Below are 55618 nucleotides of genomic sequence, written 5' to 3'. Positions count from 1 at the left end.
TCCTCCCGCCGGCCCTGGTCGCGGTACACGCCCGCGGCCCACGCCCGCACCGCCGGACCCGAGTGCGCCGCCGTCAGCGACTCCAGGGCGCGCCCCGCCGCCTTGTAGTCACCGAGCCCGGTGCAGGCGTCGATCAGCGGCGGATACGCCGTCCACCGCTTCGGCTGCGTCTTCAGCGCCTGCTCCGCGAAGCCGCGCGCCACCCGGAAGTCCCGCCGCGCGTTCGCCAGCACCGCGAGCCCCTCCAGCGCCCCGGCGTTACCCCGCGCCCGCACCGTCAGCGAGGTCCGCAGCGCCCGCTCCGCCTTCACAAACGCCCCGGCCGCATCAGCCGTCCTGCGTCCCTGCTCCACATAGGCCGCGCCCAGCACCGCCCACGCCGCCGCGTCCTTGGGATGCGTGCGCACATACGCCTCCCGGTCGCCGATCAGCGCGTCCAGACCGGGCAGCGCCGCCGGCACCCCGGCGCGCACCGCGGCCTGCGCCTGCGCCCCCGGGGCCGGCGCCGGCGGCTGTCCCGCGGGCCCGCCGGCAGGCCACAGCGCCAGCGCCCCGCCGAGCACGAGGGACCCGGCGAGCGAGGCGAGAAGGACCCGGACGGGCCACCGGCGACGCACGGGCGCGGCGGCTTCCACGGCACACTCCTGGTTCTCCATGACGCTCACTGTGCGTCGCCGCCCCGGCCGTCCCCGGGCATACTGCGGCCGCCGTACACGGGGTTCACACCGATGGCCCCGGGTGCGAACCTGTGATCATGAGCCGTATCGAAGCGCCTCGCGACGAGCAGACCGGCAACCTCGTCGACCGGCTGCGCGCCGTCCTGCCGGCCGAGGCGGTCCTCACCGACTCCGACGTCACGGCCTCCTACGCCCACGACATGGCGAGTTTCTGCCCGGCCGGTGTTCCGGCCGTGGTGGTCCTGCCGCGCACGGTCGAGCAGGTGCAGCACGTGATGCGCACCGCCACCGAGCTGCGCGTCCCGGTCGTCCCGCAGGGCGCCCGCACGGGCCTGTCCGGCGGTGCCAACGCCACCGACGGCTGCATCGCGCTGTCCCTCACCAAGATGGACCGCATCCTGGAGATCAACCCGGTCGACCGCGTCGCCGTCGTCGAACCGGGCGTGATCAACGCGACGCTCTCCCGCGCGGTGAACGAACACGGCCTGTACTACCCGCCCGACCCCTCCAGCTGGGAGATGTGCACCGTCGGCGGGAACATCGGCACCGCCGCCGGCGGCCTGTGCTGCGTGAAGTACGGGGTGACCGCGGAGTACGTCCTCGGTCTCGACGTCGTCCTCGCCGACGGCCGCCTGATGTCCACCGGCCGGCGCACCGCCAAGGGCGTCGCCGGATACGACCTGACCCGGCTGTTCGTGGGCGCCGAGGGATCCCTCGGCGTCGTCGTCAGGGCCGTCCTCGCGCTCAAGCCGAAGCCGCCCGAGCAGCTGGTGCTGGCGGCGGAGTTCGCCTCGGTGACCGCCGCCTGCGACGCCGTCTGCACGATCATGGAGGCCGGGCACGTCCCGTCACTCCTCGAACTGATGGACTCGACGACGGTCCGGGCGGTCAACGATCTGGCCCACATGGGCCTGCCCGAGACCACCGAGGCACTCCTGCTCGCCGCCTTCGACACCCCCGACCCGGCCGCCGACCTCGCCGCCGTCGGCGCGCTGTGCGAGGCGGCCGGCGCCACCCAGGTCGTCCCCGCCGACGACGCGGCCGAGTCGGAACTGCTGCTCCAGGCCCGCCGGCTGTCCCTGACGGCCCTGGAAGCGGTGAAGGGCACGACGATGATCGACGACGTGTGCGTGCCCCGTACCCGGCTCGGCGACATGCTCGCCGGCGTCGAGCGCATCGCCGAGAAGTACGAACTGACGATCGGCGTGTGCGCGCACGCCGGTGACGGCAACACCCACCCGACCGTCTGCTTCGACGCCGCCGACCCCGACGAGTCGCGGCGCGCCCGCGAGTCCTTCGACGAGATCATGGCCCTCGGCCTGGAACTGGGCGGCACGATCACCGGCGAGCACGGCGTGGGCGTGCTGAAGAAGGAGTGGCTGGCCCGCGAGATCGGCCCCGTGGGCGTGGAGATGCAGCGGGCCGTCAAACAGGTCTTCGACCCGCTGGGCATCCTCAACCCCGGAAAGCTCTTCTGAGTTGTCGCCGGTCACCGGGCGAGCAGCTGGTCGAGCGCGTCGTCGATCCCCAGCTGCTCGCTCTCGCTGCCCGGCGGCACCACCCGCAGTGTGCGCTCCAGCCACGCCGAGACCTGGGCGGCCGGCGCCTCCAGCAGGGCGTCCCCGTCCGGGGAGCTGAGCGCCATCAGGACGACACTGTGCCCGTCGGTCTTCGTCGGCCACACCCGCACGTCCCCGTGCCCGCACGGCCGGAACACGCCCTCCACCAGCAGCTCCCTGGCGAACGTCCAGTGCACCGGATGGTCGGAGTTGATGTGGAAGGTGATGTGGACGGCGTAGGGGTCGTCGGTGCGGTAGGCCAGGCGGGCCGGGACGGGGATGGCGCGCTCCGGCGACAGGATCAGCCGCAGCTCCAGTTCGCGCTCCACGACGGTGTGCATGGTCGACCTTCCTCTCGTGTCGGGGGGCCCTGCGATGGGCCCGCACGAGGGAGAGGGCGTGGCACCGCGAGCATTACGCGGGTTGCGGGGATTTTTTTCCGGGGTGGTGAAGGAAGGGGTGCGGCGTTGCCCGGAAAGGGGTGGGTACGGCGGGAGAGGCAGTGGCGCTTGCGCTCGTCTGATAGATGTGGAGGCCGTCATACGACCCCCTCGACAGATACGGGACGACGGACATGAGCGCCCCAACCCCGGCCCCCGGCGACGACCGGCCCCGCGAAGGCTATTACCCGGACCCGTCCATCCCCGGATACGTCCGGTACTGGAACGGTGCCGCCTGGGTACCGGGCACCAGCCGTCCGGCGCCGACGGACGGCGAACTGCTCGCCCCTCCGCCGGGCGTCCGCCCGGCGGCCCCCGCGGTCGAGGAGACCGGCCCGCACTTCTTCGACGAGGACCCGCAGCCGGCTCCGCTCGCCGAGGACCGGGGCGCGGCGGCACCGGGCGGCCCCACGTCGGGACCGGCGCCGGGCGGCGGTGGCGCGGCACAGGGCGGCCCGGCGCAGGGGCCCGTGGCGGGACGTGCCGGGCACGGCGGCCCGCAGGGGCCTGCGGCAGGCGGCTTTGCGCAAGCCGGCGGTCCGGGCCCGGCCCAGGGCGGCGGTGGGCACGGCGGTGGTGCGGTGCAGGCCGGTGCCGGGCAGGGCGCCGGGCAGTCCTGGCCGGAGCCGGCGTCCTCGTGGGGCGCCGACCGGTCCCAGCAGTCCGGCTTCGGCGGCGAGCCCGACCGGCGCGTGTCGTGGGGAGCCGCACCGGGCGCCGACCCCCGCCTCCCGGCCGACGGCCGACCGACCACGGCCTCCGCCGGTACTCCGGGCTCCGCCGGTACTCCGGGCTCCGCCGGTGCCCCGGTCGCGGCCGGCACCCCGGGTGCGGCAGGCACCCCGGGCTCGGCCGGCTCCCCGGGCTCCGGCCCGGCCTCGGGTGACGTGCCCGCCGACGGCACGTTCGTCTTCCGGCGTCCGACCGGTGGAGCGGGCGCGGGCCAGGGTGCCCCGGCCCCCTCCGCGGGCGGCGGTGCCCGGCCCGGCACGGGCCGCGGCTCCGACGAGGGCACGATGACGTTCCGGGCGGTCTCCCCACGCGCGGGGACACCGTCCGCCCCGTCCGCCCAGGGCCCGCAGGCAGGCCCCGGCGCGACGGCGCAGGGCCCCCGGGGTGCCGCCGGCGCGGCGGGCTTCGGTGCGCCGGGGACCGGTGGCGTGGGCGACCGTGCCACCGGGACGCAGACGCCGGGCGCGGGCCGTGCCACCGGGACGCAGACGCCGGGCGCGGGCGCGGGAGTTGCCGCCACCCCGCTGTCCGGCCCCCAGCGCTCCACCCCCGCTTCGGCCGCACCCACGTCCACCACCGCCCCCGGCGTCCCGCACCAGGGAGCCGCACCTCAGCCCGTCCCCGGCCACCAGCCCATCCCGGCCCCCCAGCCCGCAGCCGCAGCCCCGCTCGCCACGCCGGTCACCACCGGCCCCGGGGGCGGGCAGGCCTCCTGGGCGCAGCAGGTCCACCACCTGGCCGGCGCCGCGGACGGCGAGCAGCCCGTGGCGCCCTGGAAGCCGCCCGTCGAGGACGTGTTCCAGGCCGCCGCCCGGCGCCAGGCGGCGGCGCGCCCCGCGGGGCTGGGCAAGCGGCTGGCCGCCCGGCTGATCGACACGCTGGTCCTCGGCGCCATCACCTCCGCGGCCGCCGTACCCCTCGGGACGAAGGCCGCCGACCACATCAACGAGAAGATCGACACGGCCAGGCTGTCCGGCCGCGAGGTCACCGTCTGGCTGGTGGACGGCACCACGGGCGTCTACCTCGGCATCGTGCTCGCGGTCCTGCTCGTGGCCGGCGTCCTCTACGAGGCGCTGCCGACCGCGCGCTGGGGCCGCACGCTCGGTAAGAAGCTGCTCGGCCTGGAGGTGCGGGACATCGAGGCGCACGAGGCCCCGGCGTTCGGCGCCGCGCTGCGCCGCTGGCTGGTCTACAGCATCCCCGGCCTGCTCGCCGTAGGGGTGATCGGTGTCCTGTGGTGCCTGTTCGACCGTCCGTGGCACCAGTGCTGGCACGACAAGGCGGCGCACACCTTCGTCGCGGGCTGAGGGGCCGTCGGCTGAGGGAGCGTCACCCGGTGTTCCCTCTCCGCTACTCCGTCCGGCCGCCCGCCGGGTGCACAGCACCGGGCTTCGCGGTCCACTCGGGCCATGAGCAGCGAACCGCCCCACGGCTCCGGCCCGCCGCCCGACGACGACCCGTTCCGCAAGCAGCCCCCGCCCGGCCCGGGGCAGGGCTCGCCGTACGACAACCCGCCCCCGCCCGGACCCGGGCAGGGCTCGCCGTACGACACCCCCTACGGCGGCGGCAAGACCCCGCCTCCGCCCTACGGCTCTCCCTACGGCGGGGGCGGCTACCCCGGCGACCCGCTGGCCGGTATGCCGCCGCTCGCCGAGAGCGGCAAGCGCACGCTGGCGAGGATCATCGACATGATCCTCGTCGGCATCGTCGTCTGGCTGCTCTCCTGGGGCTTCGGCGTCAACGAGTACACGATGGACGACACCAAGATCGAGGTCAGCAAGTCGATCGGTGAGTCCTTCGTCGCCGCCGTCCTCTATATCGCCTACGACACCTTCATGATCACCAGGTCGGGTCAGACGCTCGGCAAGAAGTGGCTGAACATGCGGGTCGCGGTCCTCGACAATGGCCAGAACCCCTCCGTGCAGACGTCGCTGATCCGGGCGGCCGTGCTGTGGATCCCGTTCGCCTTCTGCTGCGCCTGTATCTGGACGGTGATCTGCGGTGGCTGGAGCTTCTTCGACAAACCCTACAAACAGGGCCTGCACGACAAAGCGGCCAAGACAGTAGTTGTGTCCACCCGGTGACGCCCCGTCGGTCCGCGCTCAGCGCACGGACGCCGTCGGCTGCCGCACCGCCTTCTCGGCGGCACCGGACGCCGGTGCCGCCCGGGAGGGCGTGGGGGTCGGCACGGTCACCGCGACGAGCAACCCGAGCGCGAGTGCCGCGACGGCTATGACCGCGATCGCCGGTCCCGAACTCGTCTGCGACAGCAGCAGCATGGCGAGCGTCGAGAAGATCACGGTGGTCGACCCGTAGACGAGCTGTGCGACGGTCGGACGAGGCATGGCAATCGTGTCCTCGGAAGCGGGGGTGTGCTCGACTCTATTCGCGTGCATGCCCGAGGGGAACGAACGGTAAGCGTGACCTGACCAACAGTGCCGGTGCACAGGGGGCGCACCGAGTCACCGGCGAAGCGTGTCCGAGCGACGACAGGATGAGCGCCCGGTGTCCGCAAAGCGAACCCCTTCTCCGCATAGTGCACTTGACTTGTGCAAGTCAAGATCTGTCTTTTCTCTCAAACCTCTAGTCAAATGTCGTCACTTGATTACACGCGTTGATCACGCGCGCGCGGTCCCCCGCCATGACCAGGGCCCCCTTCCGCGTGCGCTCACGCGGGGGAGGAACTCAAGTGACCAGTAGATCCTGGACGTACAGAGCGGCGGCCATCGGTGTCGCGCTCGCGGCGGCCTCCGCCGGTTTCACCACCTTCGCGGTGGCCGAGGCGGCCACGACCGCCGGCGCCACGAACGTGGACCGGCACGACCCGGCGCCGGTGAAGCAGCAGAAGCACGACCTGGACGGCCCGCTGAGCAAGACCCAGGAAGCGCAGCGCCAGGAGGCGCTCGACCAGGTCATATCCGGCAAGGCCCAGGTGAAGGACAAGAACGGCTCCAAGGTCGTTCAGCTCAAGAGCAAGAAGGGCGACAGCAAGTACGTCGAGCTGGGCCGCGAGAAGACCGACAAGATCTTCACCATCCTGGTGGAGTTCGGCGACCGGACGGACCCCAAGTTCGGCGGCACGCCCGGTCCGCTGCACAACACGATCGCGGCCCCCGACCGCACCAAGGACAACTCCACGGCCTGGCAGGCGGACTACAACCGCCAGCACTTCCAGGACCTCTACTTCGGCACCGGCAAGAACGTCGAGTCGGTGAAGAAGTACTACGAGAAGCAGTCCTCGGGCCGCTACTCGGTCGACGGCGAGGTCGCCGACTGGGTCAAGGTGCCCTACAACGAGGCTCGCTACGGCAACAACGCCTGCGGCTCCACCAACTGCCCGAGCGTGTGGAACGTCGTCAGCGACGGCCTGAACGCCTGGGTCGCGCAGCAGAAGGCGGCCGGCCGCACCGACGCCCAGATCAAGTCGGACGTCGCCCAGTTCGACCAGTGGGACCGGTACGACTACGACGGCGACGGCAACTTCAACGAGCCCGACGGCTACATCGACCACTTCCAGATCGTGCACGCCGGCGAGGACGAGTCCGCGGGCGGCGGCGCTCAGGGCAAGGACGCGATCTGGGCCCACCGCTGGTACGCCTTCGGCACCGACGCCGGCGCCACCGGCCCCGCGAGCAACAAGCTGGGCGGAGCGCAGATCGGCAACACCGGCGTCTGGGTCGGCGACTACACCATCCAGCCGGAGAACGGCGGCCTCGGGGTCTACGCCCACGAGTACGGCCACGACCTCGGCCTGCCCGACGAGTACGACACCGCGGGCGGCGAGAACTCCACCGGCTTCTGGACGCTGATGTCCTCCGGTTCCTGGCTCGGCCGCGGCAAGGACGCCATCGGCGACCTGCCCGGCGACATGAACGCCTGGGACAAGCTCCAGCTCGGCTGGCTCAACTACGACACCGCCAAGGCCGGCAAGCAGTCCAGCCACAAGCTGGGCGTCGCCGAGTACAACACCTGGAACAAGCAGGCGCTCGTGGTGAACCTGCCCGACAAGGCGGTCACCACCACGGTCGTCCAGCCCGCCCAGGGCAGCGCCCAGTGGTGGAGCGGCAGCGGTGACGACCTGAAGAACACGCTGACCCGCAGCGTGGACCTCACGGGCAAGAAGTCGGCCGCCCTCACGCTCGACGGCTGGTACGACATCGAGGCGGGCTACGACTACCTCTACACCGAGGTGTCCACCGACGGCGGCGCCAACTGGACCGCCCTCGACGGCACGGTGAACGGTCAGCCGATCCCGCGCGACGGCAGCGACAAGCCGGCCCTGACCGGTTCGGTCGACGGCTACAAGAAGCTCGCGTACTCGCTCGACGCCTACGCGGGCAAGAAGATCGACCTGCGCTTCCGCTACCAGACGGACGGCGGCGTCGCCCTCAAGGGCTTCGCGGCCGACGAGATCGCGGTGACCGCCGACGGCGCCACCCTGTTCTCCGACAACGCCGAGAGCGCGGACGCCGCGTGGACGGCGGCCGGCTTCTCCCGCATCGGCGCGTCCTTCACCAAGGACTACGCGCAGTACTACATCGCCGAGAACCGGCAGTACGTGTCGTACGACAAGACGCTGAAGACCGGTCCGTACAACTTCGGCTTCTCCACGACCCGTCCGGACTGGGTGGAGCACTACCCGTACCAGAACGGTCTGCTGATCTGGAAGTGGGACACCTCGCAGGCGGACAACAACACCGGCACCCACCCCGGCGCCGGTCTGATCCTGCCGATCGACTCCCACCCGGAGGCGCTGCGCTGGAAGGACGGCACGCTGATGCGCGGCCGCATCCAGTCCTACGACGCGCCCTTCAGCCTGTACCCGACGGACGGCATCACGCTGCACAAGGCGGACGTCGCGACGAAGATCTGGCCGTCCTCGGGCGTCTCGGTCTTCAACGACCACGCGAACACCTACTGGGACGCCTCGAACCCGGCGTCCGGTGTCAAGGTCACTGACACGAACACCCGGATCCAGATCGTCAAGGAGGCCAAGGACGGCTCCACGATCAACCTCCTGGTCGGCCCCGCGGTGAAGTAGTCACCATTTCCGCAGGTCAGACGCGTATCGGCGGCAACCCCCTGGCGGGTTGCCGCCGATCGTGTTTAGGTGCGTGCTGTGACTGTCTTATTGACACCGGCGTCGATACCGGCGCCCGGGCCGACCGAAACGGGGATGTGACCAGATGGCCGCAGGAGGTTTCTGCAAGCTGCCGAACGGCACGGTGGTGGTTGCGCTGAACCTGCCCAGCCCCGCCGGCGACGGCCCCGCAGGCGTGCGGGTCCTCGTTCACGCCCAGAACCGGGCGCGCGCCCTGACCCGGCTGCGCAACCTGGGACTGCGGGCGGTCTACCTGCGCGGCAACGCGGCGCCGCCGACCCCGGACGAGATCACGGCCGTGCTGCACCACCCCGACGGCCTGGTGTGGCGTACCGCACCGGACAACGGTGTCGGCTCGCCCGACCTGGTGACCGAGCTGTGGCACCCGATCCGCTCCCTGCTGCGCCGCCCGACGCCCCAGACCTGAGGACCCGGCCCCCGGGCCCGGGTCAGCCGCGGGCCACGACCGGTTTGCCGGTCAGCTCCACGCCCGCCTCGCGCAGCTCCTCCAGCGCCCGGTCGGTGGTCTCCTGGGCCACCCCGGCGGTCAGGTCGAGCAGGACCTGGGTACGGAAGCCCTCCCGTGCCGCGTCCAGCGCGGTGGCCCGCACACAGTGGTCGGTGGCGATCCCGACGACGTCCACCTCGTCGATCTCCCGGGCACGCAGCCAGTCGGCGAGCGGCACGCCGTTCTCGTCGGCGCCCTCGAAACCGCTGTAGGCGGCCGTGTAGGCGCCCTTGTCGAAGACGGCGTCGATCGCGCCGGAGGCGACGGCGGGCGCGAAGTTCGGGTGGAAGCCGACGCCCTCGGTGCCGGCGACACAGTGCGCCGGCCAGGAGCGGATGTAGTCGGGCTCGTCCGCGAAGTGGCCGCCGGGCGCGATGTGGTGGTCCCGGGTGGCCACCACGTGCCGGTAGCCGGCGGGCGCCTGCCCGATCAGCTCGGTGATGGCGGCGGCGACGTCGGCACCCCCGGCCACCGCGAGGCTGCCCCCCTCGCAGAAGTCGTTCTGCACATCGACGACGATCAAGGCGCGACGCATGGTGTGGGTGTCCTTCGGCTATGGGGTCTACGGGTTCCTGCGACAGGGGCTGTCTACCCCTGCCTGACTGCGGGCAGTCACGGGCTGCCTGCGGCGCCTGTGGGGGTGGGCGCGGATCGTTGGCGGGTGCGGGTGGCCGGTCGCGCAGTTCCCCCCGCCCCTGGGTCGGCTCAGCTGCGGGCAGTCGTGCCGCTGGGGCGGCGCGGGTGGGCGCTGGGGATCCCCTGCTCGAAGAGCTTGGGTGGCGCACCCCGTCGCGCCGGGCTGCGCCCCCCACCCCCGGACGGCCGCAGCCGGCCTACAGGTACTCCGTCGGCAGCACGGGCTCCCCGCGGGAAAGCTGTGTCGCAGACAAGGGCAGACCGGCGCGCACCGCCGCGTGGCGGTCCCGGGCGACGTCGAGCGGTTCGCGCCCCACGACCTCGCCCCCCTTCACCAGCTCCACCAGCAGCTGCCGGTCCGCCAGCTCGGTCGGCACCGCCCCGGTGCCCACGACCTCGGCCTCGGCCACGCCGTACGCGTCCAGCCGCCGCGCGGCCCACTTGCGGCCCCCGACGGACGTCTTCCCGCCGGAGGACTTCTTCGCCACCGCCTTCAGCGGCGAGCGCGGGTCCGCGGTCTCGGCCCGGGCGACCAGCTTGTACACCATGGAGGACGTCGGGTGCCCGGAGCCGGTCACCAGCTGCGTGCCCACTCCGTACGCGTCCACCGGCGCCGCCGCCAGCGAGGCGATGGCGTACTCGTCGAGGTCCGAGGTCACGATGATCTTCGTGTTCCGTGCGCCCAGCTCGTCCAGCTGCTGGCGCACCCGGTGCGCCACCAGCAGCAGGTCACCGGAGTCGATGCGCACCGCGCCCAGCTCGGGCCCGGCGATCTCCACGGCGGTCCGTACGGCCTCGGCGACGTCGTAGGTGTCCACCAGCAGCGTGGTGCCCCGGCCCATGGAGTCCACCTGGGCCTGGAAGGCGTCCCGCTCGCGGTCGTGCAGCAGCGTGAAGGCGTGCGCGGAGGTGCCGACGGTGGGGATGTTGTAGCGGAAGCCGGCCGCTAGGTCGGAGGTGGAGGTGAACCCGCCGACGTACGCCGCGCGGGCCGCGGCCACCGCGGACAGCTCGTGGGTGCGCCGGGCGCCCATCTCGATCAGCGGCCGCTCGCCGGCCGCCGACGACATCCGGGACGCGGCCGCGGCGATCGCGGAGTCGTGGTTGAGGATGGAGAGGATCACCGTCTCGAGCAGCACGCACTCGGCGAAGGAGCCCTCCACCCGCAGGATCGGCGAGCCCGGGAAGTACACCTCGCCCTCGGGGTAGCCCCAGATGTCCCCGGTGAAGCGGTAGCCGGCGAGCCAGTCCAGTGTCTCGTCGTCGACGATCGCGCGTTCGCGCAGGAAGCCGAGCACGTCGGCGTCGAAGCGGAAGTTCTCCACCGCGTCCAGGACGCGTCCGGTGCCGGCGACGACGCCGTAGCGCCGTCCGTCCGGCAGCCGCCGGGTGAAGACCTCGAACACGCTCCGCCGCCCGGCCGTACCGGCCTTCAGTGCGGCCTGCAGCATCGTCAGCTCGTAGTGGTCCGTGAAGAGCGCCGTCGAGGGAACGTCCACCGGCAGCCCAAGGTCCGCTGTGTTCATGGGGAGGATGCTACCCCCATTTCGTCACTCTGACGATTTTGGCTGTGTGTGATCTGCACCCGCCCCGAATTCCGCACCGCCGGGGGGCGGTTTGTGCGAGTACCCCCCTCAGGTGGCAGCATGGGCAGTGTGACGGCAGCCGCACCCATCGAGATCGAGAAGACCGAGTCGGCGGAAGAGGTGTCCGCCGTACCCGAGCCCGACGTTCCCTGGGTGACGATCGTCCACAACGACCCCGTCAACCTCATGAGCTATGTGACCTACGTCTTCCAGACGTACTTCGGGTACTCCAAGGACAAGGCCACCAAGCTCATGCTCGACGTCCACCACAAGGGCAGGGCGGTCGTCTCCAGCGGGAGCCGCGAGGAGATGGAACGCGACGTGCAGGCCATGCACGGCTACGGTCTGTGGGCCACCCTCCAGCAGGACCGGAAGTAGCGAACCTCCTCCATGCCAGGAACCTTCGAACCGCTCCCCGGCGGCGGCGCGGCCGTCGCGCTCGACGACGTCGAGATCTCCATCATCCGCTCCCTCGCGGTGCAGCTCCTGGAGCTGATCGGCCCGGGCCCCGCCGAGGACGCCCAGGCCGATCCGCTCGCCGAGCTGTTCGCCGAGGGCCCGAGCGAGCCGCCGTCCGACCCGGTCCTCAGGCGTCTGTTCCCCGACGCCTACACCGATCCCGAGGGGCAGCCGGCCAGTACGCGGGAGGCGGAGGAGCGTGCGGCGCACTCCGCGGAGTTCCGCCGCTACACCGAGAACGATCTGCGGGCCGGCAAGCGCGAGAACGCACTCGCCGTCATCCGCTCGCTGGACGCCCTGAACTCCGCGGGCGACGGCGGCGCGGTCCTCAAGCTCTCCCCCGAGGAGTCCCAGCAGTGGCTGGGCGCGCTGAACGATCTGCGCCTGGCGATCGGCTCCCGCCTGGAGATCACCGACGAGGACGACACCGATCTGCTCTACCGGCTGCCCGACGAGGACCCGCGCAAGCCGATGGTGATGGCGTACCTGTGGCTGGGTGGTCTACAGGAGACGCTCGTCACGACCCTTATGCCCTGATCCGCCCCCGGACGGTGTTCGCTCAGAGGACGCTCAAATCCGGATAACGATCCTGTGAAATCGATGCCCCCGTTCGCCCCTTTCGGGTGGCCTTTGTCCGGTTCTCCCTGTGTGATGCGCCACAGGGCGCATCTGTGATCTCTGTTGCGGCCGTGATAAATCTTCACGACCGCCCGGCGAACACCACCCATGTTCAGCCGGGTGCGCCACCGAGCCGGCAACCGCCGGCCAGGCAACAGCTCCATTTCATCCGGGGGGATCGAGACCCGATCCGCGGCCGACTCAAGGCCCGGATCGGCATGGAGAAAGGCGCACCACACATGACCTCTGCGCAGGTCGACAAGGGGACCACCCCTGAGGAGGGGTACGAGCGCGGGCTCGGCAGCCGGCAGGTCCAGATGATCGCGATCGGCGGAGCCGTCGGCGTGGGTCTGTTCCTGGGGGCCGGGGCGAACATCGCCAAGGCGGGTCCCAGCCTCATCCTGATGTACGCCCTCGCGGGCGTGATCATCTTCTTCATCATGCGGGCGCTCGGCGAGCTCCTGCTCTACCGTCCCGTCTCGGGCTCGTTCGCCGAGTACTCGCGCGAATTCCTCGGCCCGTTCTTCGGCTACTTCACCGGCTGGACGTACTGGCTGATGTGGGTCGTCACCGGCATGGCCGAGCTGACGGCCGCGGCGATCTACGTGAACTACTGGTTCCCGGCCGTCCCGCAGTGGGTCACGGCACTGGTCTTCCTGGTGATCCTGTTCGGCGTGAACCTGATCTCCGTGAAGCTCTTCGGTGAGCTGGAGTTCTGGTTCTCGATGGTCAAGGTCACCGCCCTGATCGGCATGATCGTGATCGGTCTCGGCGTGCTCACCTTCGGCTTCTCCTCCGCCGGTGACACCGCCGCCGTCTCCAACCTGTGGGCCTTCGAGGGCTTCTTCCCCAAGGGCATCGGCTCGTCCCTGATGACCCTGCAGGGCGTGATGTTCGCCTACCTCGCCGTCGAGCTGGTCGGCGTCACCGCCGGCGAGTCGGAGGACCCGGAGAAGACCCTCCCGAAGGCGATCAACACCCTGCCCTGGCGTATCGCCCTGTTCTACGTCGGCGCCCTCACCGTCATCCTGTGCGTGGTGAAGTGGACCGAGTTCGCCGCCGGCGTCAGCCCCTTCGTGAAGGCGTTCGCGGAGATCGGCATCCCGGCCGGCGCTGGCATCGTCAACTTCGTCGTGCTCACCGCCGCCCTGTCGTCCTGCAACTCCGGCATGTACTCCACGGGCCGCATGCTGCGCACCCTGGCCGACAACGGCGAGGCGCCCCGGGCCTTCCGGAAGCTGTCCTCCACCAAGACGCCGGCGTTCGGCATCACCGTCTCCGTCGGCTTCATGGCCATCGGCGTGGTGCTGAACTACGTCGTCCCGGAGAAGGCCTTCGGCTACGTCACCTCCGTCGCCACCGCGGCCGGCATCTGGACCTGGCTGATGATCCTGGTCAGCCACGTGCTGTACCGCCGCGCGGTGGTCGCCGGCCGGCTGCCCGCCTCCGCCTTCCCCGCGCCGGGCGGCGCGAAGTGCTCCTACGTCGCCATCGCGTTCCTCCTCTTCGTCACCGGCCTGATCGCCTACGACAGCGAGTCGCGCATCTGCCTGTACGTCATGGCCGGCTGGGCCATCGCCCTCGGCATCGGCTGGGCCGTGCTCAAGGCACGCAACCCGGAGGTCACCCAGCGCCGCGAGCCGGAGCTGGACCGGGTCGGCTGAGCCACCCCGGGACGTCCCGCCGCAGGGAGCTCTCGTGGCGCCCCGCTGCGGCCGCCGCTCAGGACGTCCGGCATACGGGCCGTTCCGTACCAACCCTCGGTACGGAACGGCCCTTCTGCTTATCCTGAGCCCCATGCTGACCATCACCCAGGCCCTCTACGACCAGATCGTCGCCCACGCCCGCAAGGACCACCCCGACGAGGCGTGCGGCGTCGTCGCGGGCCCGGCCGGCTCGGACCGCCCCGAGCGCTTCATCCCCATGCTGAACGCGGCCATGTCGCCCACGTTCTACGAGTTCGACTCGGGCGACCTGCTCAAGCTCTACCGCGAGATGGACGACCGCGACGAGGAACCGGTGGTCATCTACCACTCCCACACCGCCACCGAGGCCCACCCCTCGCGCACCGACATCTCCTACGCCAACGAACCCGGCGCCCACTACGTCCTCGTCTCCACCGCCGACACCGACAGCCTCGGCGAGTTCCAGTTCCGCTCCTTCCGGATCGTGGACGGCGAGGTCACGGAGGAGGAGGTCAGGGTCGTGGAGTCCTACTGAATCCGTCCCGCGTCTCACTTACCGGACGAATTACGTCCGGCATACGGAATCACACTCCGGGACCGGGCAAGGGAATCGATACGATGAGCCCATGGTTCTTCTCGACGTGAGCGACAAGGCGCCGGGCACGCTGCTCGTGGCGCGGCTGCACGTCGACCTGTGCAGGCTGAACAGCGCCATCTGTTGATCTTCTGCTGCCGCCGTCCGACCGTGGCCGCGGCGCTCCCGCAGTGCCGAGATCCCGGGTCCACCCCCGGGTGCGCGCGCCTGACCGAACCGACGACACCTTCCGACAGGAGCCCTGAGCCATGGCCATCGAGGTCCGCATCCCGACCATCCTCCGCACCTACACCGACGGCCAGAAGGCGGTGCAGGGCAACGGCGACACCCTCGCCGAACTGTTCGCCGACCTCGAGACCCGGCACGCGGGCATCCAGGCCCGCATCGTGGACGGCGAGCAGCTGCGCCGCTTCGTCAACGTCTACCTCAACGACGAGGACGTCCGCTTCCTCGACGGCATCGACACCAAGCTGACCGACGGCGACAACGTCACGATCCTGCCGGCCGTGGCCGGCGGTATGGCCTGACCCGCGATGCGCTACGACTCCCCGCTCGCCGCGGTCGGCAACACCCCCCTGGTGCGCCTGCCGCGGCTGTCGCCGTCCGAGGACGTGCGCATCTGGGCGAAGCTGGAGGACCGCAACCCCACCGGCTCCGTCAAGGACCGCCCGGCCCTGCACATGATCGAGCAGGCGGAGAAGGACGGCCGCCTCACACCGGGCTGCACGATCCTCGAACCCACCAGCGGCAACACCGGCATCTCGCTCGCCATGGCCGCCAAGCTCAAGGGCTACCGCATGGTCTGCGTGATGCCCGAGAACACCTCGCAGGAACGCCGTGACCTGCTCGGCATGTGGGGCGCGCAGATCATCTCCTCCCCGGCCGCGGGCGGCTCCAACACCGCCGTACGCGTCGCCAAGGAGCTGGCCGCCGAGCACCCCGACTGGGTGATGCTCTACCAGTACGGCAACCCCGACAACGCCGGCGCGCACTACGCGACGACCGGCCCGGAGATCCTCGCCGACCTGCCCTCGGTCACCCACTTCGTGGCCGGCCTCGGGACGACCGGGACGCTCATGGGCGTGGGCCGCTACCTGCGCGAACACAAGCCCGACGTGAAGATCGTCGCCGCCGAGCCGCGCTACGACGACCTCGTCTACGGCCTGCGCAACCTCGACGAGGGCTTCGTCCCCGAGCTGTACGACGCCTCCGTCCTCACCACCCGCTTCTCCGTCGGCTCCGCCGACGCGGTCACCCGCACCCGGGAACTCCTCCAGCAGGAGGGCATCTTCGCGGGCGTCTCCACCGGCGCAGCCCTGCACGCGGCGATCGGCGTGGGCAAGAAGGCGCTCAAGGCGGGTGAGTCCGCCGACATCGTCTTCGTCGTGGCCGACGGCGGCTGGAAGTACCTGTCCACCGGGGTGTACACAGCGGCGACGACCGAGGAAGCGATCGAGACACTGCAGGGCCAGCTCTGGGCGTGAGCCCCCGGCCCTAACCCGCCAGGTGACGGACCTGGTCCCACAGGACCGGGTCCACCACGCCCACCCGGCGGCGGAAGTCACCCACCGGCACCTCCCGCAGCTCGTCCGTCTGCAGGAAGCTCGCCCGGCCCTGCGCGTCCCCCACCGAACCCGGCGGCAGCGGGATCACCCCGGACCGCTCGTCGTGGAACTTCGTGCTGATCTTCGCCACCCGCACCCGGCGGCGGCGCACCGACAGCACCAGACACGGCCGGTCCGTGCTCTCCGGCCCGTCCTCGTACGGCACCTGCGCCCACCAGATCTCCTGCGGCCGCGGCCGCAGCGACTCAGCCGCCGCGCGCCCCGCCGACCGCGCACGTCGGGCCCCGCGCCGCCCCCGGCCCCAGCCGTCCACGAGCACGGCGACAAGAGCCAGCAGCACCACCGCCGCGAGCGCCAGCCACCAGGACGTGTCCATACCGACGACGTTACCGGCGTACCTCACACAGCGCGCCCTTACGGTCACACCGATCGGCCGCCCGGACGCGCCCGGAACCCGCAAGTTCCATCCGAACCGGTGACAGCGCAGGTGAGTTCGCCCACAACAGCCCTTGGCGGAGGAGCGACCGGGACTTTTGCGCCTTACGCTCGACGGACCGCACGACCCCCGTCGCCCCCCTTTTTTCCGGTTCCCCGCCAGCGGAGGTTTCTGCTTCATGAAGCTCACCGTCGTCGGCTGCTCGGGGTCGTTCCCGTCCGCGGATTCGGCCTGCTCGAGCTACCTCGTCGAGGCCGACGGCTTCCGGTTGCTCCTCGACATGGGCAACGGCGCCCTGGGCGAGCTGCAGCGCCACTGCGGTCTCTACGACCTCGACGCGATCTTCCTCAGCCATCTGCACGCCGATCACTGCATCGACATGCTCGGGTACTTCGTCGCGCGCTACTACCGCCACGACGGCGGCCGCTGCGAGCCCCTGCCGGTCTACGGCCCCGAAGGCACCGAGCACCGCCTGACCACGGCGTACGCCGACACCCCGTCGGCCTCGTCCATGAGCGAGGTCTTCGACTTCCACACGGTCAAGCCGTCCACCTTCGAGCTCGGCCCCTTCACCGTGCACACCGAACGCGTGGCCCACCCGGTCGAGGCGTACGGCATCCGCATCGAGCACGGCGGGAAGGTCCTGACGTACTCCGGGGACACCGGCGTCACCCCCGCCCTGGACGAACTGGCCCGGGACGCCGACCTGTTCCTGTGCGAGGCCGCGTTCACCCACGGCAAGGAGTCCATCCCCGACCTGCACCTCAACGGCCGCGAGGCCGGCGAGACCGCGGCCCGCGCCGGCGCCCGCCGCCTGGTCCTCACCCACATCCCCCCGTGGACGGACCCCCGGACCAACCTCACCGACGCCCGTGCGGTGTACCCCGGCCCCGTGGACCTGGCGGCCCCGAGGAAGTCGTACGACATCTGACCCCGCACCCGGCGCCCCAGCAGAAACGATGCCGGGCCCGACCCGGGCATGCGAGAAAGGCCCCCCGGAGCGCCCAGTGCGCCGGGGGGCCTTCGTGTGCGGGGAAGCTACTTGGCCTCGGCCTTCTGCAGCTCCGCCAGTTCCTCGTCCGACTCCCGGCCCGGGGTCGGCAGGTTCCACTTGGTGATCGCGAAGCGGAAGACGACGTAGTAGACCACCGCGAAGCACAGGCCCACCACGGCCAGGCCCCACGGGTTGCTCGCGATGCCCAGGTTCAGCCCGAAGTCGACCGCGCCCGCCGAGAAGCCGAAGCCGTCCTTCATGCCCAGCGCCCAGGTCAGCGCCATGGACACACCGGTGAGGACCGCGTGGATGGCGTACAGCACCGGCGCGATGAACATGAACGTGAACTCGATCGGCTCCGTGACACCCGTGACGAACGAGGTCAGCGCGAGGGAGAACATCATGCCGCCGACGACCTTGCGGCGCTCCGGACGGGCGCAGTGCACGATCGCCAGGCAGGCGGCCGGGAGGGCGAACATCATGATCGGGAAGAAGCCGGTCATGAACTGGCCCGCGTGCGGGTCGCCGGCCAGGAAGCGCGCGATGTCGCCGCTCTTGCCGTGGTACTCGCCGGCCTGGAACCAGGGGAAGGAGTTCAGCAGGTGGTGCATGCCGATCGGGATCAGCGCCCGGTTGGCGACACCGAAGATGCCGGCGCCGACGGCACCCGACCCCACCAGCCACTCACCGAAGTTGTGCAGACCCGTGCCGAGGACCGGCCAGATGTAGCCGAAGACGATGCCGAGGATCAGGCCCGCGAACGCCGACAGGATCGGCACCAGACGGCGGCCGCCGAAGAAGCCCGCCCAGTCGGGCAGCTTGGTGCGGTAGAAGCGCTGGTAGATCAGCGCCACGACGATGCCCATGACCACGCCGCCCAGGACCTTGGCGTCCACCGGCGCGGCCACCATGACGACCTTGCCGTCGACCGCCGTCGCCACCTTGGGCAGGTTCTTGTCGGTGAACGTGCCCAGCACGTTCTTGAAGACCAGGTATCCGACGACCGCCGCGAGGGCCGTCGAGCCGTCCGACTTCTTGGCGAAGCCGATCGCGATGCCCACGGCGAACAGTAGCGCCATGTTGTCCAGGATCGCGTTGCCACCGGCCGCCATGAAGCCGGCGATCTTGGTGACGAACGTGGGGAAGGAGTCCCGTCCCAGCATGTCCGTGTTGCCGAGGCGGACCAGGAGGGCCGCCGCGGGGAGCACAGCGACCGGCAGCATCAGGCTGCGGCCGATGCGCTGCAGGACCGCCATCGGCCCGGCGCCCTTCTTCTGTGCGGCGGGTGCCGCGCTCGCCGTGGTCATCAACTTCCTCCATTGGGCAAGGCGCCGCCAGGGGACAGGATGAGGACGGCGGCGTCTTCGGGAAATGCGCGGCGAACCGACGCATGGTCTACACCACTCAGTGGTGTAGACCTGTTGTAGCACGATGAAGGCGGCGTAAGGAACCCGCGATTCCGCGACCGTGGCATCACGGCGCGTACCGGACGCAGGTCATGACGAAAAGGCCCCCGAACCGGCACGGTTCAGGGGCCTCGATGAAGGGCGGCGGCGCCCTCACGCCTTGGTCGCGTCCTCCACCTCCTCCTCCGGCTCCCGCCCCGGCGTCTTCAGATCGAACTTCGTGATCGCGAACCAGAACACCCCGTAATACACGACCGCAAAACACAGACCGATCGGAATGATCGCCCACGGTTTCGTCGCCAGATTCCAGTTGATGACGTAGTCGATCAACCCCGCCGAGAAACTGAACCCGTCGTGCACCCCGAGCGCCCACGTCACCGCCATCGACACACCCGTCAGCACCGCGTGCACCGCGTACAACAGCGGCGCGATGAACAGGAACGAGTACTCGATCGGCTCCGTGATCCCCGTCACGAACGACGTCAACGCCACCGACAGCATCAGCCCGCTCACCTCCTTACGGCGATGAGGCTTCGCCGTGTGCGCGATCGCCAGCGCCGCCGCCGGCAGCGCGAACATCATGATCGGGAAGAACCCCGAGGTGAACTGACCCGCGTGCGGGTCCCCGGCCAGGAACATGTTGATGTCACCGTGCACCGGCTTCCCGCCCGGCGGCGTGTACGTGCCGAACTGGAACCAGATGGGCACGTTCAGGAACTGGTGCAACCCGATCACCAGCAGCGCCCGGTTCGCCACACCGAACACACCCGCACCCCACGACCCCGCGTCCCGCAGCCACTTGCTGAAGCTCTCCAGACCGTCACCGATCGGCGGCCACACCCACAGACACAGCGCCGCGAACGCGATCGCCACGAACGCCATGATGATCGGCACCAGCCGCCGCCCGTTGAAGAAGCCCAGCCAGTCCACCAGCTTCGTGCGATGGAAACGCACCCAGAAGAACGCCGCCAGCAGACCCATCACGATCCCGCCGAACACCCCCGGATTCTGGAACGTGAACGGCGTCACCGAGCCGACCCCCGCGCCCACGCTCACCTGGCAGCCGACGTCCGGGACAGACTTCGACCCGCCCGGGCAGGTCTCCGGGAACTGATGCAGCACCTGGTAGTAGACAAGGAAGCCCACCACCGCAGCCAAAGCCGTCGAACCGTCCGACTTCTTCGCCATGCCGATCGCCACGCCGATGCAGAACAGCAACGGCAGACCGAGCGAACCGTCGAGCAGCGCGCCACCCGCGCCCTTCATCACCCTCGACACGTTCGTCCAGCCCAGCCCCTGGTCACCGAACACGTCCGGCTGCCCCAGCCGGTTCAGGATGCCCGCCGCCGGCAGCACGGCGATGGGCAGCTGAAGGCTGCGCCCCATCTTCTGCAGACCCTGGAAGAAACGGTTCCAGCGCTCGCGCACGGGACTCACCGGGCGCGGTGCGGCGGCGGCGCTCTCGGCACTCATGGCGGTGTCCTTCCGGCCCCTCACCCCGGGGGCGGTTTGGCGACCGTCCATCAGCTGGTGTAGACCAGTCGCGTACGGTTCGGTTCCGCTGTCGTGATCGCCATCATTCGATACAAACGGCATGACCGCTCGCGAAGCTGAGCCAACTGTGGGTTACTGCGACATAGCGGTTCGGAACAGGTAGTTCAGGGAGACGGAACATGGCCAGCAAGGCAGAGAAGATCGTCGCCGGGCTCGGCGGCATCGACAACATCGACGAGATCGAGGGCTGCATCACCCGCCTGCGCACCGAGGTGCACGATGCCGCGCTGGTCGACGAAGCCGCCCTGAAGGCCGCCGGCGCCCACGGCGTCGTCAAGATGGGCACCGCCATCCAGGTCGTCATCGGCACCGACGCCGACCCCATCGCGGCGGAGATCGAAGACATGATGTGACCCGAGCCGGTCACGCACCGAGGGGCTCCTCCCGCAGCGGGGGGAGCCCCTCGCCGCACTCCCGATAGGCTCAGCGCCATGTCTCGCATCGACGGCCGCACCCCCGAACAGCTCCGCCCCGTCACCATCGAACGCGCCTGGAGCAAGCACGCCGAAGGCTCCGTCCTCGTCTCCTTCGGCGACACCAAGGTCCTGTGCACCGCCTCCGTCACCGAAGGCGTCCCCCGCTGGCGCAAAGGCAGCGGCGAAGGCTGGGTCACCGCCGAATACGCCATGCTCCCCCGCGCCACCAACACCCGCGGCGACCGCGAGTCCGTCAAGGGCCGCATCGGCGGCCGCACCCACGAGATCAGCCGCCTCATCGGCCGCTCCCTGCGCTCCGTCGTCGACTACAAGGCCCTCGGCGAGAACACCATCGTCCTCGACTGCGACGTCCTCCAAGCCGACGGCGGCACCCGCACCGCCGCCATCACCGGCGCCTTCGTCGCCCTCGCCGACGCCATCACCTGGGCCCAGGGCAAGAAACTGATCAAGCCCGGCCGCCAGCCCCTCACCGGCACCGTCAGCGCCGTCTCCGTCGGCATCATCGCCGGCGTCCCCATGCTCGACCTCGCCTACGAGGAAGACGTCCGCGCCGACACCGACATGAACGTCGTCTGCACCGGCGACGGCCGCTTCGTCGAAGTCCAGGGCACCGCCGAAGCCGAACCCTTCGCCCGCGACGAACTCAACGCCCTCCTCGACCTCGCCGTCACCGGCTGCACCGAACTCACCGCACTCCAGAAGGCGGCACTCGCCGACACCGCGGAAAAGTAAAAGACGCACCAACAAAGGCGGGCGGCCCGGGCAACCGAGCCGCCCGCCACCGCGTCAGAACGGATACCGACACGCACACACGGGGGCCGGGGAGGCCACCAGGGGAGGGACACCGCACATGGCCGCGAGCCGAGGCCACCGCACCGCCACGACCATCGCCGGAACCATCGCCGCCGTCGCCCTCACCGCGGGCCTGACCACCGGATGCGACGCCATCGGCAAAGCCCTGGACTGCGTCCAGACCGCCGACTCCATCGCCGACAGCGTCACCGACCTCCAGCAAGCCGTCGAAAACGCCGCGAACGACCCCACACAGACCGACCAGGCCCTCGCCGCCATCGACAAAAACCTCGACCAGATCGGCGACCGCACCGACAACACCGACGTCAACAAAGCCGTCGACGACCTCCGCAAAGCCGTCGACAACGTCCGCGCCGCCGTGAAGAACGGCGACAACACCCCCGACCTGACCCCCGTCACCGACGCGGCCGGCGAACTGACGAAGGTCTGCACACCGTGAGAGCGGACCGGCGCGGGCCGGGATACTGAACGCCATGACCCGCCTGATCCTCGCCACCCGCAACGCCGGAAAGATCACCGAGCTCAAGGCCATCCTCGCCGAAGCCGGACTGCCCCACGAACTCGTCGGCGCCGACGCCTACCCCGACATCCCCGACGTCAAGGAAACCGGCGTCACCTTCGCCGAGAACGCCCTGCTCAAAGCCCACGCCCTCGCCCAGGCCACCGGCCTGCCCGCCATCGCCGACGACTCCGGCCTCTGCGTCGACGTCATGAACGGCGCCCCCGGCATCTTCTCCGCCCGCTGGGCCGGCCGCCACGGCGACGACCAGGCCAACCTCGACCTCCTCCTCGCCCAGCTCTCCGACATCGACGACGCACACCGCGGCGCCCACTTCGCCTGCGCCGCCGCCCTCGCCCTGCCCGACGGCACGGAACGAGTCGTCGAGGGCCAACTGCGGGGCGCCCTGCGCCACACCCCCGCCGGCACGGGCGGCTTCGGCTACGACCCGATCCTCCAGCCGGACGGCGAGACCCGCACCTGCGCGGAACTGACGGCAGACGAGAAGAACGCGATCAGCCACCGGGGGAAGGCGTTCAGGGCGCTGGTACCGGTGGTGCGGGAACTGCTGGGCTGACGGCTAGAGGCGTCGTACCTTTGAAATGAAGGTACGACGCCTCTTTCACCTGTGCGCCCGGTCGGATTCGAACCGACAAACACGACCACCTAAAGATCGCCGCTCGGCCGTTGGCGTACGGGCGCGGAGCACGGACCTAGATTACCGGGGCCGAGCATGCCGCGGCTGCCCTCCCCTGCACCAGGTGCTGGTGATCGCGTGACAGTTCGGGCAGAGCAGCCGCAGGTTCTCCCGCCGGTTGTCGCGCCAGTCCCCGTTGATGTGGTCGATCTCCAGCGTCATGGGCTTGCCGAGCCATTCGGGGCCGACTCCGCACTCAGCGCACTGCTCGGGCACGCCGCTCTCCCGGAGGGCGCGACGGAGACGCGCGGTCCGCGTCCGGGCCTTGCCGTTATGGCGGAGGAGGATGTCCTCGGGCCCCTTGGCGTTGTAGCTTGGCTTCCCGCGCATATGTCCTTGCCCAAGGAAGTGAGCCGTTGCGAAGCCCTCTTCGCTGATCCACTGCCGCAGTAATGTGCGTTGCCAGTGATTGTCAGGCCGGTCCAGGCGCCGCAGCACCTCTTTGAGACTCAGCGATTCGCCAACCGCCTCGCGCAGCGCGTCACGTGTGGGGCGCGCCTGCCTCACCGGCCACTCCCCCCGCGCCCTGCGCTCCGTCCTCGGTACGTGTCCGTTGTGGAGTGGCAGTTGGGACAGAGCAGGCGAAGGTTCTCGATGCGGTTGTTGCGCCAGTTGCCGTCGATGTGATCCACCTCCAGCGGCAGGGGGTGGCCAAGCCATACTGCGGCCATGCCGCACATTGCGCAGAGCTCCTCAACGCCGTGTGCAAGCATCGCTCGCTTGAGTCGATGACTCTGTGTTCGTCGGGCGTGATCACCCGCCTGCATGACAAGCAAGCCCTCGGGGGTCCTGCTGCGCGGACGCGTGTCGCGTCCACTCGGCATGCGGAAGTGCGACGTGTCGATCCCGTACGCCTTCACCCGCCGGCTGATGTGCGTGTGGTGGCCGCCCACCACCTCCAGCCCCAGGTGCCGCAGGACCTCGCACATGTTCGTGGAGGCCGCCACTGCCCGTTCGAGCACCTCCCTCGTCCACTTCACTTCCCGCTCGAAGTGCGACGTGTCCACCCCGAGCTTCCTCATCCGCTCCCGGACGTACCGTCGTGTCGCGCTCTGCGGATCCACCCCCAAGCTCACGCACGCCTCCGACAGCGTCCGTGCCCCCCGAGCCGCCTCCTCCAGCCGCTCCTTGGTGTACGCACTGGCCCCCATGAATGGTCTCCTCCGTTTCCGGTCACGCGTTCGTGACTCACACGGAGTAACGACCTGTTTGTCCGACAGTCACGCCGGACATGGCAAGCGGCCCGAGCCGGGGTGTCCCGGCGCGGGCCGCTGAGCTGCTGAAACGTTCCTCAGATGCCGAGGTCCTTGATGATCTTGGCTACGTGGCCCGTCGCCTTGACGTTGTACAGGGCGCGTTCGACCTTGCCCTCCTCGTCGACGACGACCGTGGAGCGGATCACGCCGACGACTGTCTTGCCGTAGAGCTTCTTCTCGCCGAACGCGCCGTACGCCTCCAGGACCTTCTTGTCGGGGTCGGCGAGGAGGGTGACCTTCAGGGACTCCTGCTCGCGGAACTTCGCCAGCTTCTCCGGCTTGTCGGGGGAGATCCCGATCACGTCGTAGCCCGCGCCGGCCAGCAGCGAGAGGTTGTCCGTGAAGTCGCAGGCCTGCTTCGTACAGCCCGGGGTAAGGGCTGCGGGGTAGAAGTAGACGATGGTCTTGCGGCCCTTGTGGTCGGCCAGGGACACCTCGTTGCCGTCGGCGTCGGGCAGGGTGAAGGCGGGGGCCACGTCCCCCGGCTGGAGTCGCTCGCTCATCGGACCAGCGTAACCGGGGGTCCTGACAGTGCGGCGCGAGCAGGAACTGACAGACTGTCCAGAACAGCATCCTCTTACTTCGGAGGCCGTACGGTGGCGGACACGTCGGACACGAGAACCCCGGCGCAGATCGAGGCGGACATCAGGCACCGTCGTCAGGTGCTGGCCGCGACGCTGGACGAGATCGGGGTGCGGGTGCACCCGAAGACGATCGTCGGGGACGCGAAGGCCAAGGTCGTCGCCAACCTCGACCACACGGTGGGCCGGGCCTACGTCCAGGTCAACCGGGTGGTCACTGAGGTGAAGGCGCAGTTCACGGACGAGGAGGGCGCGCCGCGGCTGGAGCGTGTGGTGCCCGTCGCCCTGGTCGTGGTCGGCGTCGTCGGTCTGCTCACTCTGAGCACCCGGCGTCGTAAGGACTGACCCCACCCACCCGCGCAAGGCTCAGGTTCAGGCAGGTAGGTTCAGTGGCGTGAGCGCCAACAGAAACGACAGCACCCAGCACGACAAGCTCCCCATCCGCATGCTGCACGACCGCGTCCTCGTGCGGCAGGACACCAGCGAGGGCGAGCGGCGTTCCGGCGGCGGCATCCTGATTCCGGCCACGGCGGCGGTGGGCCGTCGGCTGGCCTGGGCGGAGGTCGTCGCGGTGGGGCAGAACGTGCGGACCGTGGAGCCGGGTGACCGGGTCCTGTACGACCCCGAGGACCGGGCGGAGGTGGAGGTGCGGGGCATCGCGTACGTGTTGATGCGCGAGCGTGACCTGCACGCCGTGGCCGCCGACCGGTTCGAGGGGTCGGAGGACTCCACGGGTCTGTATCTGTGACCGAAGGGTCGGAAAAGGGGCTGGTGACCATGGTCACCAGCCCCTTTTGCCGTTGTTTGCTACGGTCGTAGGACACGCCCGACGAGACGCGCCGTACCGGGCCAAGGAAAAGACGACGCACCCCCGTTCAGAAGTGATCTTCCGGAGGTGCCGTCATGGCCTGGGTTCTGCTTGTCGTCGCCGGTCTGCTCGAGGTGGGCTGGTCGATCGGGATGAAGTACAGCGAGGGTTTCACCCGGCTGTGGCCGAGTGTGTTCACCGGTGCCGGCATCGTCGCGAGCATGGTGCTGCTGTCGTACGCCGCCCGTTCCCTGCCCATCGGTACCGCCTACGGCGTGTGGGTGGGCATCGGTGCGGCCGGGGCGGCGGTGCTCGGCATGGTGGTGCTCGGTGAGCCGGCCACCGCCGCCCGGATCTTCTTCATCTGTCTGCTGCTGGTCGCCGTCGTGGGGCTGAAGGCGACGTCCGGCCACTGACGCGGACCGGCCGCGGCCGGAGCCCGGGTCTACGGGACCGTGCCGCCGTCGGTCGTGCCGGTGTCCGTGCCGCCACCGCCGGTGGTGTTGCCACCGCCGGTGGTGGTCGGCCCGCCGGTCGTGTCGCCCGTGGTGCCCCCGCCGCCGGTCGTGCCGCCTGCGCCGTTGGTGCCGCCCCCGCCGGTGGTCGGTGTACCGCCCGTGGTGGATCCGGTGGTGTTGCCGCCGGTGGTCGGGGTGCCGCCCGTGGTGGATCCGGTGGTGTTGCCGCCGGTGGTCGGGGTGCCGCCTGTCTGGCCCTGTGTCTGTCCCTGGTTCTGGCCCTGGGTGCTCTGGCCGCCGGTCGTGGTCGTGTCGCCGGTCGCGCCGCCGTCGGTGCCGCCGACGGTGCCGGTCTGGTCCTGGCCGGGGTCGCTCGGCGGCGCCTGCGGCGTGTCCGCGCCGTTCTGGAGCTCCAGGTCGAAGTCGGCGGCGGGCGTGTCCTTCAGCGCCTCCTTGGTGTACTGCGCCCAGATCTCGGTGGGCGCGCCGCCGCCGTTGATGCGGTCGAGGCCCAGTGCGCCGTACAGCGGCTTGTGCGCGGCGGTGTCCGGGTCCTGGCCCATCACGGACACGACCGTGGCGAGGTCGGGCGTGTATCCGGCGAACCAGGCGGCGGTGTCCTGCTCGGCGGTGCCCGTCTTGCCCGCGGCGGGGCGGTCGGCGGCCTGTGCGGCGGTCGCGGTGCCGTTGTCGACGACGCTCTGCAGGATCGCCGTGGTGGTGTCGGCGGCCTCGCGGCTGAGGGCCTGGCGGGTCTGCTGGGCGGGCAGCGGGAGGGCGTCGCCGTTCTTGGTGATCTTGTCGATCAGGGTGTACGTGCCGTGCTTGCCGTGGTTGGCGAGCGTGGCGTAGGCCTCGGCCATGTCCAGCACGCTGGCGTTGGCCACGCCGAGCGCGATCGACGGGGACGCGTACAGCTCCTTGGTGTCCTTGGGCAGGCCCAGGTCGATCGCGGTCTGCTTGACCTTGGAGGGGCCGACGTCGACGGCCATCTGCGCGTACACGGCGTTGACGGACTTGTCGGTGGCCTCGCGGACGGTGATGGGGCCGTAGGAGCGCTGGTCCTCGTTCTCGGGGGCGTAGCTGTCGCCGTCCCAGCCCTGGACGGGCCGCTTGTTGGTGCCGTCGTAGATGGTGTTCGGGGTGATGGGGCGGCCGTCCTGGGTGGTGGCGCCGTTCTCGACGGCCGAGGTGAAGACGAACGGCTTGAAGGTGGAGCCGACCTGGAAGTCTCCGCGGGTGGCGCCGTTGGTGTACTGCTTGACGTAGTCGATGCCGCCGTACATGGCGACGACCTTGCCGGTCTTGGGGTCGACGGAGGCGCCGCCGGCCCGGACGTACCGGTCGGCCTTGTTGTTCTTCTTGTCGAGCTTGCTGATCAGTTTGTCGTTGACGGCTTCGACGAAGGCGTCCTGCTTGTCCTTCTGCAGGGTGGTGGTGATGCGGTAGCCGCCGCGTTCGAGGTCGTCGGGGTCGACGATCTTGTTGTCGCGCAGGTAGTCCTTGATGGCGTCGACGATGTAGCCGCGCTGGCCGGACATGCTGGTGGAGGCGGTGGCCTGCTTGGGCGCGGGGAACTTCATCCCGGCGCGTTCGGCCTGGGGCAGCCAGCCCTTCTTGACCATGCCGTCGAGGACGTAGTTCCAGCGGGCTTCGGCGGCGCGGCGGTTCTCCGGGTGGGCGACGACGTCGTACTCGCTGGGGGCGTTGAGCAGGGAGGCGAGGTAGGCGCCCTGGGCGGCGTTCAGGTCGACGGCGTCGATGCCGTAGTAGGCGCGGGCGGCGGCCTGGATGCCGTAGGCGTTGCGGCCGAAGAAGCTGGTGTTGAGGTAGCCCTCGAGGATGTCGTCCTTGCTCTTCTCGCGGTCGAGCTTGATCGAGATGAAGAACTCCTTCACCTTGCGGGTGACGGTCTGTTCCTGGCCCAGGTAGTAGTTCTTCACGTACTGCTGGGTGATCGTGGAGCCGGACTGCTTGCCCTTGCCGGTGGCGGTGTTCCAGGCGGCGCGGACCATGGCCTTGGGGTCGACGGCGGACTCGGTGTAGAAGTCGCGGTCCTCGGCGGCGAGCACGGAGTGCTGGGCGGCCTTGGAGACCTGGGCGAGGGAGACGTTCTCGCGGTTGATGTCGCCGTCGCGGGCGATCTCGGTGCCGTCGGCGTACAGGTACACGTTGGCCTGCTTGGTCGCGACCGCGTTCGCCGAGGGGATCTTGACCATGGAGTAGCCGAGGAAGAAGGCCCCGACGACGAGCAGCACGCCGATGACGAAGGTCCCGAGGACCATGCGCCAGGTGGGGAAGAGCCGCCGCCATCCGGTACGGCGGGGCCGCTTGCCCTTCTTCCCGCCGCCGCCGGCGCCGCCACCGCCACCGCCGGTTCCGCCGTCGCCCCCGCTGTCGCCGGTGCCACCGGCGCCGGTGGCGTGCATGGCAGCGGTGGCCGCGGCGGGGCCGGTGGCTCCGTTGGCTCGCATGGCTGCGGGGGAGTGCGGGGCCCCGCCGGCTCCGGTCGCGTGCGCGGTGGCGTCGGTCGCGGGGCGCGGGGTGGTGGCGCGCGCGGTGGTTGAGGTGGCGGGCGTGCTGCGGGCACCACGGCTGGGTGCGGCGGCACGCGTGGAACCGGTGGCGCCGGGGGACGACAGGGCGCCCGCGGCGCTCGCGGCCGCCACACCGCCGGCCGCGCTCGCGGACGGTACGGCCGCTGCGGCGCCCTGTGCCGACGCGGCCCCCGCGGCGCTCGCGGCCGCAACGGCGCCCGCGCCGCGCGCCGCGGACTGCGCGGCCCGGGACGTGCGGCCCGCGCCGCCGGTGGACCTGCCGGCTGCGGACTGGCCGCCTGTGGACCGGCCGGACTGTGCGTCGCCGGCGTCGTGGGTGTTCGGTTCCGTCGAGTCGGCTTCGGCTCCCGGAGTCCGGGTGCCCTTGGGCTGCCGCCCGGCGTCGACGGCGCGGAGGACCTGGGTGGTGTCGGAGTCACGCTCCGCCGCCGCGTCCTGGCCGGCCGCGATGCCCCGCCCGGCCCTGGAGGCCCTGGCGGCCCGTGCGTTGGAGACCGGGCCCACCCCGGTGCTCTTGTCGCCCGCCCCGGCGCCGCGGGGCTGTCCGGCCCCGGTGCCCGTGGCGGCGGGGGCAGGGGTGTGCCCGGCGCCGATGCCTTCGGCACCCTTGACGGAGTGTCCGGTCCCGGCGCCTTCGCCCCCCTTGGCGGCTCGCGCGGCCTCAGCGGCGTGTCCGGCCCCTTCGCGTCCGGCACCCGCGGCGCCCCGCGCGGCCCCGCCGCCTGCCGCTCCCTTGGCGGCGCCCGCGATCTCAGTGGGGTGCTCGGCCCCGTCGCGTCCGGCATTAGTGGCGCCCCGCGCGGCCTGTCCGGTCCCGCGGCCTGCGGCTCCCTTGGCGGCGCCCGCGATCTCAGCGGCGTGTCCAGCCCCGGAGCTTCCGGCACCCGCGGCAGTCCCCGCGGCGTGCCCGGCCCCGGTGTTTCCGGCTCCCTTGGCGGCTCGAGCGGCCCGTGCCGCCCCCGCGCCACTGGCCCCCTTGGCAGCACGCGCGACCCCGTCGGCCCGCCCAGCGGCGTCGGTCCCGTCGACCGGTGCGCCGGAGACCCGCGCAGCCCCGCTGTCGGTGGCGTCACGCCCAGTTCCGCTGCCTGCGACGTCACGGCCGGCCCCGTTGCCCGCGGCATCCCGCCCGGCCCCGTTGCCCGCGGCCTCACGTCCGGCCCCGCCGCCGGTGGCGTCCCGCCGGCCCCCGGCGGCCTGCCGGTTGGCCCCGGCGTCCTCCCGGTCGGCCCCCGCGGCCCCCGCGGCCCGCGAGGCCCGCGCGGCCGCCGCCGCCCGTGCGGCCCTGGCGGCTCGGGCGGCCTTGGGGTCGGCGCCCGGCCCGGGCTCCTGCTTCGCCGAGCCCGGGTTCGGCTGCTGCGGCTCGTCGCTCATCTCGTGCACGGACTCCTGTTTTCGCGTCGTACGTTCCCGTACGGCCTACTACGCCTGCCGGCGCCCACATGCGCCGTCTGCGCCCACTTACGCCGCCGGCGCCCCCATTGAAGACTCTCGCAGCGGGCGTTTCGTTCCCGGGTGCCCCGCCCCGCTCCGCCTCCGGCCGGAAAACGCGTGGCGGACCGCGCCGGACACGCACTAGGCTCCTGCGCTTCGGTGCCGGGACGAGCCGGGAGGTCGTCGGCGTGGGAGCGGGGCGGTTGTACGCGGCCGTCGCGGTGGGCGGTTTCAGACGGTACGCGACGTATCGGGCGGCCACGGTCGCCGGGGTGTTCACGAACACCGTCTTCGGGTTGATCTTGGTATACACCTACTTGGCCCTGTGGGACGAAAAACCACACCTCGGCGGGTACGACCAGGCCCAGGCGACGACGTACGTATGGCTGGGGCAGGCGTTGCTGTCGACCCTCGCGCTCGGCGGCGGCGGTGTCGAGGACGAGCTGATGGAGCGCATCCGCACCGGCGACATCGCGATCGACCTGTACCGCCCTGCCGACCTGCAACTGTGGTGGCTGGCCGCCGACCTGGGCCGGGCCTGTTTCCAGATGCTCGGCCGCGGCGTGATTCCTTTCACCTTCGGCGCGCTGTTCTTCCCGGTGGCCCTGCCCGCGCACGCCGCGACCTGGGTCGCGTTCCTCGTCGCCGTGGCGCTGGCGATGGTGGTCGGCTTCGGCATCCGCTATCTGATCGCGCTCACCGCGTTCTGGCTGCTGGACGGTACCGGCGTGATGCAGATGCTGATGATCACCGGCACCTTCTGCTCCGGCATGATGCTGCCGCTGAACCTCTTCCCGGGCGCGCTCGGTGACGTCGTGCGCGCGCTGCCCTGGTCGTCGCTGCTCCAGGCCCCGGCCGACGTGCTGCTGGGGCACGCCGACCCGTGGCCGACGTACGCCTTCCAGGCGGGCTGGGCCGTGGTGCTGCTCGCGGCCGGACGGGTCGTGCAGTCGGTGGCGACCCGCAGGGTGGTGGTCCAGGGTGGCTGAGATCGGCCGCGTGCGGGAGGCGGCGCGGGCGTACCGGCTGATCGCCGGGATGTGGATCCGCTCGACCCTCGCCTACCGCACCTCCTTCGCGCTGACCACGCTCGGCAACTTCGCGCTGACCGGCCTGGACTTCGTCGCGATCCTGCTGATGTTCTCCCGCGTGGACGCCCTCGGCGGCTACTCGCTCGCCCAGGTGGCCTTCCTCTACGGGGCCTCGTCCGTCGCCTTCGGCGGGGCCGACCTCGCGATCGGCTCGATGGACCGGCTCGGGCGGCGCGTGCGCGACGGCACCCTGGACGTCCTGCTGGTGCGTCCCGCGCCGGTGCTGGCGCAGATCGCCGCCGACCGTTTCGGCCTGCGCCGGCTGGGCCGGATCACCCAGGGCACGCTGGTGCTGGGCTGGGCGCTGGCGCGGCTGGACATCGACTGGACGCCGTCGCGGCTGCTGCTGATGCCGGTGATGCTGCTCAGCGGCCTGGTGATCTTCTGCGCGGTGTTCGTGGCGGGCGCGGCGTTCCAGTTCGTCGCGCAGGACGCGTCGGAGGTGCAGAACGCCTTCACCTACGGCGGGACGACGCTGTTGCAGTACCCGCCGACCGTGTTCGGCACGGAGCTGGTGCGCGGGGTGGTGTTCGTGCTGCCGCTGGCGTTCGTGAACTGGCTGCCGGCGGCCTACGTCCTCGGTCTGCCGATGCCGCTGGACCTGCCCCGCTGGGTGGCGTTCGCGCCGCCGCTGGTGGCGGTGGCGTGCTGTGCCCTGGCCGCGGCCGCCTGGCGGGCGGGGCTGCGGGCGTACCGGAGTACGGGGAGCTGAGGGCGAGTGAGCATGACGGAAGCGTTCATCGAGGTCGACCGGGTGGAGAAGGTCTTCGACGTGCGCCGCAGGACCGGGTTCCTCACCCGGGAGCGGCGGCAGGTACGGGCCGTCGACGCGTTGTCCTTCACGGTCGCGCGCGGCGAGATGGTCGGCTACATCGGGCCGAACGGCGCCGGGAAGTCGACCACGATCAAGATGCTGACCGGCATCCTCACCCCGAGCGGCGGCCGGCTGCGCGTCGCCGGCATCGATCCCTCCCGCGAGCGCACCCGGCTCGCGCACCGCATCGGCGTGGTGTTCGGGCAGCGCACGACCCTGTGGTGGGACCTGCCGCTGATCGACTCCTACCGGCTGGTGCACCGCATGTACCGGGTGCCGGACGCCCGTTACCGGGAGAACCTCGAGCGCTGCGTCGAACTGCTCGAACTGGGTGAGCTGTTGGACGTGCCGGTGCGTCAGCTGTCGCTGGGCCAGCGGATGCGCGGCGACATCGCGGCGGCGCTGCTGCATGACCCCGAGGTGCTGTACCTGGACGAGCCGACGATCGGCCTGGACGTCGTGTCGAAGGCGAAGGTCCGCGCCTTCCTGCGGGATCTGAACGCCGAACGCGGCACGACGGTCCTGCTCACCACGCACGACCTGCAGGACATCGAGCAGCTGTGCTCCCGTGTGATGGTCATCGACCACGGCCGTCTGATGTACGACGGCCCGCTCGCCGGGCTGCACGAGGCGGGCGAGAGCGAGCGCACGCTCGTGATCGACCTGGAACGCGAGCTCCCGCCGATCGACGCGCCCGCTCCCGCGCGCGTGGTGCGCGTGGAGGGTCCGCGTCAGTGGCTGGCGTTCCCCGCGTCGGAGTCGGCGGCGCCGCTCGTGGCGCGGCTGGCGACGCAGTACCCGCTGGTGGATCTGTCGGTGCGCGAGCCGGACATCGAGGCCGTGATCGCGCGGATGTACGCGGAGGAGCCGTCCCGTCCTGCCGGGCAGCCGCCCCGTCCCGCCGAGGAGTCGGTTTCGTAGCCGCCGACCGGTGCTTCTCGTAGGCTGCTGACATGACCGACGACGCAGTCCCGGACCTTCGCGCGTCCGACGCCGATCGCGAGCGGGTCGCCGAGATCCTGCGGGACGCCCTCGCCGAGGGGCGCCTGGACATGGCCGAGTTCGAGGAACGGCTCGACGCCACGTACAAGGCGCGTACCTACGGCCAACTGGCCCCGATCACCCGTGACCTGCCGTCCTCGGGCGCGCCGGCCCCGGCCGTCTCCCTGACCAAGGAGCCGGAGGGCAGCGGGAGTTGGCGGGAGCGGATCGTCGGCGGCGACGGCTCCTCGCAGTGGGCCGTGGCCGTGATGTCCGGCTTCCAGCGCAAGGGCCGCTGGACGGTGCCGCGCCGCATGGACTGCGTGGCCTTCTGGGGCGGCGGTGAACTGGACCTGCGCGACGCCCTCTTCGCGGACCGCGAGGTCGTGATCAACTGTGTGGCGATCATGGGCGGTGTGAACATCGTCGTACCGCCCGGTGTCGAGGTCGTCGTCCGCGGCATCGGCGTCATGGGCGGCTTCGACCAGACGGAGGCGGACGTAGTGGGCGACCCCGGCGGGCCCCGCGTGATCGTCACCGGCTTCGCCTTCTGGGGCGGCGTCGGCATCGAACGCAAGCTGCCCCGTGCGGAGCGGCTGCGTCTGAAGGAGGAGCGCCGCCGCGAGAAGCTCGATCGCGGGAAGTCGCTGCGCGAGATCCGGTCCGGCTTGCACGAGGACGTCCGCGAGGCCCACCGCCGCATGCGCGACGACCACCGCGGCCTGCTGGACGACCACCGCGAACTGCACCGCGAACGCAGGCAGGAGCGGAGGGACGAGCGCCGGGAGGAACGCGAGCGCAGGCGGAACGGGGAGCGCTAGAGCCGCCTGGCCGCGGCCGACGGCAACGCTGCTGGAGTCCCCGAGGGCGTGCCGGGCCCCGCGCCGTCGCCAGGTGGCTGGGCCACCGCCCGGTGTGCCGTGGTGGGTCCGCCCGTCAGCTCCCGCAGGTCGAACACCTCCGCCATGCGCCGGTACCCCCCGTCGCTGGGGTGCAGGTGGTCCCCGCAGTCGTACGGCGCCCGCAGCCGCTGCGGGTCGTACGGATCGCGCAGCGCCTTGTCGAAGTCGACCACCGCGTCGAACACCCCGCCCGCGCGGATCTGCGCGTTGACCTGCCGGCGTACGGTCTCCCGCTCCTGCGTGTCCCAGGTGTGGCCGCCGAACGGCGTCAGGGTCGCCCCGATCACCTTCAGCCCGTGGGCGTGGGCCTGCCGTACCAGGGCGCGCAGCCCCCCGACGATGCGCTCGGCGCCGGCGGGCCGGGGCGGGCGCAGGATGTCGTTGACGCCGAGGTCGATGACGACGGCCTTCACGTGGGGGCGGCCGAGCACGTCCCGCCGGAAGCGGTGCGGGGCGCTGGGGTTGTCCGTGGACAGGCCGTCACCGTCGACCAGCAGGCGGTTGCCGCTGATGCCGGCGTTGACCACGGCGTAGCGCGGCACGTCCTCGCCGTCGTGCAGGGCGGCCCGCAGCCGGTCCGAGAGCACGTCCGGCCAGCGCCGGTTGGCGCCCTGCGTCGACCCCGAGCCGTCCGTGATCGAGTCGCCGAGCAGGACGACGGTGCCGTCGGCATCGTCGCTGAGCACGTCCAGGGCGGTGAGGTAACGCCAGTACGTCACGCGCCGGGTGTAGGGGCCGGCGCTCTCGCTCCGCGCGTGGTCGCCCGCGGCGGCGTAGGAGATCTGCCGTGCCACCCGGTGGACGGTGACAGGGCCGGACGGGGTGGGGGAGTAGGTGCTGACCAGTACGTCGCTGTCCGGCGGGAGCACGATCCGCGCGGGGTCGCTGACCACCTGACCGCCGGCCGGGACGACGACCCGCGTGGCCCCGCCGAAGGTCAGCCGCCGCATGCTGCCGGGCCGCGCGGCGGCCGTGCCGGAGCCGGCGGCGACGGCGAGGGAGACGTCGGTCAGGGTGAGCGGGGTCCGGCCGTAGAGGTTGGACAGCGTGATCCGGGCACTCGTACCGCCGGCTCCGGTGTGCACCACGTTGCGGACCGACAGTCCGGCCACGCCCCTCAGCTCGGTGCCGGGTTCGTGACCGGACGGTGAGGCGGCCCAGGAACCGACCCACATGCCGGTGGAGGCCGGGTGGGCGGAGTCGTACGGCGTGGAGGCAGCCCCACCCCGGCCGGGGAAGCCGCCGTCCACGGCGACATGGATGCCGACGGACACGACCGTGATGAGGGCGACGATCGCGCAGAGCAGGGCATAACCGTGACGCCTGGCCATGGGGGTATGTGTCTCCTCGGACAGCGGGAGCCCGGATCGGGTGCCCGGTACTCCGAAAGGATCACCTCATCATGCGACATGAGGAAGAAACGACCGCACACGGCCCCGGCTGCCGACCGCCCCGGCTCGCCGGCCGGCCGGGAACCTTTCACCGCCCCCCGGAGTCGCTCCTACAGGGCAGGACAGATCCCGAAAGAGACAATGGGTGAAGGAACCATGATCGGACGGAGCGGACGGACCGAACGGAGCGGACGGAGCGGATGGACTCGGAGATAAAGGCCGGCGAGACGCCCACGCGCGCCATGACCGCCTTCGGCCCCGCAGACGAGGAGCGCCGCCGCGGGGTGCGCCGGATGAAACTGACCGCGACCGGTCTGCTGCTCCTCGTCGCCGTGGTCTACGTCCTCGCCAAGTGGGCCGACGACTCCGGCGCGGGCGCCTGGGCGGCGTACGTCGCCGCGGCCGCCGAAGCCGGCATGGTCGGCGCGCTCGCCGACTGGTTCGCCGTCACCGCCCTGTTCCGCCACCCCCTGGGCCTGCCCATCCCGCACACCGCGATCATCCCCAACAAGAAGGACCAGCTGGGCGTCTCGCTCGGCGAGTTCGTCGGCGAGAACTTCCTCTCCGAGGACGTCGTACGGCAGCGGCTGCGCGCCGTCGGCATCGGCAGCCGGCTCGGCGCCTGGCTCGCCGAACCCGCCAACGCCGACCGGGTGACCGCCGAGCTGTCCACAGCACTGCGCGGCGCACTGACCGTGCTGCGCGACTCCGATGTGCAGGCGGTGGTCGGCGAGGCCATCACCCGGCGCGCGAACGCCCAGGACATCGGCCCCGGCCTCGGCAAGATGCTGGAGAAGATCGTCGCCGACGGCGGTCACAAACGCGTCGTCGACCTGATCGTCAGCCGCGCCCACGACTGGCTGGTGCTGCACGGCGACTCGGTGATGGACGCCGTCCAGGGCGGCGCGCCCGGGTGGACCCCTCGGTTCGTGGACCGCAAGGTCGGCGAGCGCGTCTACAAGGAACTCCTGCGCTTCTGCGCCGAGATGCGCGACATGCCCTCGCACCCCGCGCGCGGCGCCCTGGACCGTTTCCTCACCGACTTCGCCGGCGATCTGCAGTCCGACACGGACACCCGCTCGCGGGTCGAGCGGCTCAAGGGCGACGTGCTGGGCCGGGGCGAGGTCCAGGACCTGATCGCGTCCGCGTGGACCGCCGTCCGCTCCATGATCGTCTCCGCGGCGGAGGACGAACGCAGCGAACTGCGGCTGCGGGTGCGCTCCTCCCTGCTGTCCCTCGGCGCCCGGATGGCGTCCGACCCGGCCACGCAGGACAAGGTCGACCGCTGGGTGGAGGGCGCGGCCGTGCACGTCGTCACCACCTACCGCAAGGAGATCACCTCCCTCATCACGGACACCGTCGCCGGCTGGGACGCCGAGCACACCACCCGCAAGATCGAGGCCCACATCGGCCGCGACCTGCAGTTCATCCGCATCAACGGCACCGTCGTGGGCTCCCTGGCCGGCCTGCTGATCTACGTCGTGACGCAGGTACTGGGAGCGTAAAGCGGCGCCGGCCGGGCACCCGATCGAGCGGTTCGCTCAAGGAGGAGGGTGCCCATGACCACAGCGGAGGCCGAGACCGGCCGTACCGTCACCACGAACATCCCCGCCCGTCTCGACCGCCTGCCGTGGTCCCGCTGGCACTGGACGATCGTCATCGGCCTCGGCACCGTATGGATCCTGGACGGCCTCGAGGTCACCGTCGTCGGGAACATCGCCAGCCGGCTGTCGGAGCCCGGCAGCGGACTGGACATCAGTTCCGGCCAGATCACCGGCACCGCCGCGGCCCTCTACGTGGCCGGCGCCTGCGTGGGCGCCCTGTTCTGGGGCCGCCTGACCGACCGCTGGGGCCGGAAGAAACTCTTCATGATCACCCTGGCGGTGTATCTGGCCGCCACCGCCCTGACCGCGTTCTCCTTCGACGCCTGGTGGTTCTTCCTCTTCCGCTTCCTCACCGGCTTCGGCATCGGAGGCGAGTACGCGGCCATCAACTCCGCGATCGACGAGCTGATCCCGGCGAACTACCGCGGCCGCGTCGACCTGATGATCAACGGCAGCTTCTGGCTGGGCGCGGTCGGCGGCTCTCTGCTGTCGATCGTCGCGCTGAACACCGCGATCCTGCCCGCGGACGTCGGCTGGCGGCTCACCTTCGCGCTCGGCGCCGTCCTCGCCCTGGTCATCCTCCTCGTACGGCGTCACGTCCCGGAGAGCCCGCGCTGGCTGCTGATCCACGGCAGGGACCAGGAGGCGGAGGAGATCGTCTCCTCCATCGAACGCACGGTGGAGTCCGAGAACGGCGGCGCGCGGCTGCCGGAACCCGAGGGCGAGATCACCATCCACCAGCGCCGCAGCGTCACGTTCGTGGAGATCGCCCGCACGGTCTTCTCCCGCTACCGCCGCCGCGCGATCCTCGGCTTCGCCCTCTTCATCGGCCAGGCGTTCCTGTACAACGCGATCACGTTCGGCTTCGGCGCGATCCTGACGACGTTCTTCGACGTGCCGGCCGACCACACCGGCTACTACTTCGCGGTCATCGCGGTCGGCAACTTCTGCGGCCCGCTGCTGCTCGGCAAGCTCTTCGACACGGTCGGCCGCCGGGTGATGATCTCCTCCACCTACCTGCTGTCCGGCCTGCTGCTGTTCGGCACGGCGTGGCTGTTCGACCAGGGCCATCTGAACGCGACGACGCTGACCGCCTGCTGGTGCGCGGTGCTGTTCTTCGCCTCGGCGGGCGCGAGCAGCGCGTACCTGACGGTGTCCGAGATCTTCCCGATGGAGACCCGGGCGATGTCCATCGCCTTCTTCTACGCCCTCGGCACGGCCGCCGGCGGCATCAGCGGGCCCATGCTGTTCGCCGACCTCACGGGCACCGGCAAGGTCGGCGACACGGTCCTCGCCTTCTCCATCGGCGCGGCGCTGATGTGCGTGGCCGGACTGGTGGCGGCGTTCCTCGCGGTGAACGCGGAGCGCCGCTCGCTGGAGGACATCGCGCAGCCGCTGACGGCGGTGGCGAAGAAGGCGGCGGTGGGGGCACCGGGTGCGCCCGGCGCGTCCGGTACGGGGCCGGGGCGGCCGGGGTCCAAGCCGGCGACGGCGTAGAGGCGACGAGGGGTGTGATGCCGACGCCCGCGGTGGGTCACCGCGGGCGTCGGGTGTCGCGCCTCCAGCGCCGGGCGTCGCTCGCCGCGGTCTACGCCCGCCCGGCGCCCCGGTCGGCGACGGCCCAGGAGGCGAGGGCGACGGCGCCCGCGACACCGAAGACGGCCGGCCAGGCGCCCACCTTCTTCGCGAGCGGGTGCGACCCGGCGAACGCGGCGACATACGCGGCGGTCAGCGCCCCCGCGGCCCTGCCGCCGGCCCGTGCGCGCCACTGCTGCGCGGCGGCGGCACCGGCGACGGCCAGGACGGCCCCGCCGAGCTGCCGCTTCTTGGTCCAGCGGGCGACGCCGTAGCCGCCGACGAGTCCGCCCGCGGCGACCACCGAGCTGGGAACCTTCGCCATGCCTGCCTCCTGTGTTCGGTCTGCCCCCGAGGCTAACCCCGGCACCGGGGCAGGCTGTTCCTGAGTCCCCCCTTGTCAACTTTCCTCCCCGGAGCTATATAAAAAGAGAAGCCCCCGCATGAGGCACCACGTACAGCACGTAGGCATCGAAGGGAGTGACCAGTGATGCTCATGCGTACCGACCCGTTCCGTGAGCTCGACAGGGTCACGCAGCAGGTCTTCGGCGCCATGGCCCGCCCGACGGCGATGGCGATGGACGCCTACCGGTCCGGGGACGACTTCCTGGTCCACTTCGACCTCCCCGGCATCGACCCCGAGTCGATCGAACTCGACGTCGAACGCAACGTCCTCAACGTCCGCGCCGAGCGCAGGTCGCCCGCGCCCCAGGACGCGGAGGTCATCGTCGCCGAGCGGCCCACCGGCACCTTCACGCGCCAGCTGTTCCTCGGCGAAACGCTCGACACCGAACGCATCGACGCGTCGTACGAGGCCGGCGTCCTGACCCTGCGTATCCCGGTGGCGGAGCAGGCGAAGCCGCGCCGTATCCAGATCAGTGGAGGCGGCGGCCGGCGCAGGCAACTGAACGGCTGACCGCACGCCGAACGCGACCCGTGGCGGGCCGGGGCCGGGACGACCCCGACCCGCCACGGGCTCTCGCTCGCCCTCACCGAGGGTTTCACGCCATATCTGAGATGTGAGACGTGTACGAACCGCCCGGCTGGGGATTCGGTTACGGGCGCAACGGCTCGACGCCGCCCGCGCCCGCGAACGATCGGGATCCGGAGGAGGACGCCGCACATGACGACGACGGTGCCGAACACGACGACACTGCTGCCGAACACGACGCCGTTGAGGACACCGACCCCCGCGCCGCCGCAGCCCCGCAAGGCCATGGCCGGGGACGACGGGTGGCGGGCGTTGACCGATGCGGTGAAGGAGTCGGGCCAGTATCCGACGAGAGGGGAGGCCGAGACGGTCACCCGTATCGTCCTGTCCGCCCTCGGCGGGCATGTGATAGGCGAGGAACGCGTGGCCCTCGCGCAGTCCCTGCCGCCCGAGGCGGCCTGCGTGGTCGCCTCCCAGATCCCGGTCACCCGCAGGCTGACGGCCGCGGAGTTCGTCGACTCGGTGGCGGCCCGCATCGAGGGCGCGACCCCGGCGACGGCCCGCTGGGACGTCAGCTCGGTCCTGAGCGTCCTGCCGCCCCTGATAGGGGAGGACCTGACGACCCGCATCCTCGCCGAACTCCCGCCGGGCTACGCCCTGCTGTTCGGCCGAGCGGACCTGGCACCGCACCACTAGGCGCCCGGTCGCGGGACGCCGCCGCAGCCGCCGGTAAACGGACTGGCGCCGACCGGGTGTCGCGACCAACACTGCCGTGTGCGCTATGTGACGACCCCGGACGGCACCGCCATCGCCTACGACGACCAGGGCCCGGCAGACCCGCCGGGCCCGCCGATCGTCCTCCTCCATGGCCTGGCGGGCCACATGGGCGAATGGGACGACCTGACCGCCCGCCTCCTCGCCGACGGCCACAGAGTGATCCGCTACGACGCCCGAGGCCACGGCGCGAGCACCCGCACCCCGGCGGACATGACGAGAGCGGCGGCGATCACGGACACGGCGACCTTGATCGACCACCTGTCGCTGCCCCCGGTGTCCCTGATCGGCCAGTCCCTGGGCGGCCTCACCGCCCTACTCCTGGCGTCCCGCCACCCCACCCTGGTCGCCCACCTGACCCTGATCGAGGCGGGCCCGGCATGCGCCAACCCGTCCCTCCCGGCCGACATAGCCGCCTGGCTGGATGGCTGGCCGACCCCGTTCCCCACCGTGTCGTCGGCAACGACCTTTTTCGGCCACGAGGCGTGGGCGCGGGGTCTGGAGGAACGGGAGGACGGCCTCCACGCCCGCGTGGACCGCGACACGATGATCGCAGCGGTCCAGGAACTGGCCACGAAGAACTACTGGTCGGACTGGTCCCGGATCACTTGCCCGACGCTGGTCCTGCGGGGCGAAAAGGGCACGATGCGCCCCGAGGAGGCCCAGGAGATGCAGACCCGCCGCCCGGGGACACGGGTGGAGGTGGTCGCGGGGGCGGGACATGACGTGCATCTGGACGCGCCGGGGGCGGTGCACGAGACGATAACGTCCTTCATGCGCGGATCACGTTCCCTGTAGCGGGAGGTCGGGCATTCGTGGGTGCAGCAGGAGTTGCCGCCCGGCACCGTCGACACGAAGACTGAACTCTTCCGGCCCGGGACGACCGGCGGCCTCGAAGAGGTCGATGACGCGTTCCACGCGCTCCCACAACTTCACCGGTCCGCCCTCCCTTACGTCCCAGGCGCCGCCGGACAAGGACAACGCGGCGGCGGAGCCGCTGACCACGTCGATGAGGTAGTGCACGCCATCGAGAACGGTCAACTGGGCGTCCGGAACAGCAGCCTGGGCGAGGAAGCGCAGATGAAAGGCGCTCGCAGTCGCCTCCGTGATGACCGCGGGAGCATACCGAGCACGGCGGGGCTCCTGGGAGAGGCCCGCGGCCCAGTCACCGGGATTCCCGAACGCCGGTGCCGCGTGCGCCCGGACGGACATGAACGAGATGGTGCCCGGCAACAGTGGACCTTCAGCGCTGCCGTCCTCGGCGACCGTGAGCAGGACACGGGCATGGCCGTAGAGCCAGCCGGACAGATTGAGAAGGAGCTTCCCACCGGGCCGGGTCTGCCTCACCAGGCTCGGAGGCACCCCGCGGAAGGAGCAGGCGGTGACAACCCGGTCGAACCAGGCTTCCGGCCAGTACCCGTGGAGTCCGTCCGCGGCGGCCAGCGTCGGCGCGTACCCACAGTCGTGCAGCGTGCGGGCGGCGGCCTCGAGCCGTCGGGGGTCGACCTCGATACTGGTGACGTGCGAGGAGCCGATACGTTCGCAGGCGAGCGCGGTGGAGTAGCCGGTCCCGGTGCCGATCTCCAGTACCGTGTGCCCTTCCTCGATCTCGGCGTCCACCCACATGCGTACGACGAGCGACGGCATCGTGGACGAAGAAGTGGGTGACCCGCCGTGGCGGACGGCGGGGTTCTGCCAGTCGGGCTCCTCGCCGTCGAACTGCGTGATCAGCGTTGTGTCGGAGTAGGCGGCGGACAGCCACCGTCCGTAGGCGCGATCCGCTGTGATGGGCTCCCAGACCGTCAGTCCATTCCCGTCCCGACCGTCGGCGGGAAGGTAGAAACCCTCCACAAAACGGTGCCGGGGCACGGTGGCCACTGCGGTCCGCCACCCGGTGTCGTCCAGAAGACCCTCCTGGGCCAGAGTCTTCGACATCGCCGCCCGCATGGGCACCGCGTCGATCTCAGGGTCGACGGGCAAGGTCACTGCCACCGCCTCCTTTCAAGGTCAAAATGTCGGCGAACGTCTCGGCGATGGTGGGGGCGTCCGGGAGCCACCCCCACTGCCCGTTCGGATTGCACTCGATGGCCCACCAGTCCGTGGAGTCCTCCCCTTCACCGGTGATCGCGAAGTCGAAGCAGCCGAAGACGAGGCCGAAGGAGGCCAGATAGTCGAGCAGCGCCTCTTCGATCGAGGCGGGCACGGCGACAGGGGAGTGCATGAGTTCGTTCCAGTCGCCACGACGCCAGTCGAGGTCCCGGCTCGGGGTGGTGATCCGGTGAGCGAAGATGCGATCGCCGACAACGGTCACCCGAACGTCAGCGGTCTTCGGGACCTCGGCCTGAAACAGGTGCGCGGTCGCCCTGAGCGAATCGTCGAAGGTTTCTGGATCGATGCGCTGAGTCCAGATGGCGCCGGCCTGCCCGCTCTCGCACTGAGGAAGGCCACGGAAGGTCTTGTAGACCACCCGCTCATGGCAGTCGGCGAAATCTCGTGCGGCGCCCATGTCGTTGGTGATGAGGGTCGGCGGAATTCGCAGCCCGAGCTCCGTGAATCTCTGCAACTGGGCCGGCTTGAAGTCGGCCCGTGCGATCGCGTGAGGATGGTTGACGTACAGAGCGGTGCTCAGGTTGTTGAGCACACCATCGAGCCCATGCCGTGCCTCGGCGGATGCGAAGTCCCGCTGCTGAGCCGGCAGCTGGGCGAACCGGGTCGCATAGGGGGTGGGTCGACGCCAGTAGACCGCACCGACCTCTCCGGGTTCCACCCTCCGGGTCACCGTTCGCAGCCATCCGCTCCACTGATGCCTGCCCGGTCCGATGTGAAACCCGAAGGCGAGCTCGTGGCCGATGTCCGCCGGGTCGGCGCGTACGACCGGCACCGCTCGCGCGTTCACGGCCTCGACGACCAGGTCGGCAGTGACGTCCTCGAGTGATGTGAGGACGAGTACGGTCGGGCTCATCGATCAGTCCGACTCGTAGTCCGTGGTGCTGTCGTCCTGCGTCTGTGGTTGAGGCGTCTGCCCGTCACCGCCACCGGAAACCGAGGCGGTACCGGTTGTCCGGGACGTTCCGTGCTTTCCCATCTCCACGACGTCACCTGACGCGTCCGTGTAGCGGGCGGTCTGGGTGACCGAGTCCAGTACCACCGTGGCGTACGCGGCAGGAGAGATCGGAAGCCGATCGGACACAAGACGTAGGGCCCACGGCATGTGGCCGGCCGTCACGTCCGTGCGGTACTTCTCGCCGGAGTCGGCGTGACGGCCGTCTGGCTCGGCCAGACGCGACCGGCCGGTCTCCACGAGGGCGACGACCGAGTCCGGGGCGCACAAGTCGCCCTCGTAGCGGAGCGGAACCATCCAGTACGTTCCGGGAGGCTGCTGCCGATCGGGCCGCGGCACGCCGAGATAGGTGCCGCTTCCCAGGCACCCGGTGACGCGGTCATGGGGCCAGGTGAGTGCCGCACGGGCCGGGATGAGGGCGTAGTAGGTCCCGCCAGAGCACCTGGTGTCGTGGATGATCGCACCGCCCAGTAACTCGCCGAGCGCCACGGCCACTTCGCCCTCCCGTCGGCTTCCCACGCCGGCGTGGACGACCTCGGCTGCCATGCGCACTGCTGCGAACCGCTCGCCGAGGGGCAGCAAGGCCACGCCCTGAGTCTCCCACTCCCTTCGGGGCCGTTCCGGTGCCGGATCGGCCCGGGCGAGCCACTCCGCAATCGGCCTGTCCAAAGCACTCTGGGTGTACACGAGGACGCCTCCCGTCGCTCCACGTTCAGTGACGGCACTTAGCGTCGAGCAAAGGCGTGTCGCATACGAGGACCTCTGAAGGACCTCAAGAGGACGCACAAGGGACGGAGTTGATACCCGGAGAGTGAAGGGCCGACATAGAGCGGACGTCCTGTGGGAGGGTTGGGAGTAGCCGTCATCAGGAGGTGCGCCGTGTCCCGACCGGCAGGGAACGTCCGGCTGAAGGCCGCACGCGTGGCAGCCGGCTTCAACTCGCAACAGGATCTGGCCGACGCGCTCACCGAGCACGCGCGGCACCTCGGCATCCGGGGGCTTTCCGTAGGGGTCCGGCAGGTCCGTCGGTGGGAGTCCGAGAATCCGCCTTGGCCACAGCCGGACTGCCAGCGCGTCCTCGTCCATTTGCTCGGCCAGAGTATGGAAGACCTGGGCTTCAAGCCCCCCTGGGGCACCGCGGGTCCGACGCCCGACCGTTCACCCCGAGTAGCCGTTTCGGGCGCGGCGGCCGTTGCCGTCCCGTCCGTGGCATCGGGGCGAAGTGTGGCGGCACTGCAACCGGCCACCGCCGGCGCCGACTACCTGGCGGTGACTCGTTCCCATCGTCGTCTCTACTGGTCGGTGGCTCCGACGACGCTGCATCCCGCCGTCCTCGCCCATGCGACGCTCGGTTGCCGCTTGCTCCCGGAATCGGCGGACGGTACCCGCCGTACGATCGCGACGGCGCTCGCGGAGACCTACCTCCTCGCGGGCCGTATCGAGTTCTTCGACCTCAGCGACCCCGACACGGCCAACCACACACTCGTCCTGGCCCTGCAGGCCGCCGGCGAGGCGGACGACCCGCTGCTGGGCGCGGCGATCATCGCGCACATGGCATTCGTCCCGGGATGGGTGGGCGACCGCGAAGCCGTCGGCGAGCGCATGATCGCGTCCCGCACCTACGCCCGCCGTGCCTCTGCCTCGGCGGAGTTCCTGGCATGGCTGGACGCGGTGGAAGCCGAGTGCGAGACGCGTTGCGGCAACACCCGCACGGCACTCAACCTGATCAGGCACGCGGAGGACGTCCTGGCGGCCGGTACAGAGCATCCGTCACCGGAGTGGATGGACTGGTTCTCTCCGGCCCGCCTGGCGGCCTTCAAAGGCAACACGCAACTGATCGCCGGCCACCTTCCGCAGGCCCGTGAGACCCTGCTGTCCGCCCTTGACGCGCTGATGCCGTCGGAGGGCAAGCAGCGCTCGGTGGTCTACGGCGACCTCGCGGCGGTGGAGGCGGCCGCCGGCAGGCCGGAGGAGGCCTGCGCCTACGCGAGCCGGGCCCTCGACCAATTGGCCGCCACCTGGTACGCCACCGGCATGGACCGGGTACGGGAGGTCCGCCGCGCCCTCGCCCCGCACCAGCACGAACACTGCGTCCGCGACCTCGATGACCGCCTCTACAACTGGTCCACCACGGTGAGCGCCCTCAGCCGTTGAAGTCGCGGATCAGGTCCGCCAGTTCGGCCAGGCTCTCGACGCGGAAGGTCGGCAGTTCCCTGGCTTGAGCGCTGTTCCACTGGATCGTGGCCCAGGGCCCGCGATGCACGAGCGCGGTGCGCATCCCGGCCTCGCCGGCGGGCCGGATGTCGTTGTCGCACCGGTCTCCGACGTACAGAATCTCGTCCGTCCCGAACGGGACGGCGTCGGCGACCCGCTTGAAGAACTCCAGGTCCGGCTTGCTCGCCCCCCAGTCGTCCGAGGTGCCGATCAGGTCGACATCGTCCGCGAACAGCTCCCGCAGGATCCGACCGGCGCGCACCGTCTGGTTGCCCGCGATACCGAGCCACAACCCTCCGTCCCGGAGCCGCCGCAGCGCAGGCCGGACGTCGGAGTACAGGTCCTCTTCCCCGAACGTCTCCGGCTGCCCGGCGGCGGCCCGCCTCTCCCGCTCCTCGTACAGGTCGAAACCCGGCCGGAACTCCTGGAACGTCTCCCGGTAGTCCCGCCCCTGCGCGATCACGGCCCCGAACATCGCGTGGAACGTGTGCCGGGGGACGCCGAGCCAGTCGGCCCAAGTGCCGTACTCCCGGGTCTCGTCCACGAGACACTCACCTACGTCGAAGATGACTGCGTGAATCATGGGGGGAGGGTATCGGAGGCATCCTCACCGCGAGAGATGCCCGAGATCCGATACTCGTGCGTGTGACGGCAGCCTGGGGCAAACCGAAGCTGACCTGGCCGTAGGGGACCCGGTCATCACTTGAGGTGCTCGAAGAATCCCACCTCGGGGGTTCCTGGTGCACCGACGAGCAGCGCGCGGTCGAGCAGGATGTTGTTGTGCTCGCAGCTCGTCTCCGGGAGCATCACGCAGGCATGGCAGGCCGCGAGGTTGGCGCCGGTGGTACTCGACGCCTCGGCCTCGAAGCAGAGCGGGTCCGAGGAGCACCACTCGGCGCGGCGAAGGGCCGAACGGAGCGCTTCGGCGAGGCGCTTCGGTTCGCCCTGCGCCACGAGGCCGCCGAGGCTGCCCTCCGAGTCGCTGGTCGCCGTGTACACGAGCAGGCCCGCCATGTGACCGTCGGCGTACAGCCGCTCGCGCAGAGAGGCCGCCGGGTATCCCGCATCGAGACTCCACTCGTTGATCAGCACGTGCGCCAGGGTGTGCAGCAACACCATGCGCGGGGAAGCCGGGGAGTCGACGGCCCGCGCAGGGTCGTTGGCCCGCTGGTCCAGGATCCGCTGGTGGGTCGTCCGCATGCGCTCCGCCCGCGCCGCGACAGCGGGCGCCTTCTCCCACGCGCCGAGACGTTCCTCGTCGAGCCGCAGGAAGACGCCCTCTCCGCGTACCTCCACGGCCGGCAGCCAGCGCAGATCCTTGTCGTCGGCAAGCGGCATTTCCCTCGCGTCCGCCGTCGACTCGGCGTCGACGAGCCGGGTGAAGCCCTTCAGTGCCCGCACCTCACGGAGCTTCTTCACCAGCATCGGCCCTGTGACGCCCAGCGGTGCGAGCATGCTGCCGTCACCGAGCGGTGACTCGCACACGAACTCCTCGTTCCTGGTGTGCTCGCTGCCGTCGTTGCCAGCGCGAAGCCGCTCGTACTCTTTGTTGCGCAGGGCGCGGTAACGGCGGTCGAAGGACGGCTCCGCACCGGCTTCGGCCTCTTCCTCGCGTTCCGCATCGAGCAGGGTCATCACCTCGTCCAATGAGAGGGGCCACGGCTCGTTACGGAAGACGCCGCGCAGATGGATCTCGACTTCCCTGCGGCTCTCGTATTCCCTGAGCATTTCCCAGTGACCGGCGAGCGGGTCCGCTCGCCCACTGCTCCACGGCGGAATGGAGAGGGCCGACTTCACCACCGGCTGCCACACCGAGGACGAACCTCGCTGAAGCGTGCGCATAGGGCGTCCGCACGTGTCGGCCGTGGCGGCGCTGCCGAGCCAGGGGCGAGTGCCCCGGCAGGTGAGACCGAGATCCTTCAGCGCGCTCCTGCGGAACGAACCCTCCATCGAGACCTCGGGCACCTTCCCGCACGTGCAGGAGATGAGGATCGAGCGGAGCGAGGAAGTACGCCCGGACGTGCGCAGCCTGAGCTTCCCACCGCACCTGCCCGAGACGCCCGATCCCCGGTCGGTCGAGCGGTGCACCCACTGCCAGTAGGGGAACTCGTCGAGATGACCCGCCTCGCAGGCGACGACGAAACGGGAGGGGACCAGATCCACCTCGCACGCGCCGCAGACGCTGCGACCGGGCGGAGGAGCGAAGTCCCGGTGCCGCTGCAGTTCATTGCATTCGGGGCAGGAATGCATCAGGGGGAAGCGACGCACGCGAAGACCGTCGGTGCTGGCGTCGTCGGAGGCCGGCGGCAGCCGGAAGTGATCGACTCCGAGCAGTCGCTCCAGACGCCGTTCGTGGATGCGGGGCGCCTCATGGTCGCTCCAGCTCTTGTCGGCATCGTCCAGCCCCGAGACGATGAACGACTCGTGATCGACGGCGATGAGCGAGCCGATGCCGTACGTGGTGATCACCTGAGCCCGCCGGACCGCGCCGCGGCGCAGCAGGTTGTGGGCGGGTGCGTTGCCTCTCGCTCCGGTCCGGCGGCGTCTCGCGGGCGGCGGGGTCATCGGTTTCCCTCCAGGAACAGGGCGGACTCGGCGTCGACGTCGCGCAGACTCCACAGGGTGGGATACGCATTGACGTCGGGTGCATCGTCGAAGGGCTTCAGGATCGCGGGCGCTCGGCTGCCCTTCTGCGGTTCGAAGAGCAACTGATTGTGGATGTCGGCCTCTTTGCGCCACCAGCCGACGAACTCGTCGAACTCCTTCTCCACGTTGCGCGCCTCCTCCGGGCTGACCGCGAAGACACGCTGCGATAGCAGCTTCTTGATCGGCCCGCGCAGAGTGTCCGCGTACTCCTCGACCCGGCCGGCCCCTTCGTTCGGGCGCGCCTGCGGGACAAGGATGCGGGCGAGAGCGACGATCACGGCGTGGAGGCCCCGCTCGCGGGAGCGGGCGGAGAACGGCGTCACGGACGTGGACTCGACCTCGCGATAGAGCGCCGAGTGGTAGTGCTGGAAGTTCTCGTAGTGCGAACGGTCCCGGGCACGCGCGGAGTTCAGCATGACGGCGACCAACCCGGGATGGGCACGCCCGACGCGGCTCGTCGCCTGGATGTACTCGGCGGTCGTCTGCGGTTGGCCCATCACGGCCATCAGACCGAGCCGGTCCACGTCGACACCGACGGCGATCATGTTCGTGGCGAGCAAGACGTCGACGGCGTCCTCGTCGGGGAGCCGCTTCTCGATGCCTTTGAGTCGCGCGGGGATCTCGCTGGCGTCGACACGGCTCGTCAACTCCGAGTAATTGGCGACCTGCCGTACGGCCACGCCCTCGCGTGCGGCCAGGATCTCCAGGTAGGCCACGACGTCGTCGTGGACCTGGAGCTCGGCTGCGGACAGCAGACGGAGGCTGTTGAAGTAGCCGACAAGGCTCCAGTACGCATCGCGCACCTTGTCGTCGGTGTCGGCGTGCAGGGCCCGGTGCAGCAATGTGGCGTACGTACGGATCAGCAGCGTCGACTGGCTGGTGCCGGGAGCCAGAAGACCGACGTAGCGCCGGCTGGCCTTCTCGTCGCGCGGTGTCTCCACTGCGAACCAGGAGTCGCGCGCGTCCAGACCGGCGGGCGGGAACTGGCGCACCTCACGGTCGAACAGGTGAAGACCTTGATCGGAGGCCCGACGGATGGTGGCTGTGGACGCGATCACTTTGGGGCGGTCGGCCAGGGCGTCCACCGCCGTCTCGTACAGGCCGGTGAGCGTGCCCAGCGGTCCGGAGATCAGGTGGAGTTCGTCCTGGACGATCAGCTCCGGGGGAGGGGTTCCGTCATCCGGGTCGTCGCGGTTGAACAGCGCGGAGGTCGCGGGCCGCCACGGCATCGAGGCGAACTTGTCGACGGTGGCGATCACCAGGGTCGGACGAGCGTCGTACACCGCCTCGTCGACCAGGTGGACGGGCAGCCCGTCGATGAACTCGCAGTCCTCGCCGGGGCAGCGGACGTGCATCCGCTTGGCGATGTCGTCGACTTCGTAGTCCCTCGCGTCCAGGCGCGTACCGCACCAAGGACAGGCATGCAACTGAACGGGGTTCTCGGTCGCGAGCCGCTTGTCGAGGTCTGCGCGCAGTTCATCGAGTCTGGCGGCGGCAACGGCCAGTGTGTTGGGCGTGGCCGAGCGGCCCACCCACATGCCGATCGAGAACGGCTCCTTGCCCAGTTCGGGTGTGCCGCGACGCATGCGCTCCATGGCGCAGAGCAGGGCAGCCGCACGCTCGAACTGCTGGAGAGTGAGCAGCCGGAGCGTGTAGCGCATGAGGACGGTGACACCGCCGCCGTGAGACCCCTTGCGGATACGGCGCAGGAAGGACGTGAAGGCGATCAACCCGAGGTACGCCTCCGTCTTGCCGCCACCCGTGGGGAACCACAACAGGTCGGAAATCTTCCGGTCCTTGTGCTGCGGATCGTCGATGCCGGCCAGGCACAGCAGCAGGAACGCGATCTGGAAGGGCCGCCATCGGCCGGCGGACGGGTCAGGGCTGCCCACGCGACCCCCTTTCACCCAGGCGCTGCGCGCTCGCTGGTCGGCCATGGCGCGATTGGCGAGCCGGAACGCCCGCATCAGCTCGGGCTTCTCACCGAGCAGTTCGATGCCCTCACGGGTACGGCCGAGTGCCTCACGACAGGCCCGCACCTGGTCCTGTGCCGGTTCGTGGTCGGGGCCCTCCAGATCGTTCGCCTCCGCCGCTTTCCGCTCGATCCAGTCTTCATAGCCGTCGGCGAGTGCCTTCAGCGCGGCCAGCACTTCGGCGTCGGGCTGCTCGGCGAGCCCCAGCATCGACAGGGACGAGCTGTCGATCTCCGGGTTGGAGTCGGTCAGCAGCACCTCCACGCTGGGCACGACCTCGGTACGTACCTCGGCAACGGCTGCCTCACGTACTTCTGAGACTCCTATCTGGGACGGCGCCCAGTCCCACGCGGCCGCACATCCGTGCCCGACAGCGAAGGTCGGGGCATGCCGGTGCAGCAGACGACTGGTGGCGATGTCCGGATCGTGGGCGGCAGACGGAGCGGATCGTTCGACGATCGCGCTGGAGCCGTCGGCGGCCCGGACCCGCAGCCCGGATTGGAACAGGGCGAATGCGTCCTGGAGGTCCCACTCGCCGACCTTCTGCTTGTTGACCAAGGTCACCGTGACCGCGACCGTGCCCTTGGGGTCGGGCCGGCGGACGACGATGCGCAGTTGTGCCCTGCCGTCCAGGTCCAGGCGCAGGTCGGACGCCGGTGTCGTCACGTCCACCGGCTGGTCCGGCAGATCGAGCTCCTGACGGTGCCACCGCTCCCTCTGATCGGCCATCGTCCGGGCCTCGGCCCGTCGCGCCTGCACCGGGTTGCCCTCGGCGTCGGTCGGCACGTAGATCGCGGCGCGCGTGGAGACGACGATCGTGCCGCATGTGTCCGGGTCGACCGCGAACGTCAGACCCATCGACGAGGGCCGCTTGTCCCCCGCAGACCCGAGATCCTCGGCGTCCCTCGACTCCTCCGCATCTCCACGGGCAAGCAGCGGTGCGGTGTCCTGGCCGTTCAACTCGGCCGCGTTCTCGTCCTTCCGCTCCTTCGTGGTACGCGGGTACAGCACCCCCGTCAGGTAGCGGTCGATCGGTGCGTCCTGTGTAAGGATCTCCGCCCGCTCATCCGGCGATGCGTCCTCCCCAGGGCCGAACAGCTCACGGCGCAGCCCCACGAGCAGTTCCTCGTCCCGTACTCGATAGTGCTCGGAGTGGCGACCCGCCTCGTCCGTCATGCTCTCTGCTCCTCGTCGTCTTCGGCCCGCCGGAACATCCCGATGCCGGTGATCCGCGGCACCACCCACACCCCGCGGTCGCCCAGCCCGGCGTTCGCGCCCGCGGCCGCGCTGCCTGCCACCGTCTCCAGGGTGTCGATCCGCAGGCCGTGAATCTCGTCGGGCCACCATGGGTCCCACCCGCTTTTCACCTTCTGCACCTGGTACAGCCCTTGCCGGAACCGCTCCGACGCCTCGCCGATCTCCCGTCCGTCGTGGATCAGGGCGTACGGCGGGCTTTGGTACTCGCCCATCGGCAGGTCGTGGAGTCTGCGCAGCACCACCTCGTGCCCGGGGGCCACCCGACCCCGCAGGTATGCCTGCGTGGTCGTCGCGTCGTCGCGGTGACCGGGCGGATCGTCCCGGCACACGTCACCCGCCTCGGCGACGATGCCGTACCTGTCGTATGACCGCCATCCACCGATGTACTGACGGCCGCCACGGCGACCACCGACCCTGCGGAACAACGGCAGTTCGGGGGGGACCATGTGGTACAGATCGTGACGTGCCCGCGTCATCGCCACGTACAGCGCCCGCGCCTCGGCGGGCAGGTCCAGTTCGTCCTGGTGCTGCTTGCGCAGTTCGGCGACCGTCGGCGGGGTCAGCAGAATCACCCGGTCGAACTCCAGGCCCTTGGCCCGGTGCACGGTGGAGACGACGATCCGCTCGGTCTCCGGGTCGGCAGCCTCGTCGGGGAACCGGCCGTCGGCGACGAGACGTCGCAGCCGGTCGAGGTCGAGCGCGGTACGCCCCGGCGAGCGAGTGGCGCGCCGCAGCACCGTCCACAGAGCCGCTGCGTTCGGTTCGTGGGGGAGGGGTATCTCCGCGAGCAGGGACCGGAACCGTTCCTCGGTCAGACCGGTCGCCTCGGTACGGCGCAGCAGCTCCGCCACCCAGGCGGGCACCGGCCGCTCCTCCAGGGGGCGGCGCAGCCGGTGCTCGACACCGGCCGTGTGGAGCAGCCGCGACACCACGAGGGCCTGCCGGTTGTCGCGGGTGAGGACGGCGCAGGAGTCGTCGAGATCCCGGAGACCCTGCAGCGTGTACTCGTCGGTCAGATCGCCGTGGGCGTTCACCGGGTCGAGGAGCAGGTCACGCAGCTCCTCGTACAAGCCGGCGGCCTCCTCCTCGTCCCGGACCTTCTGCAGCCTCGGTCCGTGGGCGAGGGCGATCCGGGCCTCCGGGGTGACGGCCCGGAAGTTCTCGGTGAGACGCAGCTCGACCAGGTCGTCGCGGAACGAGGCCCGCAGCCAGTCGAAGAACCGGCCGATCTCGGCGTTCCGTTCCGTCGGATCCTCGATCTGGAATCCGTAGACGGACTGGGCGGCGTCGCCCACCACCGTGAAGCCGCAGCTGTCCTGGTAGCGGTCGAGGAGTGCCTCCACCAGTTCGCGGCGGTCACCCAGGAGGTCCTGCACCTCGTCGATCACCACATGCGCGGGCGGCACCGAGTCGCCGGCCTCCAGCGCCCCCTTCTCGACCGCCTCGGCGGCGGCCCGGATCCGCTCCTCGAAGGTGGCGCCGGCCCACTCCCCGTCCGGATACGCCTGACGGAGCACCCCGTAGGCCCACGCGTCGAAGGTCTGGGCACGCACCCGGCGGGCGTGCTCCCCGTGCCGCGCGATGCGTTCGCGCAACTCCCTGGCGGCCGCCCGGGAGAAAGTGAGCACCAGGATCTCCGCAGCCTCGAGCGCCTCGTCAGGGTCCTCGTGACCGCACAGCGCGTCCAGCCGGCGCACCAGTGTGTGCGTCTTTCCCGCCCCGGCGCCCGCAGTGACCAGGACACGCGCGTCCCAGGGCTGCTCGACCACAGCCCGCTGCTCGTCGGTGAGCGGAGGGCTGTCGAGGTAGACGTCGGTCACTTGCGGCTCCAGAGGTGCTCGAACTGGTTGAAGGCGAGCTGTGTGTCGAAGTTGGCGATGTTGTCGCTGACGTTGAGGATCAGGCAGGTGTCCTTGCCGCCGTTCTTCGGGCCGCGCAGACCACGTCCGATCATCTGCTGGTAGACGTTCCGGCTGAAAACCGGCCGCGCCACGACGACCACGCGTGTCGACGGTGCGTCGAACCCCTGGGTCAGAACACCGTAATTGGTGAGGACGCGGATGCGGCCGGAACGGAAATTCTCGATACGCGTACGGCGGTCCTGGGCGCTGGTGGTCGAGTCGACGGCGGCGGACGGGACACCCCGGTCGTTGAGCATGGCCGCCAGGTACTTGGCGTGATCCACTGAGGTTGCGAACAGCAGTGTGGGCCAGTCGTCTGGCAGCACGGCCACCGAGTCGACGATGCGCCGGCTGCGCGCGTGGTCGTCGGCCAGCCGCTGCTCGGCGGCACGGGACAGCATGGCCATGCGCTCGGAGTACGACTGCTCGTCCTGGCTCAGCTCGATCCGACCGCCTTCCAGCGTGCGGTGCTCGACCTGTGCGAGCATGCCCCATTTCTGCAGATCGCTGTAGGGGTCTCCCGACGGGAAGACACCCTCGTCGAGCCGCCGGTTGCCGAAGCGGCCGATCAGTCGCCGGGTCTCCTCCTCGTTGGTGTTGCGGAACGGCGTGGCCGTCAGACCGAGCAGGTGGCGCCGGGTCTCGTACTGCGTGAGCCCCAGCAGGCCCAGAACCTCGGTGTACCGCGGCGAGATTCCGGTGTGCGCCTCGTCCACGATCACCAGAGAGGCATCGCGCAGCCACGCGTACTGGTCGGTGCCCAGGCACTTCTGCAGTTTGGCGTCGGTGGCGACCACCAGATGGGGATGGTCGACGACGTCGCCGACCTCGTTGCTGCTCCACAGGCGGCTGACGGTGAGCGGGCGTTCCGCACCGACCTTGCTCCACACGAACTTCCAGCTCTGTACGGCCTGCTCGCACAGCTCCTCGGTCTGCGCGATCCAAAGCAGCGGTCCCTTGAGGTCACCGACCCGCTTGACCCAGCGGATCACGGCCTCGGCGGTGACGCGCGTCTTGCCGGCGCCGGTGGGCAACGACAGCATGCCGCGCTGTGGGGCCAGCCGGTCGAGCATGGTGGAGATGTTGCGGACCAGGTCCTCCTGGTAGCCGTGCAGCCCGGGGAAGTCCCGCGGGCCCTCGACCGTCTCGAACGGCGGCGGTGCCGGGGTGCGGGACCCTGCGAACGTGATCGGCAGTCTCAGGTCCGAGACGAACGCGATGGCCGCCGAGGAACCCCCGTACGACACCGGAGCGTTCGGGAAGCGCGCCTGGATGTCCCTGGCGTGCTGCTGGAGCACACCGTCGCCGTGCGCGTTGAACGCCATCTGGGCGATGCGGCGTGGAGAGGGCTCGGCGCCTCCGTGGGCCTGCAGCTCGGCCTCCATGAGCCCTTCGGGCAGTCCGGCCCTGAGCGCGTCCGCGCCGATCAGCAGCTCGATCTTGGCGACCACGTCCCCGGCGTCCCGCACCGCCTGCTGTGCGGCCTTCAGTTCGCCGTCCCGCGCCATGCGCTCCTGGTGCTCCAGCACCGAACGGCAGCCGGCGGCACCGAGACCGAGGCCCAGCTCGCGGTCGATCAGCCGCAGCATCGGTTCCGGTTCCAATGGCATCCGGACCTTGACGATGCCGTCCTGTCGCACGGCGTCCAGCGGAGAGGGCTGGGCGCCCTTCTTGGGCGTGCGGACGATCTCCTCCAGTTCGGTGCACCGCTGCACCATGGTGTTGCGGTTGGCGGTGTTGAGGCGTTGCCGCAGAGCGGGGAACAACTCCACCAGCGGCACGGGATCCCCGTCCGGCACCTCACGGGTCTCCCGGCTGATGACGTCGGCGTAGCGGAGCATGCCCCACTTCTCGGCCATCAGCTCCGCGTCCCCGGCGGTGGGGACGAGTAGGGCCGGCACCTGCTCGGCACGCAGGGCCCGGTACTCCACATCGCCGACGGCGAGCGTGATCTCGTCGTCGGGGCGCGTGTCCCACACGTCACCGACACGGCACCGAGTCAAGGAGTTTTCGGGGAAGTCCGCGCCGAACCGGGTCAGCATCACGTACGTCGTTCCGACGAACACGTCGTCCTCGCTGCGGGACACCTCCTTGAGGAGCGCCTCCCACCGGTCACCGGGCACTTCGTCGACGGTGGTGGGCAGACGCAGTCTGCGGGCCTTCTCCAGGGAAATGTCGGCGACGGCCAGAACGTCGCGGTAGGCAGCCAGCTCGGGTCCCACGGCCTCGGTGAGGGGCTTGATACCCTTCGACGTGGACACCGTGCCGTACTTGAGCAGGATCCACCGGATCGGCGAAGTCACAGCCTGGCGTGTGCCGGTCTGGGCGCCGATCTGCCGGGTCCAGTTGGTCACCACGGCGTCGTCGGGCAGTACCTTCAGGAAGCGGGCACGGGACTCCGGCGACAGGGC

Annotated in this window: 52 protein-coding genes, 1 tRNA gene and 1 riboswitch (2 of these 54 cut by a window edge); of the genes, 30 read left to right on the top strand and 23 right to left on the bottom strand. The window is 70.5% G+C overall.

The genetic code is table 11. The features are described 5' to 3' along the window. On the bottom strand, positions 1 to 656 hold the 5' end (the start) of the coding sequence (locus ACZ67Q_RS18975) for a tetratricopeptide repeat protein (protein ID WP_471183235.1). Its footprint begins 763 nt before the window's first position; the window shows 656 of its 1419 coding nt (coding positions 1-656); its start codon is at positions 654 to 656; its stop codon lies off the left edge, out of view. Positions 657 to 748: 92 nt separating this feature from the next. On the opposite strand from ACZ67Q_RS18975, the gene ACZ67Q_RS18970 reads away from it, so the two are divergent. Further along, complete coding sequence (locus ACZ67Q_RS18970; protein WP_471183232.1) at positions 749 to 2155, top strand: FAD-binding oxidoreductase; 1407 nt, start codon at positions 749 to 751, stop codon at positions 2153 to 2155. Between the two features lie 11 nt (positions 2156 to 2166). Here ACZ67Q_RS18970 and ACZ67Q_RS18965 read toward each other — a convergent pair whose 3' ends face one another. Continuing rightward, entirely contained in the window at positions 2167 to 2577 is a 411-nt protein-coding gene (locus ACZ67Q_RS18965; RefSeq protein WP_471183229.1) for an SsgA family sporulation/cell division regulator, read from the bottom strand. 233 nt (positions 2578 to 2810) lie between these two features. On the opposite strand from ACZ67Q_RS18965, the gene ACZ67Q_RS18960 reads away from it, so the two are divergent. Continuing rightward, on the top strand, positions 2811 to 4715 hold the full coding sequence (locus tag ACZ67Q_RS18960; protein WP_471183227.1) for an RDD family protein: 1905 nt from the start codon (positions 2811 to 2813) through the stop codon (positions 4713 to 4715). Positions 4716 to 4817: 102 nt separating this feature from the next. Then, complete coding sequence (locus ACZ67Q_RS18955) at positions 4818 to 5492, top strand: RDD family protein (RefSeq protein ID WP_471183225.1); 675 nt, start codon at positions 4818 to 4820, stop codon at positions 5490 to 5492. Between the two features lie 18 nt (positions 5493 to 5510). Here ACZ67Q_RS18955 and ACZ67Q_RS18950 read toward each other — a convergent pair whose 3' ends face one another. Further along, positions 5511 to 5753 carry a hypothetical protein gene (locus ACZ67Q_RS18950; protein WP_471183223.1) on the bottom strand — a complete coding sequence of 81 codons (243 nt, stop codon included), beginning with the start codon at positions 5751 to 5753 and terminating at the stop codon, positions 5511 to 5513. Between the two features lie 344 nt (positions 5754 to 6097). Here ACZ67Q_RS18950 and ACZ67Q_RS18945 point away from each other — a divergent pair, with 344 nt between their 5' ends. Both ACZ67Q_RS18945 and ACZ67Q_RS18940 read left to right on the top strand, forming a co-directional pair. Further along, positions 6098 to 8449 carry an immune inhibitor A domain-containing protein gene (locus ACZ67Q_RS18945; RefSeq protein WP_471183221.1) on the top strand — a complete coding sequence of 784 codons (2352 nt, stop codon included), beginning with the start codon at positions 6098 to 6100 and terminating at the stop codon, positions 8447 to 8449. A 145-nt stretch (positions 8450 to 8594) separates the two neighbouring features. Next, on the top strand, positions 8595 to 8936 hold the full coding sequence (locus tag ACZ67Q_RS18940) for a hypothetical protein (RefSeq protein WP_361622523.1): 342 nt from the start codon (positions 8595 to 8597) through the stop codon (positions 8934 to 8936). Positions 8937 to 8958: 22 nt separating this feature from the next. Here the strand turns inward: ACZ67Q_RS18940 and ACZ67Q_RS18935 are convergent, their stop codons facing one another. Both ACZ67Q_RS18935 and ACZ67Q_RS18930 read right to left on the bottom strand, forming a co-directional pair. Further along, on the bottom strand, positions 8959 to 9552 hold the full coding sequence (locus ACZ67Q_RS18935; RefSeq protein ID WP_471183218.1) for an isochorismatase family protein: 594 nt from the start codon (positions 9550 to 9552) through the stop codon (positions 8959 to 8961). Between the two features lie 298 nt (positions 9553 to 9850). Continuing rightward, positions 9851 to 11179, bottom strand: coding sequence for a nicotinate phosphoribosyltransferase (locus ACZ67Q_RS18930; protein WP_471183216.1), 1329 nt, complete (start codon positions 11177 to 11179; stop codon positions 9851 to 9853). 120 nt (positions 11180 to 11299) lie between these two features. Between ACZ67Q_RS18930 and clpS the strand changes: the two genes are divergently transcribed. The 7 genes from clpS (at position 11300) to ACZ67Q_RS18895 (ending at position 16080) form a co-directional block, all read left to right on the top strand. Then, a complete protein-coding gene (gene clpS / locus ACZ67Q_RS18925; RefSeq protein ID WP_366834278.1) occupies positions 11300 to 11617 on the top strand; it encodes an ATP-dependent Clp protease adapter ClpS in 318 nt (105 codons plus the stop codon). Between the two features lie 12 nt (positions 11618 to 11629). After that, positions 11630 to 12235 (top strand): DUF2017 domain-containing protein, encoded by a 606-nt coding sequence (locus ACZ67Q_RS18920; RefSeq protein WP_471183213.1) that lies wholly within the window; start codon positions 11630 to 11632, stop codon positions 12233 to 12235. 320 nt (positions 12236 to 12555) lie between these two features. Then, entirely contained in the window at positions 12556 to 13980 is a 1425-nt protein-coding gene (locus tag ACZ67Q_RS18915; protein WP_471183210.1) for an amino acid permease, read from the top strand. 133 nt (positions 13981 to 14113) lie between these two features. Further along, positions 14114 to 14536 carry a M67 family metallopeptidase gene (locus ACZ67Q_RS18910; RefSeq protein WP_471183208.1) on the top strand — a complete coding sequence of 141 codons (423 nt, stop codon included), beginning with the start codon at positions 14114 to 14116 and terminating at the stop codon, positions 14534 to 14536. Positions 14537 to 14627: 91 nt separating this feature from the next. After that, on the top strand, positions 14628 to 14723 hold the full coding sequence (locus tag ACZ67Q_RS18905; protein WP_019065921.1) for a putative leader peptide: 96 nt from the start codon (positions 14628 to 14630) through the stop codon (positions 14721 to 14723). Between the two features lie 121 nt (positions 14724 to 14844). Next, positions 14845 to 15123 (top strand): MoaD/ThiS family protein, encoded by a 279-nt coding sequence (locus ACZ67Q_RS18900; protein WP_471183206.1) that lies wholly within the window; start codon positions 14845 to 14847, stop codon positions 15121 to 15123. A 6-nt stretch (positions 15124 to 15129) separates the two neighbouring features. After that, positions 15130 to 16080 (top strand): PLP-dependent cysteine synthase family protein, encoded by a 951-nt coding sequence (locus tag ACZ67Q_RS18895; RefSeq protein WP_361622547.1) that lies wholly within the window; start codon positions 15130 to 15132, stop codon positions 16078 to 16080. Between the two features lie 10 nt (positions 16081 to 16090). On the opposite strand, the gene ACZ67Q_RS18890 is transcribed toward ACZ67Q_RS18895, so the two are convergent. Next, entirely contained in the window at positions 16091 to 16537 is a 447-nt protein-coding gene (locus ACZ67Q_RS18890) for a type II toxin-antitoxin system PemK/MazF family toxin (protein WP_471183203.1), read from the bottom strand. A 238-nt stretch (positions 16538 to 16775) separates the two neighbouring features. Here ACZ67Q_RS18890 and ACZ67Q_RS18885 point away from each other — a divergent pair, with 238 nt between their 5' ends. Then, complete coding sequence (locus ACZ67Q_RS18885; protein ID WP_471183201.1) at positions 16776 to 17528, top strand: MBL fold metallo-hydrolase; 753 nt, start codon at positions 16776 to 16778, stop codon at positions 17526 to 17528. A gap of 107 nt (positions 17529 to 17635) precedes the next feature. Here the strand turns inward: ACZ67Q_RS18885 and ACZ67Q_RS18880 are convergent, their stop codons facing one another. Continuing rightward, on the bottom strand, positions 17636 to 18898 hold the full coding sequence (locus tag ACZ67Q_RS18880; RefSeq protein ID WP_471183199.1) for a PTS transporter subunit EIIC: 1263 nt from the start codon (positions 18896 to 18898) through the stop codon (positions 17636 to 17638). Positions 18899 to 19150: 252 nt separating this feature from the next. Then, positions 19151 to 20470, bottom strand: coding sequence for a PTS transporter subunit EIIC (locus ACZ67Q_RS18875; protein WP_471183453.1), 1320 nt, complete (start codon positions 20468 to 20470; stop codon positions 19151 to 19153). A gap of 200 nt (positions 20471 to 20670) precedes the next feature. On the opposite strand from ACZ67Q_RS18875, the gene ACZ67Q_RS18870 reads away from it, so the two are divergent. The 4 genes from ACZ67Q_RS18870 (at position 20671) to rdgB (ending at position 22877) form a co-directional block, all read left to right on the top strand. Beyond that, complete coding sequence (locus ACZ67Q_RS18870) at positions 20671 to 20904, top strand: PTS sugar transporter subunit IIB (protein WP_361622562.1); 234 nt, start codon at positions 20671 to 20673, stop codon at positions 20902 to 20904. Positions 20905 to 20982: 78 nt separating this feature from the next. After that, positions 20983 to 21720 (top strand): ribonuclease PH, encoded by a 738-nt coding sequence (gene rph, locus ACZ67Q_RS18865; protein WP_471183195.1) that lies wholly within the window; start codon positions 20983 to 20985, stop codon positions 21718 to 21720. A 118-nt stretch (positions 21721 to 21838) separates the two neighbouring features. Beyond that, on the top strand, positions 21839 to 22240 hold the full coding sequence (locus ACZ67Q_RS18860) for a hypothetical protein (RefSeq protein ID WP_471183192.1): 402 nt from the start codon (positions 21839 to 21841) through the stop codon (positions 22238 to 22240). Between the two features lie 34 nt (positions 22241 to 22274). Next, positions 22275 to 22877, top strand: a complete 603-nt coding sequence (rdgB, locus tag ACZ67Q_RS18855) for an RdgB/HAM1 family non-canonical purine NTP pyrophosphatase (RefSeq protein WP_471183190.1) — start codon at positions 22275 to 22277, stop codon at positions 22875 to 22877. A 52-nt stretch (positions 22878 to 22929) separates the two neighbouring features. On the opposite strand, the gene ACZ67Q_RS18850 is transcribed toward rdgB, so the two are convergent. From ACZ67Q_RS18850 to bcp, 4 genes are all read right to left on the bottom strand, one after another. Beyond that, positions 22930 to 23002 (bottom strand) — tRNA-Leu (locus tag ACZ67Q_RS18850). Positions 23003 to 23018: 16 nt separating this feature from the next. Next, the gene (locus ACZ67Q_RS18845) at positions 23019 to 23504 is read right to left on the bottom strand and encodes an HNH endonuclease signature motif containing protein (protein ID WP_471183188.1); all 486 of its coding nucleotides are present in this window, start codon (positions 23502 to 23504) and stop codon (positions 23019 to 23021) included. After that, positions 23501 to 24148 (bottom strand): HNH endonuclease signature motif containing protein, encoded by a 648-nt coding sequence (locus ACZ67Q_RS18840; protein WP_471183185.1) that lies wholly within the window; start codon positions 24146 to 24148, stop codon positions 23501 to 23503. Before ACZ67Q_RS18840 ends, ACZ67Q_RS18845 begins: the two co-directional genes overlap by 4 nt. A 140-nt stretch (positions 24149 to 24288) precedes the next feature. After that, entirely contained in the window at positions 24289 to 24756 is a 468-nt protein-coding gene (gene bcp, locus ACZ67Q_RS18835) for a thioredoxin-dependent thiol peroxidase (protein ID WP_361622574.1), read from the bottom strand. A 93-nt stretch (positions 24757 to 24849) separates the two neighbouring features. On the opposite strand from bcp, the gene ACZ67Q_RS18830 reads away from it, so the two are divergent. The 3 genes from ACZ67Q_RS18830 to ACZ67Q_RS18820 all read left to right on the top strand — a co-directional run bounded on the left by ACZ67Q_RS18830 (position 24850) and on the right by ACZ67Q_RS18820 (position 26058). Continuing rightward, positions 24850 to 25179, top strand: a complete 330-nt coding sequence (locus ACZ67Q_RS18830) for a DUF3618 domain-containing protein (RefSeq protein WP_471183182.1) — start codon at positions 24850 to 24852, stop codon at positions 25177 to 25179. Between the two features lie 49 nt (positions 25180 to 25228). Continuing rightward, the gene (locus tag ACZ67Q_RS18825) at positions 25229 to 25582 is read left to right on the top strand and encodes a GroES family chaperonin (RefSeq protein WP_103784957.1); all 354 of its coding nucleotides are present in this window, start codon (positions 25229 to 25231) and stop codon (positions 25580 to 25582) included. Positions 25583 to 25641: 59 nt separating this feature from the next. Continuing rightward, positions 25642 to 25704, top strand: a riboswitch (guanidine-III (ykkC-III) riboswitch). 33 nt (positions 25705 to 25737) lie between these two features. Beyond that, on the top strand, positions 25738 to 26058 hold the full coding sequence (locus tag ACZ67Q_RS18820; protein WP_361622581.1) for a DMT family transporter: 321 nt from the start codon (positions 25738 to 25740) through the stop codon (positions 26056 to 26058). A 29-nt stretch (positions 26059 to 26087) separates the two neighbouring features. On the opposite strand, the gene ACZ67Q_RS18815 is transcribed toward ACZ67Q_RS18820, so the two are convergent. Beyond that, entirely contained in the window at positions 26088 to 28529 is a 2442-nt protein-coding gene (locus ACZ67Q_RS18815; protein ID WP_471183451.1) for a transglycosylase domain-containing protein, read from the bottom strand. 1751 nt (positions 28530 to 30280) lie between these two features. Between ACZ67Q_RS18815 and ACZ67Q_RS18810 the strand changes: the two genes are divergently transcribed. Genes ACZ67Q_RS18810 through ACZ67Q_RS18795 form a run of 4 tightly spaced genes read left to right on the top strand, consistent with a single transcriptional unit; the run spans position 30281 to position 33799 of the window. Beyond that, the gene (locus ACZ67Q_RS18810; protein WP_471183178.1) at positions 30281 to 31081 is read left to right on the top strand and encodes an ABC transporter permease; all 801 of its coding nucleotides are present in this window, start codon (positions 30281 to 30283) and stop codon (positions 31079 to 31081) included. A 49-nt stretch (positions 31082 to 31130) separates the two neighbouring features. Next, entirely contained in the window at positions 31131 to 31895 is a 765-nt protein-coding gene (locus ACZ67Q_RS18805; protein WP_471183449.1) for an ABC transporter permease, read from the top strand. 12 nt (positions 31896 to 31907) lie between these two features. Beyond that, positions 31908 to 32918: an ABC transporter ATP-binding protein gene (locus tag ACZ67Q_RS18800; protein ID WP_471183175.1), complete on the top strand. Its 1011-nt coding sequence runs from the start codon at positions 31908 to 31910 to the stop codon at positions 32916 to 32918. A gap of 32 nt (positions 32919 to 32950) precedes the next feature. Beyond that, positions 32951 to 33799 (top strand): DUF1707 SHOCT-like domain-containing protein, encoded by an 849-nt coding sequence (locus ACZ67Q_RS18795; protein ID WP_471183172.1) that lies wholly within the window; start codon positions 32951 to 32953, stop codon positions 33797 to 33799. On the opposite strand, the gene ACZ67Q_RS18790 is transcribed toward ACZ67Q_RS18795, so the two are convergent. Next, positions 33796 to 35211, bottom strand: coding sequence for an SGNH/GDSL hydrolase family protein (locus ACZ67Q_RS18790; RefSeq protein ID WP_471183170.1), 1416 nt, complete (start codon positions 35209 to 35211; stop codon positions 33796 to 33798). The two genes, ACZ67Q_RS18795 and ACZ67Q_RS18790, sit on opposite strands and share 4 nt — an antisense overlap. Positions 35212 to 35471: 260 nt before the next feature. Between ACZ67Q_RS18790 and ACZ67Q_RS18785 the strand changes: the two genes are divergently transcribed. Both ACZ67Q_RS18785 and ACZ67Q_RS18780 read left to right on the top strand, forming a co-directional pair. Continuing rightward, entirely contained in the window at positions 35472 to 36776 is a 1305-nt protein-coding gene (locus ACZ67Q_RS18785; protein ID WP_471183168.1) for a DUF445 domain-containing protein, read from the top strand. Between the two features lie 54 nt (positions 36777 to 36830). Then, positions 36831 to 38372: an MFS transporter gene (locus ACZ67Q_RS18780; protein WP_471183165.1), complete on the top strand. Its 1542-nt coding sequence runs from the start codon at positions 36831 to 36833 to the stop codon at positions 38370 to 38372. Between the two features lie 91 nt (positions 38373 to 38463). Here the strand turns inward: ACZ67Q_RS18780 and ACZ67Q_RS18775 are convergent, their stop codons facing one another. Then, complete coding sequence (locus ACZ67Q_RS18775) at positions 38464 to 38775, bottom strand: hypothetical protein (protein ID WP_471183163.1); 312 nt, start codon at positions 38773 to 38775, stop codon at positions 38464 to 38466. Between the two features lie 165 nt (positions 38776 to 38940). Between ACZ67Q_RS18775 and ACZ67Q_RS18770 the strand changes: the two genes are divergently transcribed. From ACZ67Q_RS18770 to ACZ67Q_RS18760, 3 genes are all read left to right on the top strand, one after another. After that, a complete protein-coding gene (locus ACZ67Q_RS18770) occupies positions 38941 to 39366 on the top strand; it encodes an Hsp20/alpha crystallin family protein (protein WP_471183160.1) in 426 nt (141 codons plus the stop codon). A 207-nt stretch (positions 39367 to 39573) separates the two neighbouring features. Continuing rightward, the gene (locus ACZ67Q_RS18765) at positions 39574 to 40077 is read left to right on the top strand and encodes a DUF2267 domain-containing protein (protein WP_471183158.1); all 504 of its coding nucleotides are present in this window, start codon (positions 39574 to 39576) and stop codon (positions 40075 to 40077) included. A gap of 78 nt (positions 40078 to 40155) precedes the next feature. After that, a complete protein-coding gene (locus ACZ67Q_RS18760) occupies positions 40156 to 40953 on the top strand; it encodes an alpha/beta fold hydrolase (RefSeq protein ID WP_471183155.1) in 798 nt (265 codons plus the stop codon). Here the strand turns inward: ACZ67Q_RS18760 and tgmC are convergent. Genes tgmC through ACZ67Q_RS18745 form a run of 3 tightly spaced genes read right to left on the bottom strand, consistent with a single transcriptional unit; the run spans position 40939 to position 43804 of the window. Beyond that, positions 40939 to 42141 (bottom strand): ATP-grasp peptide maturase system methyltransferase, encoded by a 1203-nt coding sequence (tgmC, locus tag ACZ67Q_RS18755; RefSeq protein ID WP_471183153.1) that lies wholly within the window; start codon positions 42139 to 42141, stop codon positions 40939 to 40941. The genes ACZ67Q_RS18760 and tgmC overlap by 15 nt on opposite strands. Next, a complete protein-coding gene (tgmB, locus tag ACZ67Q_RS18750; RefSeq protein WP_471183150.1) occupies positions 42119 to 43117 on the bottom strand; it encodes an ATP-grasp ribosomal peptide maturase in 999 nt (332 codons plus the stop codon). Before tgmB ends, tgmC begins: the two co-directional genes overlap by 23 nt. A 3-nt stretch (positions 43118 to 43120) precedes the next feature. After that, positions 43121 to 43804, bottom strand: coding sequence for a putative ATP-grasp-modified RiPP (locus tag ACZ67Q_RS18745; RefSeq protein WP_471183148.1), 684 nt, complete (start codon positions 43802 to 43804; stop codon positions 43121 to 43123). Positions 43805 to 44095: 291 nt separating this feature from the next. Here ACZ67Q_RS18745 and ACZ67Q_RS18740 point away from each other — a divergent pair, with 291 nt between their 5' ends. After that, on the top strand, positions 44096 to 45370 hold the full coding sequence (locus ACZ67Q_RS18740) for a transcriptional regulator (protein WP_471183145.1): 1275 nt from the start codon (positions 44096 to 44098) through the stop codon (positions 45368 to 45370). Here ACZ67Q_RS18740 and ACZ67Q_RS18735 read toward each other — a convergent pair. From ACZ67Q_RS18735 to ACZ67Q_RS18715, 5 genes are all read right to left on the bottom strand, one after another. After that, positions 45360 to 46013 carry an HAD family hydrolase gene (locus ACZ67Q_RS18735; protein WP_471183142.1) on the bottom strand — a complete coding sequence of 218 codons (654 nt, stop codon included), beginning with the start codon at positions 46011 to 46013 and terminating at the stop codon, positions 45360 to 45362. The genes ACZ67Q_RS18740 and ACZ67Q_RS18735 overlap by 11 nt on opposite strands. A gap of 116 nt (positions 46014 to 46129) precedes the next feature. Next, entirely contained in the window at positions 46130 to 47995 is a 1866-nt protein-coding gene (drmB, locus tag ACZ67Q_RS18730) for a DrmB family protein (RefSeq protein WP_471183140.1), read from the bottom strand. Further along, on the bottom strand, positions 47992 to 51225 hold the full coding sequence (locus ACZ67Q_RS18725) for a helicase-related protein (protein WP_471183138.1): 3234 nt from the start codon (positions 51223 to 51225) through the stop codon (positions 47992 to 47994). Before ACZ67Q_RS18725 ends, drmB begins: the two co-directional genes overlap by 4 nt. Beyond that, positions 51222 to 53126, bottom strand: coding sequence for a UvrD-helicase domain-containing protein (locus ACZ67Q_RS18720; protein WP_471183136.1), 1905 nt, complete (start codon positions 53124 to 53126; stop codon positions 51222 to 51224). Before ACZ67Q_RS18720 ends, ACZ67Q_RS18725 begins: the two co-directional genes overlap by 4 nt. Beyond that, positions 53123 to 55618, bottom strand: the 3' portion of a protein-coding gene (locus ACZ67Q_RS18715; protein ID WP_471183133.1) for a DEAD/DEAH box helicase. 2271 nt of this gene lie beyond the right edge of the window; only the last 2496 of its 4767 coding nucleotides appear in the window; the start codon falls outside the window, past its right edge — the gene reads right to left on this strand; its stop codon occupies positions 53123 to 53125. Before ACZ67Q_RS18715 ends, ACZ67Q_RS18720 begins: the two co-directional genes overlap by 4 nt.

Source organism: Streptomyces sp. NPDC036813, from assembly GCF_055609245.1.
The sequence above is the reverse complement of the archived record's forward strand: the minus strand, read 5'-3'. Positions and strand labels throughout refer to the sequence as shown.

Bases quoted from the DNA above. Each gene is read 5' to 3' on its own strand.
- ACZ67Q_RS18870 (WP_361622562.1), top strand. From the start codon at position 20,671: ATGGCCAGCAAGGCAGAGAAGATCGTCGCCGGGCTCGGCGGCATCGAC.
- ACZ67Q_RS18955 (WP_471183225.1), top strand. From the start codon at position 4,818: ATGAGCAGCGAACCGCCCCACGGCTCCGGCCCGCCGCCCGACGACGAC.
- ACZ67Q_RS18815 (WP_471183451.1), bottom strand. From the start codon at position 28,529: ATGCACGCCACCGGCGCCGGTGGCACCGGCGACAGCGGGGGCGACGGC.
- ACZ67Q_RS18940 (WP_361622523.1), top strand. From the start codon at position 8,595: ATGGCCGCAGGAGGTTTCTGCAAGCTGCCGAACGGCACGGTGGTGGTT.
- ACZ67Q_RS18915 (WP_471183210.1), top strand. From the start codon at position 12,556: ATGACCTCTGCGCAGGTCGACAAGGGGACCACCCCTGAGGAGGGGTAC.
- ACZ67Q_RS18770 (WP_471183160.1), top strand. From the start codon at position 38,941: ATGCTCATGCGTACCGACCCGTTCCGTGAGCTCGACAGGGTCACGCAG.
- ACZ67Q_RS18795 (WP_471183172.1), top strand. From the start codon at position 32,951: ATGACCGACGACGCAGTCCCGGACCTTCGCGCGTCCGACGCCGATCGC.
- ACZ67Q_RS18790 (WP_471183170.1), bottom strand. From the start codon at position 35,211: ATGGCCAGGCGTCACGGTTATGCCCTGCTCTGCGCGATCGTCGCCCTC.
- ACZ67Q_RS18885 (WP_471183201.1), top strand. From the start codon at position 16,776: ATGAAGCTCACCGTCGTCGGCTGCTCGGGGTCGTTCCCGTCCGCGGAT.
- ACZ67Q_RS18765 (WP_471183158.1), top strand. From the start codon at position 39,574: ATGACGACGACGGTGCCGAACACGACGACACTGCTGCCGAACACGACG.
- ACZ67Q_RS18935 (WP_471183218.1), bottom strand. From the start codon at position 9,552: ATGCGTCGCGCCTTGATCGTCGTCGATGTGCAGAACGACTTCTGCGAG.
- ACZ67Q_RS18780 (WP_471183165.1), top strand. From the start codon at position 36,831: ATGACCACAGCGGAGGCCGAGACCGGCCGTACCGTCACCACGAACATC.
- ACZ67Q_RS18875 (WP_471183453.1), bottom strand. From the start codon at position 20,470: ATGAGTGCCGAGAGCGCCGCCGCCGCACCGCGCCCGGTGAGTCCCGTG.
- ACZ67Q_RS18960 (WP_471183227.1), top strand. From the start codon at position 2,811: ATGAGCGCCCCAACCCCGGCCCCCGGCGACGACCGGCCCCGCGAAGGC.
- ACZ67Q_RS18895 (WP_361622547.1), top strand. From the start codon at position 15,130: ATGCGCTACGACTCCCCGCTCGCCGCGGTCGGCAACACCCCCCTGGTG.
- ACZ67Q_RS18905 (WP_019065921.1), top strand. From the start codon at position 14,628: ATGGTTCTTCTCGACGTGAGCGACAAGGCGCCGGGCACGCTGCTCGTG.
- rdgB (WP_471183190.1), top strand. From the start codon at position 22,275: ATGACCCGCCTGATCCTCGCCACCCGCAACGCCGGAAAGATCACCGAG.
- ACZ67Q_RS18805 (WP_471183449.1), top strand. From the start codon at position 31,131: ATGTGGATCCGCTCGACCCTCGCCTACCGCACCTCCTTCGCGCTGACC.
- ACZ67Q_RS18785 (WP_471183168.1), top strand. From the start codon at position 35,472: ATGGACTCGGAGATAAAGGCCGGCGAGACGCCCACGCGCGCCATGACC.
- ACZ67Q_RS18775 (WP_471183163.1), bottom strand. From the start codon at position 38,775: ATGGCGAAGGTTCCCAGCTCGGTGGTCGCCGCGGGCGGACTCGTCGGC.
- ACZ67Q_RS18860 (WP_471183192.1), top strand. From the start codon at position 21,839: ATGGCCGCGAGCCGAGGCCACCGCACCGCCACGACCATCGCCGGAACC.
- clpS (WP_366834278.1), top strand. From the start codon at position 11,300: ATGGGCAGTGTGACGGCAGCCGCACCCATCGAGATCGAGAAGACCGAG.
- ACZ67Q_RS18965 (WP_471183229.1), bottom strand. From the start codon at position 2,577: ATGCACACCGTCGTGGAGCGCGAACTGGAGCTGCGGCTGATCCTGTCG.
- ACZ67Q_RS18950 (WP_471183223.1), bottom strand. From the start codon at position 5,753: ATGCCTCGTCCGACCGTCGCACAGCTCGTCTACGGGTCGACCACCGTG.
- ACZ67Q_RS18920 (WP_471183213.1), top strand. From the start codon at position 11,630: ATGCCAGGAACCTTCGAACCGCTCCCCGGCGGCGGCGCGGCCGTCGCG.
- tgmB (WP_471183150.1), bottom strand. From the start codon at position 43,117: ATGAGCCCGACCGTACTCGTCCTCACATCACTCGAGGACGTCACTGCC.
- rph (WP_471183195.1), top strand. From the start codon at position 20,983: ATGTCTCGCATCGACGGCCGCACCCCCGAACAGCTCCGCCCCGTCACC.
- drmB (WP_471183140.1), bottom strand. From the start codon at position 47,995: ATGACCCCGCCGCCCGCGAGACGCCGCCGGACCGGAGCGAGAGGCAAC.
- ACZ67Q_RS18820 (WP_361622581.1), top strand. From the start codon at position 25,738: ATGGCCTGGGTTCTGCTTGTCGTCGCCGGTCTGCTCGAGGTGGGCTGG.
- bcp (WP_361622574.1), bottom strand. From the start codon at position 24,756: ATGAGCGAGCGACTCCAGCCGGGGGACGTGGCCCCCGCCTTCACCCTG.
- ACZ67Q_RS18725 (WP_471183138.1), bottom strand. From the start codon at position 51,225: ATGACGGACGAGGCGGGTCGCCACTCCGAGCACTATCGAGTACGGGAC.
- ACZ67Q_RS18890 (WP_471183203.1), bottom strand. From the start codon at position 16,537: ATGGACACGTCCTGGTGGCTGGCGCTCGCGGCGGTGGTGCTGCTGGCT.
- ACZ67Q_RS18930 (WP_471183216.1), bottom strand. From the start codon at position 11,179: ATGAACACAGCGGACCTTGGGCTGCCGGTGGACGTTCCCTCGACGGCG.
- ACZ67Q_RS18840 (WP_471183185.1), bottom strand. From the start codon at position 24,148: ATGGGGGCCAGTGCGTACACCAAGGAGCGGCTGGAGGAGGCGGCTCGG.
- ACZ67Q_RS18880 (WP_471183199.1), bottom strand. From the start codon at position 18,898: ATGACCACGGCGAGCGCGGCACCCGCCGCACAGAAGAAGGGCGCCGGG.
- ACZ67Q_RS18735 (WP_471183142.1), bottom strand. From the start codon at position 46,013: ATGATTCACGCAGTCATCTTCGACGTAGGTGAGTGTCTCGTGGACGAG.
- ACZ67Q_RS18800 (WP_471183175.1), top strand. From the start codon at position 31,908: ATGACGGAAGCGTTCATCGAGGTCGACCGGGTGGAGAAGGTCTTCGAC.
- ACZ67Q_RS18910 (WP_471183208.1), top strand. From the start codon at position 14,114: ATGCTGACCATCACCCAGGCCCTCTACGACCAGATCGTCGCCCACGCC.
- ACZ67Q_RS18900 (WP_471183206.1), top strand. From the start codon at position 14,845: ATGGCCATCGAGGTCCGCATCCCGACCATCCTCCGCACCTACACCGAC.